This is a genomic window from Micromonospora sp. ZG13, from assembly GCF_059359355.1.
Map to the genome: position 1 here is coordinate 1 of NZ_JCADBQ010000017.1, position 57671 is coordinate 57671.

The 57671-nt window shown below is 74.0% G+C and carries 36 protein-coding genes and 1 pseudogene (1 of these 37 running past the window's edge); 13 read left to right on the top strand and 24 right to left on the bottom strand.

What is annotated here, in order from left to right; genetic code table 11:
* Positions 1-799 precede the first annotated feature (799 nt).
* The 3 genes and pseudogenes from AC5L34_RS25435 to AC5L34_RS25445 form a co-directional block, all read right to left on the bottom strand.
* Entirely contained in the window at positions 800-3622 is a 2823-nt protein-coding gene (locus AC5L34_RS25435; RefSeq protein ID WP_494827272.1) for an ATP-binding protein, read from the bottom strand.
* Between the two features lie 634 nt (positions 3623-4256).
* Positions 4257-4652: pseudogene (locus tag AC5L34_RS25440) on the bottom strand (T3SS (YopN, CesT) and YbjN peptide-binding chaperone 1); the annotation flags it as partial.
* Between the two features lie 181 nt (positions 4653-4833).
* On the bottom strand, positions 4834-5202 hold the full coding sequence (locus AC5L34_RS25445; RefSeq protein ID WP_363904142.1) for a hypothetical protein: 369 nt from the start codon (positions 5200-5202) through the stop codon (positions 4834-4836).
* Positions 5203-5390: 188 nt separating this feature from the next.
* On the opposite strand from AC5L34_RS25445, the gene htpG reads away from it, so the two are divergent.
* Both htpG and AC5L34_RS25455 read left to right on the top strand, forming a co-directional pair.
* On the top strand, positions 5391-7319 hold the full coding sequence (gene htpG, locus AC5L34_RS25450; protein ID WP_441177330.1) for a molecular chaperone HtpG: 1929 nt from the start codon (positions 5391-5393) through the stop codon (positions 7317-7319).
* A gap of 182 nt (positions 7320-7501) precedes the next feature.
* Positions 7502-8431 carry a diacylglycerol/lipid kinase family protein gene (locus tag AC5L34_RS25455; protein ID WP_441177331.1) on the top strand — a complete coding sequence of 310 codons (930 nt, stop codon included), beginning with the start codon at positions 7502-7504 and terminating at the stop codon, positions 8429-8431.
* A 49-nt stretch (positions 8432-8480) separates the two neighbouring features.
* Here AC5L34_RS25455 and AC5L34_RS25460 read toward each other — a convergent pair whose 3' ends face one another.
* Genes AC5L34_RS25460 through AC5L34_RS25490 form a run of 7 tightly spaced genes read right to left on the bottom strand, consistent with a single transcriptional unit; the run spans position 8481 to position 15907 of the window.
* Positions 8481-9176 (bottom strand): N-acetylmannosamine-6-phosphate 2-epimerase, encoded by a 696-nt coding sequence (locus tag AC5L34_RS25460; protein ID WP_494827275.1) that lies wholly within the window; start codon positions 9174-9176, stop codon positions 8481-8483.
* Positions 9173-10132 (bottom strand): ROK family protein, encoded by a 960-nt coding sequence (locus AC5L34_RS25465; protein WP_441177333.1) that lies wholly within the window; start codon positions 10130-10132, stop codon positions 9173-9175. The genes AC5L34_RS25460 and AC5L34_RS25465 overlap by 4 nt, the downstream gene beginning before the upstream one ends.
* Complete coding sequence (locus AC5L34_RS25470; RefSeq protein WP_363904154.1) at positions 10129-10971, bottom strand: carbohydrate ABC transporter permease; 843 nt, start codon at positions 10969-10971, stop codon at positions 10129-10131. Before AC5L34_RS25470 ends, AC5L34_RS25465 begins: the two co-directional genes overlap by 4 nt.
* On the bottom strand, positions 10961-11908 hold the full coding sequence (locus tag AC5L34_RS25475) for a carbohydrate ABC transporter permease (protein ID WP_089000101.1): 948 nt from the start codon (positions 11906-11908) through the stop codon (positions 10961-10963). The genes AC5L34_RS25470 and AC5L34_RS25475 overlap by 11 nt, the downstream gene beginning before the upstream one ends.
* A gap of 11 nt (positions 11909-11919) precedes the next feature.
* Positions 11920-13203: an ABC transporter substrate-binding protein gene (locus AC5L34_RS25480; protein ID WP_441177334.1), complete on the bottom strand. Its 1284-nt coding sequence runs from the start codon at positions 13201-13203 to the stop codon at positions 11920-11922.
* Positions 13204-13226: 23 nt separating this feature from the next.
* Positions 13227-14822, bottom strand: coding sequence for an FAD-dependent oxidoreductase (locus AC5L34_RS25485; RefSeq protein WP_441177335.1), 1596 nt, complete (start codon positions 14820-14822; stop codon positions 13227-13229).
* Between the two features lie 59 nt (positions 14823-14881).
* Positions 14882-15907: a LacI family DNA-binding transcriptional regulator gene (locus tag AC5L34_RS25490; RefSeq protein WP_441177336.1), complete on the bottom strand. Its 1026-nt coding sequence runs from the start codon at positions 15905-15907 to the stop codon at positions 14882-14884.
* Positions 15908-16407: 500 nt separating this feature from the next.
* On the opposite strand from AC5L34_RS25490, the gene AC5L34_RS25495 reads away from it, so the two are divergent.
* Positions 16408-17778 (top strand): hypothetical protein, encoded by a 1371-nt coding sequence (locus AC5L34_RS25495; protein ID WP_441177337.1) that lies wholly within the window; start codon positions 16408-16410, stop codon positions 17776-17778.
* 127 nt (positions 17779-17905) lie between these two features.
* Positions 17906-18757, top strand: a complete 852-nt coding sequence (locus AC5L34_RS25500; protein WP_494827279.1) for a DUF72 domain-containing protein — start codon at positions 17906-17908, stop codon at positions 18755-18757.
* A gap of 69 nt (positions 18758-18826) precedes the next feature.
* Here the strand turns inward: AC5L34_RS25500 and AC5L34_RS25505 are convergent, their stop codons facing one another.
* From AC5L34_RS25505 to AC5L34_RS25540, 8 genes are all read right to left on the bottom strand, one after another.
* A complete protein-coding gene (locus tag AC5L34_RS25505; RefSeq protein WP_494827281.1) occupies positions 18827-20881 on the bottom strand; it encodes an amino acid adenylation domain-containing protein in 2055 nt (684 codons plus the stop codon).
* Positions 20878-23754 carry a type I polyketide synthase gene (locus tag AC5L34_RS25510; RefSeq protein WP_441177339.1) on the bottom strand — a complete coding sequence of 959 codons (2877 nt, stop codon included), beginning with the start codon at positions 23752-23754 and terminating at the stop codon, positions 20878-20880. Before AC5L34_RS25510 ends, AC5L34_RS25505 begins: the two co-directional genes overlap by 4 nt.
* Positions 23751-27215, bottom strand: a complete 3465-nt coding sequence (locus tag AC5L34_RS25515; RefSeq protein WP_441177340.1) for a non-ribosomal peptide synthetase — start codon at positions 27213-27215, stop codon at positions 23751-23753. Before AC5L34_RS25515 ends, AC5L34_RS25510 begins: the two co-directional genes overlap by 4 nt.
* Entirely contained in the window at positions 27215-27481 is a 267-nt protein-coding gene (locus tag AC5L34_RS25520; protein WP_089000111.1) for a phosphopantetheine-binding protein, read from the bottom strand. Before AC5L34_RS25520 ends, AC5L34_RS25515 begins: the two co-directional genes overlap by 1 nt.
* Positions 27481-29745, bottom strand: coding sequence for a beta-ketoacyl synthase N-terminal-like domain-containing protein (locus AC5L34_RS25525; protein ID WP_441177341.1), 2265 nt, complete (start codon positions 29743-29745; stop codon positions 27481-27483). The genes AC5L34_RS25520 and AC5L34_RS25525 overlap by 1 nt, the downstream gene beginning before the upstream one ends.
* Positions 29738-32965 (bottom strand): non-ribosomal peptide synthetase, encoded by a 3228-nt coding sequence (locus AC5L34_RS25530; RefSeq protein ID WP_494827284.1) that lies wholly within the window; start codon positions 32963-32965, stop codon positions 29738-29740. The genes AC5L34_RS25525 and AC5L34_RS25530 overlap by 8 nt, the downstream gene beginning before the upstream one ends.
* A gap of 205 nt (positions 32966-33170) precedes the next feature.
* On the bottom strand, positions 33171-34010 hold the full coding sequence (locus tag AC5L34_RS25535) for an aminoglycoside phosphotransferase family protein (RefSeq protein WP_441177343.1): 840 nt from the start codon (positions 34008-34010) through the stop codon (positions 33171-33173).
* A gap of 5 nt (positions 34011-34015) precedes the next feature.
* Positions 34016-34780, bottom strand: coding sequence for a LuxR C-terminal-related transcriptional regulator (locus AC5L34_RS25540; RefSeq protein ID WP_441177344.1), 765 nt, complete (start codon positions 34778-34780; stop codon positions 34016-34018).
* Between the two features lie 532 nt (positions 34781-35312).
* On the opposite strand from AC5L34_RS25540, the gene AC5L34_RS25545 reads away from it, so the two are divergent.
* The 4 genes from AC5L34_RS25545 (at position 35313) to AC5L34_RS25560 (ending at position 39171) form a co-directional block, all read left to right on the top strand.
* Positions 35313-36560 carry an MFS transporter gene (locus AC5L34_RS25545; protein WP_441177345.1) on the top strand — a complete coding sequence of 416 codons (1248 nt, stop codon included), beginning with the start codon at positions 35313-35315 and terminating at the stop codon, positions 36558-36560.
* 179 nt (positions 36561-36739) lie between these two features.
* Positions 36740-37936 (top strand): M23 family metallopeptidase, encoded by a 1197-nt coding sequence (locus AC5L34_RS25550; RefSeq protein WP_441177346.1) that lies wholly within the window; start codon positions 36740-36742, stop codon positions 37934-37936.
* 168 nt (positions 37937-38104) lie between these two features.
* Entirely contained in the window at positions 38105-38809 is a 705-nt protein-coding gene (locus AC5L34_RS25555; RefSeq protein WP_441177347.1) for a hypothetical protein, read from the top strand.
* Positions 38806-39171, top strand: coding sequence for a winged helix-turn-helix domain-containing protein (locus AC5L34_RS25560; protein WP_441177348.1), 366 nt, complete (start codon positions 38806-38808; stop codon positions 39169-39171). The genes AC5L34_RS25555 and AC5L34_RS25560 overlap by 4 nt, the downstream gene beginning before the upstream one ends.
* A 24-nt stretch (positions 39172-39195) precedes the next feature.
* Here the strand turns inward: AC5L34_RS25560 and rph are convergent, their stop codons facing one another.
* Positions 39196-41793 (bottom strand): rifamycin-inactivating phosphotransferase, encoded by a 2598-nt coding sequence (rph, locus tag AC5L34_RS25565; RefSeq protein WP_494827287.1) that lies wholly within the window; start codon positions 41791-41793, stop codon positions 39196-39198.
* A gap of 619 nt (positions 41794-42412) precedes the next feature.
* On the opposite strand from rph, the gene AC5L34_RS25570 reads away from it, so the two are divergent.
* The gene (locus tag AC5L34_RS25570) at positions 42413-43573 is read left to right on the top strand and encodes an epoxide hydrolase family protein (protein WP_441177350.1); all 1161 of its coding nucleotides are present in this window, start codon (positions 42413-42415) and stop codon (positions 43571-43573) included.
* Between the two features lie 1036 nt (positions 43574-44609).
* Here AC5L34_RS25570 and AC5L34_RS25575 read toward each other — a convergent pair.
* Positions 44610-45101 carry an FBP domain-containing protein gene (locus tag AC5L34_RS25575; protein ID WP_441177351.1) on the bottom strand — a complete coding sequence of 164 codons (492 nt, stop codon included), beginning with the start codon at positions 45099-45101 and terminating at the stop codon, positions 44610-44612.
* 71 nt (positions 45102-45172) lie between these two features.
* Between AC5L34_RS25575 and AC5L34_RS25580 the strand changes: the two genes are divergently transcribed.
* Positions 45173-45757 (top strand): TetR/AcrR family transcriptional regulator, encoded by a 585-nt coding sequence (locus AC5L34_RS25580; RefSeq protein ID WP_441177352.1) that lies wholly within the window; start codon positions 45173-45175, stop codon positions 45755-45757.
* Here the strand turns inward: AC5L34_RS25580 and AC5L34_RS25585 are convergent.
* Both AC5L34_RS25585 and AC5L34_RS25590 read right to left on the bottom strand, forming a co-directional pair.
* Positions 45754-46497, bottom strand: a complete 744-nt coding sequence (locus AC5L34_RS25585; RefSeq protein ID WP_441177353.1) for a GNAT family protein — start codon at positions 46495-46497, stop codon at positions 45754-45756. The two genes, AC5L34_RS25580 and AC5L34_RS25585, sit on opposite strands and share 4 nt — an antisense overlap.
* Positions 46498-47350: 853 nt before the next feature.
* Positions 47351-48613: an NAD(P)/FAD-dependent oxidoreductase gene (locus AC5L34_RS25590; protein WP_441177354.1), complete on the bottom strand. Its 1263-nt coding sequence runs from the start codon at positions 48611-48613 to the stop codon at positions 47351-47353.
* 135 nt (positions 48614-48748) lie between these two features.
* Between AC5L34_RS25590 and AC5L34_RS25595 the strand changes: the two genes are divergently transcribed.
* A complete protein-coding gene (locus tag AC5L34_RS25595; RefSeq protein WP_441177355.1) occupies positions 48749-50326 on the top strand; it encodes a helix-turn-helix domain-containing protein in 1578 nt (525 codons plus the stop codon).
* Between the two features lie 86 nt (positions 50327-50412).
* On the opposite strand, the gene recD2 is transcribed toward AC5L34_RS25595, so the two are convergent.
* Positions 50413-52617: an SF1B family DNA helicase RecD2 gene (gene recD2, locus AC5L34_RS25600; protein WP_494827289.1), complete on the bottom strand. Its 2205-nt coding sequence runs from the start codon at positions 52615-52617 to the stop codon at positions 50413-50415.
* Positions 52618-52837: 220 nt separating this feature from the next.
* On the opposite strand from recD2, the gene AC5L34_RS25605 reads away from it, so the two are divergent.
* Together AC5L34_RS25605 and AC5L34_RS25610 are read left to right on the top strand one after the other, a co-directional pair.
* Positions 52838-53299 (top strand): hypothetical protein, encoded by a 462-nt coding sequence (locus tag AC5L34_RS25605; protein WP_363904225.1) that lies wholly within the window; start codon positions 52838-52840, stop codon positions 53297-53299.
* Entirely contained in the window at positions 53296-56154 is a 2859-nt protein-coding gene (locus tag AC5L34_RS25610; protein WP_494827290.1) for a M48 family metalloprotease, read from the top strand. The genes AC5L34_RS25605 and AC5L34_RS25610 overlap by 4 nt, the downstream gene beginning before the upstream one ends.
* 85 nt (positions 56155-56239) lie before the next feature.
* Here the strand turns inward: AC5L34_RS25610 and AC5L34_RS25615 are convergent, their stop codons facing one another.
* Positions 56240-57671, bottom strand: partial view of a galactose-binding domain-containing protein gene (locus tag AC5L34_RS25615; RefSeq protein ID WP_494827357.1) — the 3' end only. 1967 nt of this gene lie beyond the right edge of the window; only the last 1432 of its 3399 coding nucleotides appear in the window; the start codon falls outside the window, past its right edge — the gene reads right to left on this strand; the stop codon is at positions 56240-56242.

Here is a 57671-nt window from a genome sequence, read left to right on the forward strand (position 1 = left end):
GCGGCGTAGGCGGTGGTGACGGGGCCGGCGATGGCGCCGCCGGTGAAGGCGAGCCCGGCGGCGGTCAGGGCGGTCTTACGCAGGATGTCGGTACGCATGATGTCGGCACCTTCCGATCGGGGGTACGCGGACACACGCCAAAGGGGGGGACGGGTGCCGCGGGTGAGGAAAGGGGTCGAAACCAGAAAGGGGTGCGCCCTACGACGAGAGGGTGGGGCGTGTCCCGGGGGGATGCAACGACGCGGACCCGGCCGGCATTCCGACCTCGGCCCGGCCACCGCAAGGGCTCCCGGGGGTCACGCGCTCACGATGGATACAACGACCGGGGCCCCCGACCCATGCCCACCGACCCGGTGACCCGCCCCACCCCAAACCCCCGCAGACCGGACGAGCGCGCCTGGACGCGCCACCCGCGAACCGGAGAGAACGGACGCCATCCCCGAACCGGACAGCGCGCCCGAACCGCACGCCATGCCCAGACCGGTACAGCACCCCCGAACGGCACATCCACCTATGCCGGCCTGTCCGCCGCCCGCCGCCGGGCCGCAGCCTCGCGAGCGCGCGATGGCCGCATCGTGATCAGGACCCCGTGGACCCTGAAGCAGCCGGATAACGCCCATGGGGTCCTGATCACCGTGGCTGAGTGCCGTGGACGGCAGCGGAGCGGGTGGAGGCTCGCGGGAGCAGCGGGGAAGGGGCACCGGGTGCCCGGCCCGGCGTGCACGCCGAGGCCGGCAGACCCCTGATGAGCGCTGAGAGCGTGAGCTGGTGCCGATCATGCGCTCCCACAGCAGCACTGTCAGGAGGGTGGGGGGAGGCGGCGTTCGATGGTGACGGTGGTGCCCTCGGCGGTCGACATCAGCCGCACGTCGCCGTACGCGTTCATCAGCGTGGCGCCCCGTCCCCGGTCCATGGCGGGGCGGCGGTCGCGCCACGTGCCGAAGTCGCGCACCGTGATCCGTACGGTGCCGTCGGCCACCCGTAGCCGTACCCGCACCTCGGGGCGGGTCGGGCGTTGGGCGTGCTCGACGGCGTTGTTGACCGCCTCGGAGGCGGCCAGCAGCAAGTCGGCCACGGTGTCCGGATCGACGTCCAGCCCCTCCAGCGAGGCGCGTACGTCCCGCCGCATCGCGGCTGCCGACGTGGGCTGCGACGGATACGTCCAGCCCTCGTCCACCGCGGCCGGTTGCTCGGGAGCCTGGCGCCGGGCCCCGTTGTGCGCGTACCCGACGTTTCCGCCGTCGGGCGCGGAGGGCGGGACCTCCGTCGCAACGGCGTCCCCGGTCGGCGAGCCGGCGGGGACGTCCTGCCGTCCCGGGGCGCCGCCGTGCGCGTCCGTGGTGCCGCCGCGCGCGTCGGGGGTCGAGTCGTCGCGACGGTCTCCCCGGCTACGGGCGCCCTGCAGGGTGGCCCGGATCCGGGCGATCAGCTCGGCCGCGGCGAAGGGCTTGACGACGTAGTCGTCGGCGCCCAGGTCGAGCCCCTCCACGCTGGCGTCCCCGCCGGCGCGGGCGGAGAGCACCACCACCGGCAGGGTCCGGGTGTCGGCCTGCCGGCGCAGCCGGCGGACCAGTTCGAAGCCGTCGACCTCGGGCATCATCACGTCGGTGAGCACCAGGTCGGGCCGTTCCCGGCGGATCGCCTCCAGTGCCTGCCGCCCGTCGCCGACCGTCTGCACCCGCCAGCCCTGCTCGCCCAGCAACCGGGCCAGGTACGCGCGCATGTCGGCGTTGTCGTCGGCGACCAGGATCCGCGCGTGCCGCGACGCGTCCTCGTCACCGTACGCCGACACCGGTGGCCCGGCCGGCGCGGACGCCCCCGCCCGCGCCGGGTCGGCCAGCCAGCCGATCGCCTCCTGGGCGGCGGCCCGGGCCGCGCCCCCGACCCCGTCGACCTCGGCGACCGGCCCGGCGGTACGCCCCGCGGCGGACCAGGGCAGCGCCACGGTGAACGTCGTGCCCGTCCCGATGCGGCTCTCCACCCGCACGTCGCCGCCCTCCAGGCGGGCCAATTCCCGGACCAGGGCGAGTCCGATGCCGGTGCCCTCGTGGCTGCGCGACCGGGCGCCCTGCACGCGGTGGAAGCGTTCGAAGAGCCGGGGCAGGTCCTCCTCGGCGATGCCGATGCCCGTGTCGGCGACGGTCAGCCGGATCTCCTCGTCGTCGGCGGCGAGGGCGACCCGGATCCGGCCGACGAAGGTGTACTTCAGGGCGTTGGACAGCAGGTTGGTGACGATGCGTTCCCAGTTGACCGGGTCGACGCAGACCGGGCGCGGCAGCGGCGGACAGTCGACCTCCAGGCGCAGCCCGGCGCGTTCGACGGCCGCCCGGAAGACGCTCGACAGCTCGGCGGTCAGCCCGGCCAGGTCGACTTCGCGGGCCTGGCTGTGTGCCTGCCCGGCCTCCAGGCTGGAGAAGGTGAGCAGACTGTTGACCAGGGTGAGCAGCCGCGTGGCGTTGCGCCAGGCGGTGTCGACCCGCTCCCGCTGCGCCGTCGGCAGGGGGTGCTCGTTGTCGTTGAGGGCGTCGGCCAGCGGGCCGAGCATCAGCGTCAGCGGGGTGCGGAACTCGTGGCTGACGTTGGTGAAGAAGCTGGTCTTGACCCGGTCCAGCTCGGCGAGCGTCTCGGCCCGCCGGCGCTCCTCCTCGTACGCCTGGGAGTTGCGCACGGCGACGGCCACCTGCTGGGCGAGCAGCGCGTGGAACGACCGGTACGCCTCGTCCAGCCCCCGGCTGGGGCTGACCCCGACCAGCAGCACCCCGAGCGGCTGGCCCGCCTCGGCGGAGGGCAGCGGCAGGGCGAGGGCGGTACGGACCGGGTCGCCCCACGGCCCGGCGGGCAGGGTGAGCCACCGCTCGACGCCGGCCACCTCGGTCGTCGTGCCGCCGGCGGCGGCCGCCAGCCCCCACCCGTGCTCCTGACCCGTGGACAGCGTGGCGGGCAGGGCGGCGGCCACCGGCTCCCCGCCGACGCAGGCGGCGCGGCGCAGCAGCGCGCCGTCGCGCAGGTAGATCGCGGCGAACGGGACGTCCAGCGGGTGCCCGCCGATGGCCTCGGCGAGGCGGACGCAGGTGCTCTCGACGTCAACGGTACGCCCGTCGCCGCCGACGGACAGGTCGCGCAGCAGGCGCAGCCGGCGCTCGCCGACGACCTGCTCGGTGACCTCGCTGCACACGGTGAGCACCCCCACCGTGCGTCCCTCGTCGTCGCGGGCGGGGGCGTGCGAGACGCTGAAGTACGCCTCCTCGCGGTAGCCGGCCCGGTCGAGCAGCAGTTGCAGGGCCGGTACCCAGCTGGCGACCCCGGTCGCCATCGCCTCGTCGATCAAAGGGGCAAGCACGTCCCAGCCCTCGGCCAGGGTGACCCGGACGTCTCCGCCGAGCGCGTCGGGGTGCTTGTCGCCGATCAGCGCCGAGTACGCGTCGTTGTAGAGCTGGGTGAAGCGCTCGCCCCACAGCAGCAGCATCGGATAGCGGGAGGAGAGGACCATCCGGACCGCCGCGCGCAGGCTCTGCGGCCAGCCGTCGACCGGGCCGAGCGGAGTGCCCGCCCAGTCCAGGCGCGCCATCAGCCGCCCGGTCTCACCGCCGTCGGCGAACAGGTCCCCCGTGGGTCGCGTCACCCTCGGTCGCACCTCATCGCAGCCCTCACTTCCGGGCCCCGACGACCCTTGCTGGCGTTACCCGCACATCCTGGCACCCGGCCCGAGCTGCATGCCCGCCGGCACCCCAGCGCGTCTCTGTACCCGGGCGCCCGCGTTTCCACACCTGCCGGTAGCGGATTCGGCGAACCGTCGGAGCCGACGCCGGTCAGTCGCGATCGGCCGCCCGACGACGCAACAACTCGACCGCCTCGTCGACCCGGCCGCGTTCGGTGAGCAGCGTCAGCAGCAGCGGAAGGTGCCGCCACCCGCCGCCGTCGACAGCCTGCCGCAGCAGGGCGACCGCCTCCTCGTGCCGGCCCCCGGCGGCCAGGAGGGTCGCCAGTTCGTCGCGGGCGCGGGGATCACCCTGCTCGGCGGCGATCCGCCAGTACCGTTCCGCCTCGTCGGTGCGGCCCTGCTCGGCGCGCAGCGTGGCGAGCCGGGCGGCGGCGTGCCAGTCGCCGTGCTCGGCGCGTACGCGCAGCTCCTCCGTGCGTCCCCGGTCGGCCAGCAGGTCGACAAGGATGCTGCCCGCCCCGTCCGCGCCGGCCCGGTCGAGGTCGCGCAGGTAGCCGGTCGGGTCGGGCACCGCCACCAGGCCGGCGGACTCGGGGCCGAAGAAGCGGCTGCCGCCGAATTCGCGCCGGAGCTGGTCGTCGAGGTCGTCCGCGAGCGCGATCATGGCGCGCAGGGCCAGCAGCAGGTGGGTGGGCGCGAAGTCCTGCCCGAAGACGGGGATGGACGCCCAGACGGTGTCCCCGGTGCAGTACACCCGACCGATCACGAGCCCGTTGGTCAGGTCGGAGAGGCGTCGGTACAGCGACTCGGTCGGGTCCACCCCCGTGAGCAGCGGGGAGAACACGTCGACCAGTGGCGGGTCGTCCTGCGCCCGTACGAAGATCATGGCGGAGCCGGCGCGGATGCCGACGTCGCCGTCGGCGTCGACCCGCAACTGGTCGGTGGTGACGCCCAGGAGGCCGGCGAGCACCGCCCTGACCCGGTGGGTCAACTTCCCGTCGCCGTCGTCACCGGTCCCGGGGCCGGGGAGCGGGTCGACGGTGCGGGCGGCGGGGGTCACGGGACGCGCGGCCAGCGCGGCGGCGAGCCTCGTCCGGGCCGGTACGGGAACCGCCGTGACGGTGGTGGCCGGGCGGGCGGCCAGCGCGGAGACGAAACGGGCCAGCAGGCTCTCACGCGGCGTCATCGTGCTCGCCGCCCGTGTCGCCCGTGCCGCCTCGACCCGTGTCGGCCGGTCGGTCCGCCACCCGGACCTGGTCGAACATCTTGGCGATCACCAGCGGCGCCGCGACCCCGAAGGTGAAGCTGGCGAAGGCGGTGGTGGCCAGCCCACCCGCACCGGCCGCCGCGGCGAGGCCGGTGCCGGCCACGGTCCTGAGCAGCACCGCGAACACGACGATCGGGGCGTCCCGCCGGTCCCGCCACGGCCACTGCCACCGTCCTGCGGACTCGCTGGTCGGGCGCATCATTCCGGAGAGGTTCAGCGCCTCGGCCACCGCGCTGCCGACCAGTCCCCACATCGCGGCCACCCATAGAGACACATCCCTACCGTACTGACCGCCCACCGTGGCGGTCACACCAGCCCTCGGCTCGTCCCGGCGGCCCCGTCGACGCCGTCCCCGACGGTAGGACGCCGGGGCAACGCGCCGCCTGGCGCCGCGCGGTCCCGTCGTCCCGCCGTCGGCGACGGCTCGTATCCTTTCCGCGAACCTTCGGTGGGCTTTCGAGGATGAAAGGACACGGTGTGAGCAACCGGGCCGAGACGTTGGAGTTCCAGGCCGAGGCGCGTCAGCTGCTCCAGCTGATGGTCCACTCGATCTATTCGAACAAGGACGTCTTCCTGCGTGAACTGATCTCGAACGCCTCGGACGCGCTGGACAAGCTGCGCCTGGCGTCGATGGTCGACAAGGATCTGGAGGTCGACACCTCCGACCTGCACATCGAGATCGAGGTCGACAAGGCGGCGCGTACGCTGACCGTCCGGGACAACGGCATCGGCATGTCCCGCGACGAGGTCGTGCAGGTGATCGGCACGATCGCCAAGTCGGGTACGGCCGAGCTGCTGCGCAAGCTGCGCGAGTCCTCCGACGCCGGGGCGCGGCAGGAGCTGATCGGCCAGTTCGGCGTCGGCTTCTACGCGGCGTTCATGGTCGCCGACCGGGTGGAGCTGGTGACCCGCCGGGCGGGGGAGAGCGGCGGCACCCGCTGGGAGTCGGCCGGCGAGGGCACGTACTCCGTCGAGCCGGTCGAGCAGGCGCCGCAGGGCACCTCGGTGACCCTGCACCTCAAGCCGGCCGACGACGAGGACAACCTGCACGACTACACCGCCGAATGGACGATCCGCGAGATCGTCAAGCGCTACTCGGACTTCATCGCCTGGCCGATCCGGATGACCGTCGAGCGTCCCGGCGAGGGCGACGAGACCGGCACCGAGACCCAGACGCTCAACTCGATGAAGGCGCTCTGGGCCCGCTCCCGCGACGAGGTCGACGAGGCCGAGTACAAGGAGTTCTACAAGCACGTCAGCCACGACTGGGCGGACCCGCTGGACATCGTGCACATGAGGGGCGAGGGCACCTTCGAGTACGAGGCCCTGCTGTTCATCCCGTCGCACGCGCCGCTGGACCTGTTCGCCCCGCAGGGCCGCCGTGGCGTGCAGCTCTACGTCAAGCGCGTCTTCATCATGGACGACTGCGAAGCGCTCATGCCCAACTACCTGCGCTTCGTCAAGGGCGTCGTGGACGCGCACGACCTGTCGCTGAACATCTCCCGGGAGATCCTCCAGCAGGACCGGCAGATCCAGGTCGTCCGTCGCCGCCTGGTCAAGAAGATCCTGACCACGGTCAAGGACATGAAGGCCAACCACGCCGAGCGCTACCGCACCTTCTGGACCGAGTTCGGGGCCGCCGTCAAGGAGGGCCTGATCGACGACACGGAGAACCGGGACACCCTCCTGGAGATCCTCTCGGTCGCCTCCACCCACGACCCGGCCGAGCCCACCGACCTCGCCGGCTACGTCGGTCGGATGAAGGACGGGCAGAGCGACATCTACTACGCCACCGGCGACTCGCGCACGATGATCGAGAACTCGCCGCACATGGAGGCGTTCCGCGCCAAGGGCTACGAGGTGCTGCTGCTCACCGACCCCGTGGACGAGGTGTGGATCGAGCGCGTCGGCCAGTACGACGGCAGGACGCTGCGCTCCATCGCCAAGGGGCAGGTGGACCTCGACACCGAGGAGGAGAAGAAGGAGGCCGAGGCCGAGCGCGAGCAGCAGCGCAAGGACTTCGCCGACCTGCTCACCTGGATGGGCACGACCCTCGCCGACTCCGTCAAGGAGGTCCGCCTCTCCTCCCGGCTGACCACCTCGCCCGCCTGCGTCGTCGGCGACGCCCACGACATCACCCCGACGCTGGAGAAGATGTACCGGGCGATGGGGCACGAGGTGCCGGCCGTCAAGCGGATCCTGGAGCTCAACCCCGGGCACCCGCTGGTCACCGGCCTGCGCAAGGCGCACGAGCAGGGGGGCACCGACGAGTCGCTGAAGGAGACCGCCGAGCTGCTGTACGGTCTCGCGCTGCTCGCCGAGGGCGGGGAGCTGACCGACCCGTCCCGGTTCACCCGCATCCTCGCCGACCGTCTCGCCCGTACCCTCTAGGCGGATCTCCGGCGCCGGGTGCCGCGTGGCGGTGACCGCCGCACGCCGCGGTCTCCGGTGTCCGGGTCCTCCGACCAGGAAGGCCCCGGATGCCGGAGACCTCGCGGCCGACGAGGCGGCACCGCACCGACCGGCGGGCGGGCGGGCGTGGAAACCTCGCCGGCCGGGTACTCCCGGCGGTCATGAGCACGAGCAGCACGGCGGGCGACGGACCGGTGACCGCGGCCCCGGGGGGCACGGTCGCGGTCGTCGCCCACCGGAAGAAGACCCTGGGCGGCGGCCTCGACGAGCTGCGCGCGGAGCTGGCCGGCGCGGGGGTCGAGCACCTGATCTGGTACGAGGTGCCGAAGAGCCGCAAGGCGCCGAAGAAGGTCCGCAAGGCACTCAAGAAGGGTGCCGAGCTGGTCTTCGTGTGGGGCGGCGACGGCATGGTGCAGCGCTGCGCCGACGCCCTCGCCGGCTCCGGCGCCGCCATGGCCATCGTGCCCGCCGGCACCGCCAACCTCTTCGCCGCCAACCTGGGCGTCCCGGAGGACCTGCCCGAGGCCGTCCGCATCGGCCTGCACGGCCGCCGCCGCGCCCTCGACCTGGGCAGGATCAACGGCGAGCACTTCGCCGTGATGGCCGGCGCGGGCTTCGACGGCGACCTCATCCGGGAGGCCGACCGCAAGCTCAAGGGCCGGCTCGGTCGCCTCGCCTACATGTGGACGGGGCTGCGGCACGTCCGCGGTGAACTGGTGCGCACCCGGATCACGGTCGACGGCACCCGGTGGTTCGACGGCGACGCGAGCTGCGTGCTGTTCGGCAACGTCGGCACGATCACCGGCGGCATCCCGGCGTTCGACGACGCCCGCCCCGACGACGGCTGCCTGGAGATCGGCGTGTCCACCGCCGACGGCGCGGTGGACTGGGCGCGCACCCTGGGCCGGATGGCCGCCGGCCGCTCGGAGGAGTCGCCGTTCGTACGGATCACCCGGGGCCGCAGGATCAAGGTCCGGCTCGCCGCCCCGCGCACGTACGAGCTGGACGGCGGCGCGCGCGGGGAGACCACCAGGCTCAAGGTGCGGGTGGTGCCCGGGGCGCTGACCGTCTGCTGCCCCCCGACGCACTGACCGACCGCCCGTCGCGGGCGACACACGCCCTAAGCCTGGACGTTCCGCGTCAGGTGAGCCGGGCGCCGGCCGGAGTGGCGGGCACCAGGCGGCGGGTGATCCACAGCGGCGAGGTGACGGCGTTGCCCATCACCACCGCGTGGGCACCGGCTGCGAACGCCGCTCCGATCTGCTCGGCGCTGCGGTAGCGCCCCTCGGCGATCACCGGCACCGTCAGCACATTGGCGAGGCGGGCCAGCAGCGTCAGGTCCGGCCCGTCGGTCGGTGGGCTGGCCGGGGTGTAGCCGGCGAGGGTCGTCGCGACGGCGTCCGCGCCGGCCCGCACGGCGGCCACGCCCTCCTCGACGGTGGAGACGTCGGCGAGCACCAGCGCGTCGGTCCGTTCCCGCAGCGCCCGGACCGTGTCGGCGAAGGTGCGACCGTCCGGGCGGGGACGGTCGGTGGCGTCCACGGCGACGATGTGGGCGCCGGCCGCGGCGACGTCGAGCGCGTGCGCCGCCGTCGGGGTGATGAACACCCCGTCGACGCCCTGCTTGTGCAGCCCGATGACGGGCACGTCGACGGCGGCGCGGATCGCCCGGACGTCGGCGGTGCCGTTGGCCCGCACGGCCACCGCACCGCCGCGTACCACCGCCGCGGCCACCCGGGCCTGCACGTACGCGTCGCGCATCGGGTCGTCGGGGTCGTCGAGCAGCGGCTGGCAGGAGACCACGAGGCCGCCGACCAGCTCGTCGAACACGTTCACGCTCTCGTCCTCTCATCGGTGGGCACGGCCGGGATGCCGTCCGCCTGCCCGTCGTGGCCAGGCTGGCCGGCCAGCCGGGCGGCGCCCACGACGACCGCGTCGGCGCCGAGCGCCGCGGGGAGCAGGGGCACGTCCGTCCAGGCCGTGGGCAGCTCGGCGGTGAAGGCGGCGCGGGCCGCGGGCAGCAGGGCGTCGGCCGCCCCGCCGGCGAGCACCACGGCCTGCGGGTCGAGCAGGGCGACCAGCCCCGCGAGCGCCCGGCCGAGCGCCGTCGCGGCGCGCTCCACCACCTCGCGGGCGACGGGCTCGCCGGCCGCCGCCCGCTCGGCCACGTCCCGTCCGCTGATCCGCACGCCGGTCTGAAGGGCGTACGCGGCGGCGAGTCCCGTGCCCGAGGCGATGCCCTCCAGGTGCCCGTACCGGCCGCAGCCGCAGCGCAGCCGCTCGGCGCCGGGAGCCGGCAGGTGCCCCACCTCGCCGGCGCCGCCCCGGGCGCCGGTGGAGATCCGACCGTCCCGCAGCAGCGCGCCGCCCAGGCCGGTACCGACCGCGACCAGCAGCAGCTCCCGCCGGCCCCGGGCGGCGCCCACCCAGCTCTCGCCGAGCCCGGCGGCGTTCACGTCGTTGGTGACCCGGACCGGTCGGGCCAGCCGCGCGGCCAGCTCGTCGGCGACCGGCGTACCGGACCACCCGGGCAGGCTGTCGGTGGCGTACCGGATGGTGCCGGTGCCCGGCTCGACCGTGCCGGCGGTGCCCACGCCGACCGGGCCGGCGTCGCCCGGATCGAGTAGTTCCCGGGCGAGCCGCGCGGCGGTGTCCAGCACGGCCGCCGGCCCCGACCCGGCCGGGGTGGGTGCCAGGCGACGCCCCAGCACCTCGCCGTCGGCACCGACCAGCGCCGCCGCCGTCTTGGTGCCGCCGATGTCGACGCCCACCCGGGCGGTCGGCACCGTCATCCCTTGAGCCCGGTGTGCGCCAGGCCCTCGACGAACTGCTTCTGCGCGATGACGAAGACCACCAGGACCGGCAGGGCGGTCATCGACGCCGCGGCGAGCTGGACGTTCCACATCGGGCCGCCGTAGGCGTCGACGAACTGGGTGAGCGCCTGCGGCAGGGTGAACTTCTCCGGCGAGGAGAGGAACACGATCGGTTCCAGGTAGAGGTTCCAGCTGTGCAGGAAGGTGAAGATGGCGACCGCGCCCAGCGCGGGCCGCGACAGCGGCAGGGCGATCTTCCAGAAGGTGGCGAACCGGCCCAGCCCGTCCACCCGGGCCGCCTCCTCCAGCTCGCCGGGGAGGCTGATGAAGAACTGCCGCATGATGAAGGTCGCCAGCACGCTCGGCGCCCCGAGGATCGGCACCAGGATCAGCGGCCAGTGGGTGTCGACCAGGCCCAGCTTGAAGAACATCTGGAACAGCGGCACGATCGTCACCTCGCTCGGGATGAGCAGGCCGGCGAGGATCACCAGGAAGAGCACGTTCTGGCCGCGGAAGCGGATCCGCGCGAAGGCGTACCCGGCCAACGCCGCCACCGCCAGGGTACCGACGGTGACCACCAGCGCGATGTAGAGGCTGTTCAGGTACTGCTGGCCGAACGGCTGCAACTCGAACACCCGCCGGTACGCGTCCAGCTCCGCGTCGACCGGCAGCAGCTTCGGCGGGAAGGCGAAGATGTCCGACACCGGCTTCAGCGACGAGGTGACCATCCACCAGGTCGGGAAGACGAACGGGACCGCCAGGACCATCAACACCCCGTAGAGCAGCAGCTTGGTCCGGCGCGACAGCTCACGACTCATGGTGGACCCACCTCTTCCGCATCTGCCACTGGAGCACGGTGAGCGCGAGCACGATGACGAACAGGACGATCGACAGGGTGGCGCCGTAACCGAAGTGATGGAACTGGAACGCCTGCTGGTAGAGGTAGTAGACGAGCACCGTGGTCGAGGTGCCCGGGCCGCCCTGGGTGAGTACGGCGATCTGCGCGAAGACCTGCAACGAGCCGACCACCGTGATGATCGACGTGAGCAGGATCGTCGGGCTGATCATCGGTACGGTGATCCGCCAGAACTGGCGCAGCCGGCTCGCCCCGTCGACCTCGGCGGCCTCGTACAGCTCGGCCGGCACCCCCTGGAGCGCGGCCAGGAAGAGCACCATGTTGAGGCCGACGTTCTTGAACACCTGCACCACCACGACCGAGAACATGGCGGTGCCCTCACCACGCAGCCAGTTCGGCCCGTCCACGCCGATCGTGTCGAGCAGGCCGTTCACGCCGCCGTTGTCCTGCAACAGGAACCCCCACACGATGGTCCAGGCGACCAGCGAGACGACCACGGGGGAGAAGAACAGGGTGCGGAACAGGATCGTCCCGCGCAGCTTCTGGTTGAGCAGGACGGCCAGCAGCAGGGCCAGGCCGAGGTTGAACACCACGAGCCCGACCGAGAACAGGCCGGTGGCCCGCAGCACCGAGCCCAGGTTGGTGTCCTCGGCGAGGGCCGCGTAGTTCTCGGTGCCGACGAAGTCGAACGTGCCGGCCAGCACGTTCCACTCGTGCAGGCTGTACCAGACCACCAGGATCAGCGGCAGGATCACGAAGACGGCGCTGCCGAGCAGTTGGGGAGCGATGAACAGGTAACCGGTGAGCTGGTCGCGGCGGCGGCTGGTCCAGTACGGCCGCGACCGGTCCCGGGTGGGCGGGGCCTCGACCCCGCCCACCGTCGTGTCCGTCTGGGACATGGTCAGGTGCCCTACTTCGCCAGCAGCGGCTGGATCTTGGTGCAGACGCCGTCGAGGACGGCCTTGACGTCCGCGTCCGCCTTCCAGAGCGGGTCGAGCCCGGCGCGCACCTGCTGGCTCAGCTCGGCCTGCCCGGCGTGGCTGGGCTTGACCACGCCGTTGGTGATGCCGTCGATGACGACCTTCTGCAACTGCTCGGGCTTCAGCGTCGGGTTCGACTTGGCCAGCGTCTCCGCGGTGAGCTGCGACTGGCGCGGCGGCGGGAAGAACTGGGCCAGCTTGGCCGAGTTGGTGGGGTTCGTCAGGAAGGCGAGGAAGTCCGCCGCCGCATCGGCGTTCTTGCTCTTCTTCATCACGCCGACGCCGGCCTGGCCGACGACCGAGTAGCTGCCCTTCGGCCCGGCCGGCAGCGGCACCAGGTCCCAGCCGAAGCCGTCCGGCTTCAGCAGCGAGGCGCGGGAGATCTGGGTGACCGTCATGGCGGCGTCACCGGCGAAGAAATCGGCGGTCGTACCCGGGCCGGGCAGCGCCTTGCCGGTGAAGATCGCCTTGTGCAGGGTGGTCATCGCCTCGACCATCTCCGGGGCGGCGAAGCCGCAGGACTTGCCGTCCTCGCTCCACGCCTGGGCGCCCCAACCCGTCCAGACGGTCGACAGGTTGTCCCAGCCCTTGTAGTCGAAGTCGCGGATCACCAGGCCGGCCTTGCCGGTCGCGCCCGCGGTGGCGCCGGCGACGGTCAGCGCCGTGTCCCAGTTCCACTGCCCGGCCGCGATCAGCTCGGCCGGGGTCTTCTGCCCGGCCTTCTTGAGCAGGTCGGTGTTGACGAAGACCCCGAACGGCGAGGTGGAGAACGGGTACGCGTACAGCTTGCCCCCGTTCTGCCAGAGCTTGAGCGTGGCGGGGGAGATGTCGTCGTACTGGTAGCCCTCGGTCTTCTTGAGCTTGTCGTCCAGCGGCAGCAGCGCGCCGGAGGCGACGAAGTCGGGCGCCGAGTTCTCGAAGACCCAGGCCAGGTCGGGCGCGTTGCCGCCGGCGATCTGGGTGGTCAGCGTCGTGGTGTAGTTCTCGAACGGCAGCGGGTCGAACGTGATCGCCGCGACGTCCGGGTGGCTCTTGCGGTACTCGTCGGCGATCTCGTTGAACAGCTTGAGGTGCGCCTCGTTGGCCGACCAGACGGTCATCCGCAGACTGGCCGGACCCTTGTCCCCGGCCTCGTCACCGCCGCCGCAGGCGGTCAGGGCGAGGACGCCGGCCAGTGTCGCCGCGACACCGCGCACAGCCTTTCCCAATCTCATGATCTTCTCCTCAACGGGGGTGTTCAGTAGCCCGCGACCTGGGGCCAGCGCAGTTCCACGCCAGCCGCCGTGAGGCGGTCCTGGAAGTCGGCCAGCAGGCGGGGGGTGCCGCGGACCGCGCGCGGGGACTCGCCCCGCGCCAGACAGAAGTCGGCGAGCAGGCCGGCGACCTCGCCGACGTTCCACTCGACCGGGTGCAGCCGGTAGCTGCCGTTGGTGATGTGGGTGGTGCCGATGTTCTTGCCGGCCGGGAGCAGGTTCTCGACCCGCTGCGGGATCAGCGCGCCCAGCGGGATCTCGAACGGGCACGACCCGACGTCGATGTAGTTGTCGCCGCCGGTGGAGGGGTGCAGGTCGATGCGGTACATCCCGACGCCGATCGCGTCCGGGTAGGCGACCGCGCCGTGCTCGCCGCGTACGGCCAGCGACAGGTCCTGCTCGACCACCGTGTACTCGGCGCGGATGCGGCGCGACTCCCGGATGTAGGGCGCCTGCGCCAGCCCGTCGCGGCTGCCGGTCACGTCGCCGCGCAGACGCAGGCCGGGGAAGCCGGTCCCGCCGTCCGGCCGGGGCGCCTCGGTCTGCATCCAGTAGAGCACCGAGTACGACAGCTCGCGGGCCTTGCTCAGGTGCCACGACGCGTTCGGCACGTCGATGACGGGGCCCTCGAAGTAGTCGATCATCGGCCAGTTCACCAGCGTGATGTCGCTGTCGTACGCGCCGTCGGTGAAGTTGCGCCGGGCGGCGATGCGCCGGAACGTCCAGAGGTTGCCGTCGCCGGGGTTGAGCCGCTGGTCGGCGTTGACGGCCAGCGGGTCGTCGTCCGGGTTGGGGGTGAAGCTGCGCTCGACGATCTCCAGGGTGCGCGGGTGCGGCGAGCGCCAGGACAGCAGCCGGTCGCCCCAGAAGTCGGGCTTGTAGTCGCGCCAGAAGTCGTAGTTCGCCGGCCGCTCGATGGTGTGGTCGCCGTCGACGTGGTCGAGGGCGAAGCAGACGGAGACGGCCTGCATGTTCATCGGCTGCGCCTCGGCCGGGGCGCTGGGCTCGCCGGTGTCGGCCTGCGACTCGAAGCCGGTGACGTACTCGGTGCCGGTCAGCGGCAGCAGCTCGCCGGTCTCCGTCGCGTCCAGCACGTACGGGGCGACGAGGTCGATCCGCTCGTCCCGGTCGCGGTGTGCCACGGTCACCCCGACCACCCGGTCCCCGTCGGTCTGCGCGGCCACCGGCCGGTACGGCTGGAGCACCCTCAGCCGCCCGGAGCCGAGGAACGGCGCCAGCATCTGCTCGATGACGGCGACGGCCACCCGGGGCTCGTGGCAGACCCGGCTCACCCAGCCGGCTCCCGGGTTCAGGTCGCTCCAGGCCCGGGACCGTTCGGTGAGCGGGTAGTGCCGGCGGTAGTAGTCGCGGATCCCGGTGCGCAGGGCCCGGTAGCTCGCGGTGGCGCCGAACTGTTCGATCCAGGAGTGCTCGTCCGGCGGGACGGCCTGGCTGGTGAGCTGCCCGCCGAGCCAGTCGAACTCCTCGGTCAGGATGACCGACCGGCCGGCCCGGGCCGCGGCGAGCGCCGCCGCCACCCCGCCCAGCCCGCCCCCGACGACGAGGACGTCCGCACGCATCTGTACCACTTGCTTCCTTCCGGTTGCACGGTCACCGCCGAGCTGCGGTGGACCGCCGATCAGGGGGTGCCGAGGGTGTCGCCCTCGACGAGTTCGCAGGGCAGGAGCCGCTGCTGGACGCCGACGGCGCTGCCGTCGATGACGCCGGCCAGCACCTCGACGGACTGCCGGCCCATCTCCTCGCGGGGGATGCGGAACCCGGTGAAGGCCAGGTCGGTGGGAACCGGGACCGTCGGGTCGCCGAGGGTCAGGATCGACAGGTCGGCCGGGACGCTCAGGCCCCGCCGCCGGGCGGCCTGCTCCAGCGCCACGGCGGTGGCGAAGTCCTCGATGAACGCGACGGTGGTCCGGTCGGCCAGCAGGTCGTCGAGGATCGCCTCCGCGTCGCCGGCGACGGCCGTCAGGTGGCGGGCGCTCTCGGCGGCCGTCGCGGCCGCGACGAACCCGCGCCGCCGGTCCGCCGAGGACTCCGCGGTCAGGTCCGTGTTCAGGTAGGCCAGGCGCCGGTGGCCGCGGGCGAGGGCCAGGGCGACCAGCTCGCCCACCGCCGTGGCGTAGTCGGCGCCGACGTACGGCACCGGTCCGCCGGCGTCGTCGCGGCGCCCGACGGCGACGTACGGGAAGCCGTCGCGGTTGAGCCGGTGCAGCTCGGCGGCGTCGATCTCCCGGCCGAGCAGGATGCACCCGTCGGCCAGGCGGAGCCGGTTGTCCTGGTGGAAGATGCGTCGCCGGCCGTCGACCACCGGGGCGCTGGTGAACAGCAGCAGGTCGCAGCCGGCCCGTTCCGCGTACTCCTCGATGCCCAGCAGGAAGGGGTGGAAGAAGTCACGGCTGCCGCTGGGGAAGGCGGGCTCGTAGGTGAACACGCCGATGATCCGGTTGAACCGGGCGGCGAGCCGGCGGGCCACGGGGTCGGCGGCGTAGCCGGTCTCGGCGATGGTCCGCAGCACGCGGTCGCGGGTCTCGGGCGCGATGCGCACGTCGGCGTCGGCCCGGTTGTTGAGCACCAGCGACACGGTCGCCTGACTGACGCCGGCCAATCGCGCGATGTCACGCTGTGTGACGCGTCGGGGGGTAGAGGGCACGACTGGTCCTTCCGGTGCGGCTAATGCGTATTAGCGCTCGGCGTTGGGGAGGAGCCTGGCGGGCCGACCCCGCTTGTGTCAAGGGGTGGGCGAAGAGATTTCGTGGAGATGAAGTCGCAGGAGTAATGCGGATTAGCTCCGGGCCGGCCACCCGGTGGCCCGGCGGCGGCCGAGCCTCCAGCGGGGCGGTGGGGGCATCGCGCCGGGCGGCGGCCGAGCTCTTGACAAGACCCTTTCGGGTCAAGCAGCATGCGAGATGTATAGATGGTAATACGTATTAGCAATCGACCGGGTGGTCCACTTCGCCGCTGCGGTCAGCTTGTTGTCTCACCCAGCGTGACATCGTGCCGCCCTGCGGCCTGTCGCGCGACGTCCACAGTCGTCACCGGTGCGGGAAACCGTCCGCACCCCTGACCCGTCCGTCGACGGCCCCGCGCGCCGGCAGTTCGCCAGAGCGGCCGGGGCAGCCCCCACCTTCCCCCGACAGAGCAGGAACAGCGATGACGAAAGCACCCGTCCGAGTGCCCGCTCGCGCCGCCGTGGCGGCAGCCAGCGCGGGCATGCTGGTCGCCACCGTGGCCGGTGTCGCTCCGGCCGCCGCCGACCCGGCCCTGGACTTCCCGCGCTTCACCTACGCGGGCACCGCGTTCGACAAGAGCGACCTGACCTACAACCCGACCAACGAGTTCATCTTCCCGAGCGTCATCCGGGCCGCCGACTACTTCCCCAACCCGCTGGGCACCTACTACCTGTACTACGCCCCCCACGAGCGGCCCGGCGGGATCGCCCTGGCGTACGCGGACTCGATCGACGGCCCGTGGACCGAGTACCGGGCCAACCCGCTGATCGCCAACACCTGGCTGCCGCACTACTCGACGGTCAGCCACGTCTCCTCCCCGCATGCGATCTGGGTCGAGGGGGAGCGCAAGCTGTTCCTCTACTTCCACGGCGAGAACTCGATCACCCGGTACGCCACCTCCGAGGACGGCATCCACTTCAGCTACGGCGGGACGGCGATCAGCCGCGACGACAGCACCGGCGGGGAGACCTCCTACGCCCGGGTGTTCGAGCACGCCGTGCCGCGCCTGGGCAGCCGGTACCTGATGCTCTTCATGGACAACCCGACCGCCGCGCCGCCCGGGCCGACGGGGCCGGTGTCCCGGCGGATCCGCTGGGCGGTCTCCCCGGACGCGCGGACCTGGGCGATCCAGCCCGACCCGATCGTGACCCCGCGCGGCATCCAGGGCCCGAACGCCTCCGGCCCGTTCTTCCTGCGCTGGAACGGCCGCAACCTGGTGATCTTCCACGCGGCCGACGGCAACATGCACGCCGTGGACGTCGGCGACGACTTCGACCGGGAGGTCCACCTCGGCGTCGTGCACGACTCGATGGTCGCCGCGCCCGACCTGGGGCGCTCGGCCGCGCCGACGTTCTACTTCGACGGCCGCACCGTGCACATGTACTACGAGGCCGGCGGGCGACTCACCGCGACGATCGGCCACGCCGTCGCCACCCTGGACCAACCGGTGCCCACCCGCGAGGTGGACTGCGTGGTGGACCGGCCGGTGCTGTGGCCGCCGAACCACCAGATGGTCGACGTGACCGTGACGGCGGACCTGCGTGACGGGGTCCTCGGCCCGCACGCGCTCAACCTGACGGCGGTGACCGGCGGCGACGCCGCGGACGTCGGCGACTTCACCGTCGGCACGCCCGACACCAGCGGGCGGCTACGGGCGGAACGCGACGGCGCCGGGGGGGGACAGGGTCTACACCCTGACGTACGCGGGCCACGACGAGATCGGCCGCCCCATCGGCTGCACCGTGACCGTCACCGTGCCGCACGACCAGGGCCGTGCCTGACCGCGCCGTGAAGGGCGCCCGGCCGTACCGCACGGTGCGGCCGGCCGCCCGTGCGTGGACCCGCCCGGCGCGGCCGGATACCGTACCCGCGGCGCGGATCACCCCGCGTCCCGGCCGTCGAGCGGTGGGAGGCATCCGATGCGCCTGCACGTGGGGTGCGCCATGTGGACGCACAAGTCCTGGCAGGGGCGCTTCCTGGCGCACCCGCTGCCGGCGAACGAGCGGCTGCGCGCGTACGCCGGCTGGTGCACCGCCGTCGAGGGCAACACCACCTTCTACGCGACCCCCACCCGCGAGACGGTCGCCTCCTGGGCGCAGCAGACCGGCCCCGACTTCCGCTTCGTGCCCAAGCTGCCGAAGATCGTCACGCACGAGCGCCGGCTCACCGGCGCCGACGAGGAACTCCGGGCCTTCCTCGACGCCGTCGAACCCCTCGGCCCACGGGCCCACGCCCTCTGGATCCAGCTGCCGGGCTCGTTCGGGCCCGGCGACGTACCCGCGCTGGCCCGTTTCCTGCGCGGGCTGCCCGCCACCCACCGGTACGCCGTGGAGGTCCGCCACCCCGCGTTCTTCGACGATCCCCGGGCGGCGCGGACGCTGGAGGAGGCGCTCGCCGCGGCCGGCGCGGAGTGGGTGCCCTTCGACACGACCGCGTTCTTCCGCACCCCGCCGACCAGCGACGCGGAACGGGAGGCGTGGACCAGGAAGCCGCGCACCCCGCTGCGCACCCGCGCGCTGACCGACCGGCCGATCGTGCGCTACCTCGGCCGCGACGACCCCGCACGCACCGTCGAGGGCTGGCAGCCGTGGCTCGACGTGGTGACCGGCTGGCTGCGCGAGGGACGCTCGCCGACGATGTTCGTGCACACCCCGGACAACGCCGACGCGCCCGGGCTGGCCCGCCGGTTCCACGACGAGGTCCGGGCGCGCCTGCCCGGGATCGAGCCACTGCCGGAACCGGAGCCGGCCGGACCGTCGACGCTGTTCTGACCGGACCGACGTACGCCGATCCCACCGGACGGCTACCCGGAGAATCAGGCGGGGGAGGTGCCGCCGTGCTCATCGGCCCCTGGCCCTCGACAGCCCGGCGGCGGCTTCGACGGGTGCCGCCCGCCGGCGGACCCGGGCCGTCGGCGCGGGCAGGGCCCGCCGGTCGACCTTGCCGTTCGCGGTCGCGGGCAGCTCCGGCAGGGCCACGTACCGCAGGGGCACCATGTGGTCGGGCAGTTGCCGCGCCAGGAACGCGCGCAGCGCGGGCTCGGCCACGGCGTCCGGGTCGGCGTCGCGCTCGGCCACCACGTACGCCACCAGCGTCGCGGCGGCGCCCAGGTCGTCGCGCAGCAGCACGACGCTGTTGGCGACGAGGGGGTGCCGGTTGAGCACCGACTCGATCTCGCCGAGTTCCACCCGCTGCCCGCGGATCTTCACCTGGGTGTCGATGCGCCCGCCGTAGTGCAGGTGCCCGTCCGGCGACCACCAGGCCAGGTCGCCGGTGCGGTACACCCGCTGCGGCCACCCGGCGACCGCCACCTCGACGAACCGCTCGGCGGTCAGGTCCGGTCGCCCGGCGTACCCCCTGGCCAGGCAGTCCCCGCCCAGGACCAGTTCCCCGGGCATGCCCAGCGGGGCCAGCTCGCCGCGCTCGTCGAGGACGTACGCGGCGACGTTCGCGATCGGCCGGCCGATGGGGACGGTGTCCTCGGGCTCGGGGCGGCGGCACGGCCAGGCGGTCACGTCGATGGCGGCCTCGGTGGGCCCGTACAGGTTGTGCACCTCGACCTGCGGCAGCGCCGCGGTGAGCTTGTTGACCAGCTTCGGCGGCAGCGCCTCCCCGCTGCAGATCACCCGGCGCAGACCGGCGCAGCGGGCCAGGCCGGCCTCCTCGACGAAGAGGGCGAGCATGGACGGCACGAAGTGCACGGTGGTCACCGACTCGCGGGCGACGACGTCGACCATCTCCTGCGGGTCGCGGTGGGCCTGTGCCTCGGCGGTGACCAGCGTCGCGCCGGTCATGAACGCCCACAGCAGCTCCCACACCGACACGTCGAAGGTGTACGGGGTCTTCTGCAGCACCACGTCGCCGGGGCCGATGCGGTACGCGTCCCGCATCCACACCAGCCGGTTGGCCAGCGACAGGTGCGTCATCTGCACCCCCTTGGGCGCCCCGGTCGAGCCGGAGGTGAAGATGACGTACGACAGCCCCTCGACGACCTCCTCCGGCGCCCGGTAGCCACGCCAGTCGACGGGCGCGGCGGGCAGGTCGCCGCCGGTCAGCGGTCGTACGGGCACGGACGGCTCGCCGCCGGAGCCCAGCGCGGCCCGCCCCGCGTCGTCGGCGAGCACCAGCGCGGCGTCGGCCGCGCGGAGCATGAGGTCCAGCCGCGGGCGCGGGTGGGACGGGTCCAGCGGCAGGTACGCGCCGCCGGCCAGCAGGACACCGAGCACCGCGACCACCATCTCGGGGCTGCGCTCGGTGCACAGCCCGACCACCGACCCGGTTCCCACGCCCTCGGCGCGTAGCCGCCCGGCCAGCGCCGCCGCCTCGTCCAGCAACTCGCGGTAGCTGCGCTCGCGTCCGTCCCCGCGCAGCGCGGCTGCCTCCGGGGTGCGCTCCGCCTGGCGGCAGATCGTCTCGTGCACGGGCGTGCGCGGCGCGGGGGTGGGCGCCGGGTTGAATCCGAGCAGCGTGCCGCGCTCCACCGGGCCGACCAGCGCGGCCTCCCGCACCGGCCGGTCCGGATGGGCGGTGAGCCAGGCGCGCAGGGTGTCCAGGCGCTCCCGCAGGTACGCCGGCTCCCCTTGCTCGCGGGCGAACCGGACCGGCACCCCGCCGAGGACCGCCGACGCCCCGGCGACATCCGTCCCGGGCGTGGCCAGCAGGACGTCCACGGCACCGCCCGGCGGGGGCGGGTCCGCCGCGCCGGCCGCGACGACGGCATCCGGTCGCAGGCGGCGCGCCTGCTCGCGTACCCCCGTCAGGGTGCTGTCGGGGGACACCCGCACCAGGACGTCGCCGCGCGGGCCGCGCACCGCGACCGAGGTCGCGCCCGACAGGCGGTGGCAGAGCACGGCCGCCACCGCCGCGACCAGATCCAGCTCGTCGCGGCCGGTCACGCCGTCACCAGCCCGGCCAGCGCGCGCGGCGTCGGATCCGCCGACAGCGCGTCGGCGGGGATGCGTACCCCGAACCTGCGCTGCACCTGGCTGATCATGCGGATGAACAGCAGCGACTCGCCGCCGAGGGTGAAGAAGTTCGCGTCCGGCCCGATGTCGGCGCAGCCGAGCATCCTGCCCCACAGCTCCATGATCTCCTTCACCACCTCGTCCTCGCCGGTGGCGGCGGGCTGCGGCGCCGGTTCGGCGACGGCCGCGCCCGGTGGTGGCGGCGCGGCGTCGAGCCAGTGCCGGGTGCGGGCGAACGGGTACGTGGGCAGCGGGACCCGCCGTGCGTCGCTGTCGCCGCGCACCGCGGCCCAGTCGACGGACGCCCCGGCGGTCCACAGCCCGCCGAGCCCGGCGAGTACGTCGCCGGCGTCGGCCCGCTCCGTCGGCCGGGGTTGCAGGGCGAATCCGGGCGTCCGCGACCCGCCCTGCCGGGCCATGCCGGTCAGCGCGGTGCCCGGCCCGACCTCGACCAGGACCGGGTCGGGCAGGCCCAGACCGGTCAGCAGCGCGTCGTGGTAGCGCACCGGGCTGCGCAGCTGCGCGCCCCAGTAGCCCTCGGTGCGCGGCAGCCCCTTGCCCAGCAGCATGCCGTCGACCGTGCTGATCACCGGGACGGTCCGGGGCCGCCGGGCGACGCCGTCGGCCTCGGCGCCGAGCAGCCGCGCCGCGTCGGCCATCATCCGCGAGTGGAAGGCGCGCTGCGCGGGCAGTGCCCGGCAGTGCACCCCCGCCGCGTCGAGGCGTTCCCGCAACGCGGCGAGTGGCGCCACCGGCCCGGCCACCACCGTGAACTCGGGGGCGTTGCGGGCGGCGACGTCGAGGTCGTCCAGCCCCGCGAGGTGCTCCTGGAGGGCCGACGGTGGCGCGAGCACGGCCAGCATGGCGCCCTCGGGCGCGTCCTGCATGAGCCTGCCGCGGGTCGCGACCAGGCGCAGCATGTCGTCGGCGGCCAGCTCGCCGGCCAGCGCCGCGGCCGCGAACTCGCCGACGGAGTGACCGATCAGTGCCGCCGGGCGTACGCCCCACGACACCAGCAGCCGGCCGAGCGCGAGCTCGTGCAGCGCCAGCGCGGGCTGGGTGACGTCGGTGCGGTGCACGAGCCCGTGCGGGTCGTCGTCGACCAGCACGTCGCGCAGGTCCAGCCCCAGGAGCGGGGCCAGCAGCGCGGCGCCGCGGTCGAGCTCCGCCCGGAAGGACGGGAAGCGGTCGTAGAGGCCCCGCGACATGGCGGGGAACTCGGCCCCCTGGCCCGGGAACAGGAACAGCACGCTGGGCCGGCGCGCGGCCTCGCGTACGGGCGCCCTGCGCAGCCGGGTCAGCGCCGCCGGGACGTCGCGCGCGGCGACCGCGAGGCGGTGCGTGAAGTGCCTGCGGTACGTCTGCGACGTCAGCGCGACGTCGGCGACGGCCAGGTCGGGGCGCTGACGCAGGTGCTCGCTCCACTGCTCGGCGGCCGCGTGGACCGCCTCCGGGTCGCGCCCGGACAGCACGATCAGCTCGGTGCGACCGTCGGCCGCCCCGGGACCGGACCCGGCCGGGCCGTCGGCCTCCTCCAGCACCACGTGGGCGTTGGTGCCGCCCAGACCGAAGGAGCTGACCGCCGCCCGGCGCGGCCCGTCGGCGTCCCACGGGCGGGCCACGGTGTCCACCGTGAACGGGGTCGACCCGTCGAGCAGCTCGGGGCGGGCCTGCTTGAGGCCGGCCAGCGGCGGGATCTGCCGGAAGTGCAGGGCCAGCGCGGCCTTGATGAGCCCGGAGACGCCGGCGGCCGCGTCGAGGTGGCCGACGTTGGCCTTGACCGAGCCGATGGAGCACGCCCGCGCGCCCCGGCGGAACACCTCGCCCAGCGCCGCCAGCTCGATCGCGTCGCCCACCTCCGTGGCGGTGCCGTGCGCCTCCAGGTAGCCGACGGTGGCGGGATCGACGCCGGCGGCGGCGTACGCGCGGGTCAGCACGTCGATCTGTCCGGCGACGCCGGGCGCGGTGTAGCCGACCTTCATGCCGCCGTCGTTGTTCACGGCCGACCCCTTGATCAGCGCGTAGACGGTGTCCCCGTCGCGGCGGGCGTCCTCGGCCCGTTTGAGCGCCACCATGGCGACGCCGTTGCCGGGGACGGTCCCGGCGGCCGAGGCGTCGAAGGGTCGGCAGGCGCCGTCCGGCGACATGATGCCCTTCGTCTCGTAGAGGTAGCCGGCCTGTTGCGGCACCGCCACGCAGGCCCCGCCGGCGAGCGCGACGTCCGAGTCGCCCGTACGCAGGCTCTGGCAGGCCAGGTGCACCGCCACCAGCGACGTCGAGCAGGCGGTCTGCACGGTCACGGCGGGACCGCCCAGGTCCAGCCGGTACGCGACCTTCGCGGCGAGGTGGTCCTTCTCGTTGCCCAGCACCACCGAGAGCAGTCCCTGGGTGTCGACGAGGCCGGGGTGCGGGTACACGTGGTGCAGCGCGTAGTAGTTGAACCCGGCCCCGGCGAACACGCCGACCCGGCCGAAGGGTCGCCCGGTGGCCGAGCCGGCGGACTCCAGGGCGGCCCACGCCGTCTGCATCAGCAGCCGGTGCTGCGGGTCCATGGTCTCGGCCTCGCGCGGCGTGATGCCGAAGAAGGCGGCGTCGAACAGGTCCGGGTCGGCCAGCACGCCGCGCGCCGGCACGTACGCCGGGTCGTCGAGCCGCTGCGCGGGCACGCCCGCCGCCAGCAGCTCCCCGCGCGTCAGCTCACTGATCGTGATCTTCCCGGCGACCACGTTGGACCAGTACTCCCAGACGTCGGCGGCACCGGGGAACCGGCCCGCCAGGCCTACGATCGCGATGTCGCCGTTCATGAGGATGCGCCTGCTCCTTCGGTCTGTGCGTGCAGATGCCGGGCCAGCGTCTGAACGGTGGGGAAGCGGTAGAGGTCGGTCAGCGGGATGACCCGGCCGGCCAGCCGCTGCTGGAGCAGCCGGCGCACGATCGCCAGCCGCAGCGACTCGCCGCCGACGTCGAAGAACGCCTCGTCGACGTCGAAGTCGTCGGTGCCCAGCGCCTCCACCCAGGCGCCCGTCACCAGCTCCTCGAACTCGGCCAGCGACGCCGAGCGCGCGGCGGGCGCCGGTTGCGCCGCCGCGCCGGTGCCCGTCGCGGCGTCGGGCGGCGGCGCCCCGGCCAGCGCGGCCAGGGCCCGCAGGTCGACCTTGCCGTTGCGGTCGAGCGGGAACTCGGCCACGGTCACCCACTGCTGCGGCCGGGCGTAGGGGGCCAGCTCGGCCTCCACGGCGCGGCGCACGGCGTCGGCGTCCAGGCCGTCGGGCGCGGGCTTGAGGGCGGCGCAGAGGCGTACGCCCGTGACCGGGTCGCCGGTGGTGAACACCACCGCGTCGCGCACCCCGGGTCGCGCCCGCAGCCTGCGCTCGACGTCGACCAGCTCGACCCGGTGCCCGGCGATCTTCACCTGGCGGTCGTTGCGGCCCAGGAAGCGCAGCTGCCCGTCCGCGCCCCAGCGCACCAGGTCCCCGGTGCGGTACAGGCGCACCGGCGGATCCCCGTGCCGCACGAACGACGCGTCGGTGCGGGCGGAATCGTCGAGGTAGCCGTCGGCGAGGCCGGTGCCCGCCGTGCGCAGCTCGCCGATCGCGCCCGGCGGGACGGGGCGCCCCGCCGGGTCGACCACGTGCAGGTCGGTGCCGCGAACCGGCGCGCCGATCGGCAGCGGGTCGGGCGTCGCGTCGGCGTGCTCGACGGACCAGGTCGTGGTGAACGTGGTGTTCTCGGTGGGGCCGTAGCCGTTGGTGACGCGTAGCCCCGGGCAGGCCCGCAGCACCCGGCGTACGTGCGCCGGGGAGACCACGCCGCCGCCGGTGAACACCTGCCGCAGCCCGGCGAACGCGTCCGGACGGTGGTCGGCGACCAGGTGGAACACGCCGGAGGTCAGCCAGGCGTGCGTGACGTCGGTGGTGTGCAGGAACTCGGCCAGGCCGCTGGGCGTCGGCTCCCCGGGCGGGAACACCACCACCGTGTCGCCGTTGGCCAGCGACACCAGCAGCTCCAGTGTGGACGCGTCGAACGCCAATGGCGACAGTCGCAGCATCCGCATGCCCGCCCGGTCGGCGAACAGCCCCGGGTCGTCGGCCAGCCGCAGCACCGCCCGGTGCGGGACGACCACGCCCTTGGGCACCCCGGTCGAGCCCGAGGTGAAGGAGACGTACGAGGTGCGCGCCGGGTCGGTCGGGGCCGCGCCGAGCGGGTCGTCGTCGCCTTCCGCGCCCCCGGGCCGCGCCACGCGGTCCGCGCCGGCCGGGGCGCCCGGGCGGTCCAGGTCGGCCAGGGCGCAGTCGGGGACGGTCGCGTACTCCGGGCCGGCCGGGGCCGCGCCGAGGCGGGCGCGCGGCGCGACGGTCGCGGCCAGGTGCGCCCGCCACTCGCCGGTGGCGTGCTGGTCGACCGCGACGTAGTGCGCGCCCAGCCGCAGCACGCCCAGCACCGCCACGGCCTCGGCGGCCGAGCGCGGCAACTCCAGGAGCACCGCGTCGCCGGCCCGTACCCCGCTGGAGTGCAGCAGCCGCGCCTGCGCGACGGCGCCGTCGTGCAGTTCGCGGTAGGTCAACGTGCGCCCGGCGTGCGCGTCGACCAGCGCGATCCGTTCGCCCGCGGATCGCGCGTGCGCCGCGAAGCGGCTCCACACGTCGTCGGCCGTGTCGTGCGACCCGCCCGTGCCCAGCGCCCGCAGCCGCGCGCGCTGCCCCGCCGACAGGGTGGTGACGTCGCGCAGGGCGGCGCCCGGCCCGGCGGCCAGCTCCCGCAGCGCCGCCTGGAACGACTCGGCCAGCTCGCCGGCGTCGGCGGCGGTGAGCGCCGACGTCGCGTACTCCAGGGCGAACCGGGGACGGTCCGACCACGACTGGAGGTAGAGCAGCGCGTCGAACACCGCGCCGTGGCAGTGGCCCTCGTGCACCCGCCAGGCGCGGCCCCCCGCGACCAGCTCGTCGGGCACCAGCTCGTGGTGGGCGGCGAAGCCGAGCTGCGCCAGCGGGTTGCGGCCCGGGTCGGTGGCGACGTCGAGCCCGGAGACGACCCGCTCGAACGGCACGTCGGCGTCGGCCGCCGCCTCGGCCAGCGACGCGGCCACGGCGCGTACGTAGTCCTGCGCGTCGACGTCGTCGCCCGCCGCGCAGCGCACCGGGACGACGCGGGTGCACAGGCCTACGATGCCGGCCATGCCCGCCTCGAACCGGCCCGCCGCCGGCACCCCGAGCACCAGGTCGGTCAGGCCCGCGTGGCGGGACGCGGCCAGCGCCCACGCCGCCATGGCCACCGACGTCACGGTCACCCGACAGTGCCGGGCCAGCGCGGTCGCGGCCCGCGTCGTCGCCGCGTCGAGGTGGAAGCGCAGGCGCGCGCCGTGGCCGTCGGCCTCGACGACCGGGGGCAGGTCCGTGGGGAGCGTGACCGTCCACGGCGCGCCGTCCAGCCGGGCCGCGACCCGCGCCAGCGCGCCGTCCAGCGCCCCGGACGCCTCCTGCGCGGCCAGCCGCGAGCAGACCCAGTCCGGCGACGGCGTGGGGCCGGTCGGGCCGGCGGCGGCGTAGAACTCGGCGAACTCGCGCCAGAGCACCCCGATGCTCCAGCCGTCGGCGACCGTGTGGTGCACCAGCAGGGTGAGCAGGTCGCGCCGCCCGGCGCGGGTCAGCACGAAGACGACCGGCGGCTGTGCGAAGGGGCGCAGCAGCCGCGCGGCCGAGCGGCCGTACAGGTCGTGCACGGCGCGTACCGGGTCGTCGTCGGGCAGCGTCTGGTGCAGCAGCCGCGGCTCGTACGGCGCGGGCAGCACGATCCGCGCCTGACGCGGGTCGCGCACGAAGAGCGTACGCAGCGCCTCGTGGCGGGTCGTCAGCTCCCGCAGCGCCGTCCGGGTGCGGGCTTCGTCGAGCGGCCCGTCCGCCTCCAGCGTGAACATCAGGTGGTACGGCGCGTCGCGCTCGAGCAGGTGCGCGGCGAGCATGGCGCGCTGGCCGGGCAGCAGTTCCAGCTCGGCCGGCCGGCGCGCGGCCACCGGCGGGGCGGTGTCCACGTGCGCCACCGCGCCGGCCAGCGCCCGCGCCAGCGGCAGCACCGACAGCAACCGGGCGCTGTCCACGTGCGCCCCCAGCTCGCGCTGGCCGAGCGAGACCAGCGCGATGGCCTGGAGCGAGGTGCCGCCCAGCCCGACGAACGATTCGGTGGCCGCCGCGTCGCGCAGCCGCTCGGGCGCGAGACCGAGCACCCGCGCGGCGAGCGGCGTCCAGGCGGAGAGATCCGGGGCGGCCATCACACGGTCTCCGCCACCGGCTTGTCCAGCGGCACCTGGCCCGCGACGTCCCGCAGGTCGGCGAAGCGGGGGTTCTCCAGCACGTGGCCGAACATCACCGCGAGGTTGAGTTCCTGGCGGATCAGGGTGCTCAGCCGCAGCGCGCTGAGCGAGTGGCCGCCGAGGTCGAAGAAGTCGTCGTCGTCGTCGACCGTGTCGACGCCGAGCACCTCCATCCAGAGCTGCTCGAACTCGCCCACCCAGGTCCGGTCGTGTACGTCGCGCATCAGTGCTGCCTCTCTGAGTCCAGTCGGGTCGCGGGGGCGTCCAGGTAGTGCCGGGTGGCCGCGAAGGGGTAGGTGGGGGCAGGCAGCCGGCGGCGGCCCGCGTCGTGCACGGGGTCCCAGGCGCCGGCGAGGCCCCGCTGCCACAGCGCGCCGACGATCGCCAGCAGCCGGGCGTGCCGGTCGGTGGGCAGCGCGGGCGCGTCCGGGTCCAGGTGCGCGGTGACGCTCGTACCGACCTCGATCCAGAGCGCCCCGTCGAGCTGCGGCGGCGCCGTCGGCGCGAGCGGCTCGGCCGCCCGCGCCCGCCAGTACGCGAGCGCGTCCGGCCCGTTCGGTGGCTGCCCGCCCGGCACGTGCACGGGCAGGTCGGCCGGGCCGAGCCGGAGGCCGTCGACGTCCGCGCCGCACACCAGCGCCAGCGCGTCCGCGACGGACATGACCCCGGCCACGACCGCGCACGCCACGGCGCCGAGGCCGGCGCCGGCCAGGGCACGTGGGGCCACGCCCCGGCTGCGCAGCGACCGCGCCAGGCCGACGCAGGCCAGCAGCCGGGTGCACCGCTGTCGTACGGCCTCGTCGAGGTCCCGGTCGCGCAGCAGCGCCACGCCCTCGTCGACGACCCGGCGGTACACCGGGTCGGCGTCGTAGTTGGGCCGGTTCCCGGTCAGCTCGCCGGCGCCGGTGAGGTGCAGCGCCACCCCGCGCGCCCGCGCCCTCGCGTCGACCTGCCGGGGCACGGCCGGCGCGCCGTACGACCCGGTCAGGAACGCGGCCCGCCACGGCAGCTGTGCCCGGCCGGTGCGCAGCGTGTACGCCAAATCGGCCAGCTCGCCGGGCGCGCTCTCCGCCACGCAGGCGACGGTGCGGTCCAGGCTGTCCTGCGCCACGGCGGCGGTCTTGGCGGAGACCAGGACCAGCTCGGTGACGTGGCGGCGCGACCGGGGCCGGGCGGGCGGGGCCTCCTCCAGCACGACGTGGGCGTTGGTGCCGCCGATGCCGAAGGCGCTCACCCCGGCCCGGCGTACGCCGTCGATCGGCGCCCAGGGCCGGGCCGTCGCCGGCAGCTCGAACACGGAGCCGTCCAGCCGAACCGCGGGGTTGGGCGTGGCGAGGTGGGCGATCGGCGGGACCACGCGGTGCTTCAGCGCCAGCACCGTCTTGATCAGGCCGATCACTCCGGCGGCGGTGTCCAGGTGCCCGACGACCGACTTGGCCGCGCCGAGCGCGCAGGGCGCCCGGTCGGGCCGGTCGCTGTCGAAGACCTGCCGCAGCGCCGCCACCTCGATCGGGTCGCCGAGCGCGGTGCCGGTGCCGTGGGTCTCGACCAGGCCGACGCTGTCCGGGTCGACGCCCGCGACGCCGATCGCCGCGGAGATCACGTCGGCCTGGCCGGTGGGGCCGGGCGCGGTGAAGCCCGCCTTGCGGGCACCGTCGTTGTTGACCGCCGAGCCGCGGATCACGGCGTACACGGTGTCGCCGTCGCGCAGCGCGTCGTCGAGCCGCTTGAGCACCACCACGCCCGCGCCGTCGCCGGGCACGGTGCCGTCGGCCGCCGCGTCGAACGTCCGGCACCGGCCGTCGGCGGAGAAGATCCCGCCGGGCTCGTGCAGGTGCCCGCGCCGCGTCGGCGGGGCCACCGTGGCGCCCCCGGCCAGCGCCATGTCGGCGTCGTACGTCAGCAGCGCCTGCACGGCCTGGTGCACGGCGACCAGCGACGTCGAGCAGGCGGTCTGCACCGTCAGCGCCGGGCCCTGCAGGTTCAGCTTGTACGCGATGCGGGTGCCCGCGAAGTCCTTGTCGCTGCCGATGATCAGCCCCAGGCCGCCGGCCGCCTCGACCGCGCGCTCGTCGGGCCACACGTTGTCGAGCAGGTAGACGTTCAGGCCGGTGCCGACGTACACCCCGATCCGGTTGCCGTCGGTGGCGACCGGCGGGTGCCCGGCGTGCTCCAACGCGGCCCAGGCGCACTCCAGCAGGATCCGCTGCTGCGGGTCCATCAGCGCGGCGTCCGACGGCGAGTAGCTGAACAGCCGGTGGTCGAAGCGGTCCGCGTCGTGCAGTACCGCCCGGGCGGGCACGAAGTCGGGCCGCTCCACCATGTCCTTGGGCACGCCCCAGCCGAGGAGCTGCTCGGGGGTGAAGAAGGTGACCGCGTCGATGCCGTTCACCACGTGGTGCCAGAAGAGGTCCAGGTCGCGTCCGGCGCCGGGGACCCGCACGGCCATGCCGACCACGGCCACCGCGCCGTCGTGCGGCTCAGCCACGGCGACCTCCCGTGGTCCGGCGCCGCTCCGCCAGCAGGGCCCGTCCCCGGTGACGCTGCGCCACCCGCGCGTCGGCGACCACCGGTGCCGCCCGTTGCAGGTGGGCGGCGCAGCCGGCGACGGTGCCGGCGCGGAACAGGTCCGTCACGGATACCTCCAGTCCCTCGTCGGAGAGCCGTTGCTGGAGTGCGATCAGCGCGAAGCTGTGCCCGCCCAGGTCGAAGAAGTTGTCGTGCAGCCCGACGTCGGCCCGGTCGAGCACCTCGCTCCAGCAGGCCCGGATGCGCTCCTCCAACCCGGTGCCGGCGGTGTGCCCGCGCGGTGCGGCGGGCACGGTGGTGCTGCGGGCGGCCCGGCTGTCGGCCAGCAGGCGGGCGGTGTCCACCTTGCCGTGCGCGGTGAGCGGGACCGCCGCGACCGACAGGATGCGCGACGGCACCATGTACGCCGGCAGCGTCGCCCGGACGTGGGCGCGCAGCTCGCGTTCGGCGTCGGGGCCGAGGTCGCCGACGACGAAGGCGGCCAGCTCGTCGTTCTCCGCCGCGACGGCGCACGAGCGCACCGCCGGGTGGGTCAGGAACGCGCTCTCGACCTCGGCCAGCTCGACACGGTAGCCGCGCAGCTGCACCTGGGTGTCGTTGCGGCCGAGGTACACCAGGTTCCCGTCGAGGCCCCACCTGACGACGTCGCCGGTCCGGTACATCACGCCCCCGCCGTACGGGTCGGGCAGGAAGCGCGCCTCGGTCAGCTCCGGGTTGCCCACGTAGCCGTGCGCCACGAGCACACCGCCGCAGTACAGCTCGCCGGGCACGTTGCGGCCGGTCGGCCGCAGGTCGTCGTCGAGGACGTAGCAGCGCCCCGACGGCAGCGGCACACCGATGGTGCCCTCCCTGACCCGGGCCAGCTCCGCGGTGGGCGCCTCGAAGATCGTGACGTGGATGGTGCCCTCGGTGATGCCGTACATGTTGACGAAGACCGCGCGCAGCCCCGTCGCGCCGGCGACCAGCGACGCGACCCGCGACCAGCTCAGCGCCTCGCCGCCGAGGACGACGTAGCGGATGGGGGAGACCTCGTCGGCGTCCAGCAGCCGCAGGTACGGCGGCAACAGCCGGTAGAGCGCGCCGGGGGTCTGGAACAGCACGGTGACGCCCTCGCGGCGCACCAGCGCGGCCAGCCGCTCGCGGTCCACCAGGTCGGCCTGGTCGGCGACGACCAGTCGCCCGCCGGTGCTCAACGCGCCCCACATCTCCCACACCGAGGCGTCGAACGAGAACGAGCTGGCGGCCAGCCACACGTCGTCGGCGGTGACATCGAGGCCGGCGGGGGTCGGGTCGTTCAGCGCGTCCAGGCCGCCGTGCCCGACCATGACGCCCTTGGGCACCCCGGTGGAGCCGGAGGTGTAGATGACGTACGCCTGTTCGCCGGGCCCGGGGAGCGTCGGCGCGACCACGGACACCCCGTCGAGGGTGTGCGCGTCGGCCAGCCGGATGGCGCGGCCCCGTGCCAGCGCCCCGGCGGTGTCGGCGGTGGCGGCCTCCACCAGCATGACCGGCAGGTCGGCGTTGGCCGTGATCAGTTCGAGGCGCTGTCGCGGGTACTCGGGATCCAGCGGAACGTAGACGCCGCCGAGCTTCCACACGCCCAGGATCGCCGCGACGATCGCGGGGGAGCGGCGCAGCAGCAGCCCGACGTGGTCGCCGCGGCCCACCCCCCGGTCGGCCAGCCCGGCCGCGATCCGCCCGGCCCACCGGTCCAGCTCGGCGTAGGTGACCTCCACGTCCCGATGGCGTACGGCCACCGCGTCGGGGGTGCGCGCCACGTGCTCGGCGAAGCGGCGCAGCACCGACGGGTGCTCGGCCGGCCGCCGCGTGACCGGCGGGTTCATCCCCTCGGTCAGCAGCAGCCGCTCCGCCTCGTCCACCATGCTCGGCTCGGCGTCCGGCCCGTCGACGACCGACCGCAGGAAGGTCAGGTAGTGCGCGAGCAGCGTCGCGACGGTCTCCGGGGTGAACAGCTCGGTGCTGTACTCGGCCCGCAGGAACGGCGTGGCGGTGGAGACGTCGAGGGCCAGGCCCAGGTCGAACTTGGTCACGTCGACCTCGACGTCGACCTCGGTGAGCGTCACCCCGTCGAACTCGGGGAACGCGAAGGGGAAGTTCTGCACCGTCAGGGAGGTCTGGAACAGGGGCGCGTGGCTGAGCTGTCGTTCGCCGACGGTGGCCGCCACGATCTGCTCGAACGGCACGTCCTGGTTGGCGAACGCGGCCATGCTGGCCCGGCGGGCCCGCTCGACCAGCTCGGCGAAGCCGGGCCGGCCGGACAGGTCGAGCCGGATCGGCAGCGTGTTGACGAGGCAGCCGACGACGCGCTCCTCGGCCTCGTCCATCCGGTTGGCCACCGGCACCCCGATGACCACCTCGTCCTGGCGGGCGTAGCGCGACAGCACCGAGGCGTACGCGGCGAGCGTCACCGTGAACAGCGTCGTGCCCCGCGAGCGGGCCCACGCGGTCAGGCGCTCGACCAGCCGTGGCTCGACGGGGCGGCGCAGCACCGCGCCGTCGGCGCGGAGCACGCTCGGCCGGGGAAAGTCGGTGGGCAGCGCGAGCTGCGGGACGTCGCCAAGCTCGGCGCGCCAGAAGTCCAGCCCGGAGCTGTCACGCTCGAAGCAGTCGCGTTGGCGCTGCGCGTACGCCAGGTACGACTGCGCCGGTTCGGCGTACGCGGCGGGCGTCCCCGACAGCGCCGCGTGGTACTCGGCCGCGAGGTCGCGCAGCAGCAGCCCCACCGACCAGCCGTCGCAGGCGATGTGGTGCACCAGCACCGCGAGGGTGTGCTCGTGCGGGCCCCAGGAACGCAGGAAGGCGCGCAGCACCGGGCCGTCGCCGAGGTCGAACGGGCGTCGGGCCTGCTCGGCCACCAGGGTGTGCAGGAAGGCCTCCTGGATCTCCCGGTCGGCCCACGCGCCCGTCTGCACCTCGACGTGCGCGTGCGGGGTGGGCGACACCCGCTGGGTGAGTACGCCGTCGACCAGCGCGAATGTGGTGCGCAGCGCGTCGTGCCGGGCGACCACGCGGGTCAGCGCCGCGCGCAGCGCCTCGGGCCGCAACGCCCCGTGCAGGTGGACGGCGAACGCCACCACGTACGCCGGGTTGCCGGGCTGGAGCTGGTTGAGGAAATAGAGGCGTTCCTGAGCGAAGGAAGCACGACCGGTACGAACCATGGCTCGATGGTGGTCTGTGCGACGTCCCGCCCGGCAGAGCGAGCTTCCCCGCCTGAGCAGGGAAAACCTCCCGGTCGGGTGCCGGACACCCCACCCCCACCCCGGGACGCGGCGCGGCCCCCGGTCCGACGGGGTCAGCCGTCGGACCGGGGGCCGGTCGGGGTGTGTCGGGGCGGCCGCGCGGGACCACCCGGTCGGGGAGTGCCTAGTACTCGCCGCGCCCGAAGGCGGCCAGCTCCGCGGAGTGTCCCGGGTTGCTGACGTACGTCGCGCCGATCGGGGCGGTGACCCGGCACCACGCGTCGAGCCGTGCCACGTCGATGCCGGCCGCCGCGGCCAGCTCGTCGCGCCGGCGCAGCATCTCCGCGCGGTCCAGGCCCTCCAGCACGTAGTCGACCGCGTCGAAGCACGGGTCGCCGGCGCAGGCCATCGGGTCGATGGCGACCAGGCCCTTCGCGCCGCCGGCGAGCACGTTGCCCAGGTGCAGGTCGCCGTGCAGCAGCACGGTGGCGGTGGGTGCGGCGAAGAGGTCGTCGCGCAGCCGCTTCGACCCGGCGAGGTCGGCGCCCCGCCGCGTCGCCGAGTTGAACAGCACGTCGATCCAGTCCTCCAGCCGGCGCGGGGCGGCGGCCGGGTCACCCGCGCCGTGCAGGTCGTTGAGGAACGCGGCGTACTCCTGCGGCGACGGCGGTCGCGGCATCTTCTCCACCAGCGTGCCCGGGTGGATCGACTCGAGCAGCACCGCGCCCTTCTCCGCCGCCAGCACCGCCGGCACCCGCCCGCTGGGCGCGAACTGGCGCAGCATGTCGACCTCCTCGCGTACGGCGTAGCTGTCGGGCGACAGCTTCAGCACCGCCTCGCCCCGCGGGTGCCGGCACCGGAACACCACCGAGGAGTTGCCGGACTTGACCGGCTCGCCGAGGTCGAGCTCCCATCGCGCGACGAGCTCGTCGAGGCGTCGGGTCAGCGTGCCGACCCAGCGGTGCGCCGCCCTGCCGAACCGCGGCTCCAGCCGCTTCGCGACGGCTTCCAGATCCAGGGTCATCCCGCTCACCTCTCCGTCGATCTCGCGCCGGCGTACGCGGCGGAGCCGCCCGCCGCCGGCAGGGGGGTGCCGCCGTGCGCCCGGACCGACGGGGCGCCGCCGCCGGGCATCGGGTGGGAGCCCGGCCCGTACGACCCGACGCGCTCCAGCCTGGCCTTGCGGGCGACCTCGATCGCCTCGTGCCGGTCCGACACGTTGAGCTTGCTGAAGATCGTCGAGATGTGGTTGCTGACCGTCTTCGGAGACAGGTTCAGCCGGGTGGCGATCGCCCCGTTACGCATGCCGGACGCGATCAGCTCCAGCACCTGCCGCTCGCGCGTGGTCAGCTCCGGGAAGAGCTGCTGGTTGCGTGGCTCCCGCCCGAGCTGCCTGACGAGCTGGTCGGCCACGCGGGGGCCGAGGATCACCTCGCCCGTCGCCAGGCCCCGGACCGTGCGGACGATCCCGTCGCCCGGGCAGCTCTTGAGCACGTAACCGCGGGCGCCTGCCCGCATGGCCGCGAAGACCGACGCCTCGTCCTCGACGGCGGTGAAGACCAGCACCGCGGTCGACGGTGACATCCTGGCGATCTCCTGCAACGTCACCCCCACCTGGAAGCCCGGCAGTTCGACGTCGAGCACGAGCACGTCGGGGCGCAACGACGCCACCGACCGCATCGCATCCCGCGTGGTGCCCGCCTCGGCCACCACGGTCACCTCAGCCGAGGGCGACAGCAGGGCGTGCAGGCCTCTGCGTACCACCGGCTGGGCGTCGGCCAGCACAACTGTCACGGCGCGACGTTTTGCGCCGTCCGCGACGTCTCCCGGTTCCCGACTCATCGTATGAGCCGGTTCCGGGGTCGAGCCAACGCTGACCATTGCCACACCCCACCCGTCCTAACTGGTTCCGCGACGCCTCCCGGTCCGGAAGGCGTCGCGGAAGCGCCGACCATGATCGGCGTGAACATTCTGACGGGCAATAGAACAACACATGAACTCGGTGCGACGACAGCCATGTCAATCATCTGACGCATTTCCCGCGACCAATTAAATGAAAAGCGTCGAAGGCGATTCTCGGTCTGAATGAGGCAGGCCGCGACAGAACGGGAATGCCGGGACGAGGCGCCCGAAGGCCTGCTCCCGCAGCCACGGAGGGCCGACCCGGCCGCCCCGGCTAGCGCATCGCCCGCCGGGCGTCCACGGGAGACCTTCCCTGGTCAGCCGGGAAGTCGTCCCGTGCGCTGTCCGCCGTACGCCCTGTCCCGCCCGGCGTCTTCGCCCGGAGGATTGACGCGACCGATCCATCACACCAGGATGTGCAAATATGCCGTTGTCTCGACTGCTCGATTATTCGTCGCGTCTGGTGCCGGCCGATCCGCTGCGCAGGAAATTGATCGCGATCCGGCTGGCCGAATCGATCGGCAAGGGAGTCTTCCTCAGCGGCAGCGTCGTCTACTTCACGCTTCGCGTCGGGCTCGACGCCCGACAGGTCGGTCTGGGCCTGTCGGCGGCGGGGCTGTCCGCCTTCATCTCGTCGGTCCTGTTCGGCGTCGTCGCCGACCGGGTGGGCGCGCGCCGGCTGCTCGTCATCCTCTTCGCCGCGCTGGCGGTGGGCTTCGGGCTCTACACCCTCGTGGACGGCGCGACCCACTTCTTCGTCCTGGTGGTCGCCGTCGGCTTCCTCGAGTACGGCACCGGCCCGACCAACGGCGCCCTCGTCGGCAACCTCGTGCCCGCCGAGGAGCGGGTCAAGCTCAAGGCGATGATGCGGTCGGTGTTCAACATCGGGTTCAGCATCGGCATCGGCGTGGCGGCCGTCGCCGCGCTCGACCAGCGGCTGCTCGTGCTGATCCCGCTCAGCACCGCCGCGCTGATGGCCGGCGCCGCGCTGCTGGTCACCCGCCTGCCCGACGTGCCGCCGCGTCCCGTGCCGGTGGGCTTCAAGCGCTTCGCCGCCGTACGCGACCCGCGCTTCCTCGCCGTCATCGGCGTCTCGACGGTGCTCGCCTCGCACGTCACCGTCATCCTGGTCACGATGCCGCTGTGGGCGCTCAACCGCACCTCGCTGCCGCACTTCCTGGTCCCGCTGCTGCTCATCTTCAACACGGTGTTCGTGATCCTGTTCCAGGTGCGGGCCAGCCGTGGCGCGGACACCGTCGAGGGCGCCGGCCGGCTCGCGCGGCGCTCCGGCTACTGGCTGGCGGGCGGCTGCGCCGTCATCGCGGTGAGCGCCCTCGGCGACAACGTCGTACTGGTCTGCGTCGCGATCGTCGCCGCGGTGCTGATCCTGTCGGTGGCCGAGGTCATGCAGGCGGCCTCGGGGTGGGGCCTCGCGTTCGGCCTCGCACCCGAGCACGCGCAGGGCGAGTACCTGGGCGCGTTCGACCTGCACGTGATCACGCAGAACATCGTCGGCCCGGCCGCGCTGTCCGGCCTCGTCATCGCCTTCGGCTTCTGGGGCTGGCTCGGCATCGCACTCGCCGCGCTGGCGGCGTCGGCGCTGATCATCCCGGTCGCGCACCGCAGCCGGGCCACCCTCGTCCCCGAGGCGGCCACCGCGACCGGCTCGTAGCCGCCGCCACGGGCAGGGCGTGCCGCCGCCGGCCGGGTCGTCGGCCGGCGGCGGCACGGGCGGGCGAAACATACTTTCATTGCCGGCAGGTCAACATGTAGACAATCTTCTACGTTCTGTCTATCGTCAGCACCACTTAGCGATGTCCTTCGATTTGAAAGAGGTCGTCAATGGTGCACATGAGACGATGGGCCGGCATCGCCACCGCCCTGCTGGCGACGGAGCTCCTGGTCGCGGGCACCGCCGCGCACGCCGCCCGGCCCACCCCGGATCCGGTCCGCGTGAGCGTCGAGGACGCCGTGGCCGCCAAGCTGCGCGCACAGGTCGACGCCACGGCGGCGGAGCACGCGGACAGCCCCGCGGCGGAGGACGCCGAGAGCTCCGAGACCCGCGTGACCGTCACCCGCAGGAACGGCCAGTGGGCCTTCGGTACCGCCGTCGCCGTCACCACCCACGAGAAGGACGTTCACCCGACCGGCGCGATCTTCATCGCCCGCGCCGAGGCCGGAACGTGGCGGGTGAACTTCGACGGTGAGGCCGGCTTCAGCGAGCTGGCCGCCGAGTCGCCCCTGGTGAACAAGCAGGAGAAGGCGACCTTCACGCGTACGCCGGGCACCATGTACGCGGGCGGCGACTACCGGACCGGGATGGCCCTGCCCTTCGCGGTCGGCCAGACGTGGACGCTGACCAGCGGCCCGCACGGCTGGGGCGGCTACGAGGCGCCGTACAGCTCGATCGACCTGGCCGGCGGCGACCAGGTGGTCCGCGCGGCGCGGGCCGGCACGGCGTACACGATGTGCACGGGCTGGATCCGGGTCATCCACGACCGGGGCTACTCGACCGACTACTACCACCTGTGGAGCAGCATCTCGGTCAACGGCGCCGCCGTCGGCCAGGGCGCCTACCTGGGCTACACCGGCACCGACGTCACCTGTGGTGGCGCGGCGTCCGGCCGGCACGTCCACTTCGGGCTGCGGCAGAACAGCGCGTACGTGCCCATCGCCGGCCACGGCATCGGCAAGTGGGAGTTCGCCAACGGCGCCTCCGCCTACCAGGGTGGCGCGCGGCACGGCTCGACCTGGCGGGGTGCCGGCGGCGCGCTCTACAACTACGGGGCGCTGGGCTTCAACCAGGCGGTGGTCGACGCCAACGGCGGGGGCGCGGTGAACAAGCGGGGTGGTCCCGGCACCGGCTACGCCCTGCAGGGGTCGGTGGGCGACGGCGCGACCGTCACCGTCTCCTGCTCCGCCAACGGCACCACCCACACCGGGCGGTACGGCAGCACCGCGCTGTGGAACCGGCTGAGCGACGGCACCTGGGTGTCCGACGCCTACCTGTGGACCGGGGTGAACGGCCCAATCAACGGCTGGTGCTGACCGCACCCGACCGAAGCCTCCGAACGCAGGGCCCCCGCCACCTCGGCGGGGGCCCTGCACGCATCCGGGGGCCAACCAGCCGCGACCGTCTCGGACGGGGCGCCGGCCGGGTGGATCCGCGCGCGTGAGGGACTGGCGCCAATAGGTTTGTTATGGAAACCTATTGGCATGACTTCAGATGTGGTTCCTGCCGGCGGCGATCCCCGCCGGCTCCTGGCCGACGTACGCGGCCTCTCCCGCCGGGCACGCCTGGCCCGGCGGGTGACGTGGCTGCCGCTGCTGGTGCTGGCCGTGGTGACCTTCGGCGCGATTCCCGCCTCCGGCGGGGGACCCACGATCGTGAGCGACTGCCGGGCGGCCGACGGCGGTGAGGTGTGCAAGGTCTGGGAGCCGGTCGCACAGCTCTACTGGCTGGTCGCGCTGCTGGTGGCGTACGCGGTGATCGCGGGCGGGTATCTGCGGGTCGCCCGGGCCCGGGGAGTCGACGCCCGGGTGCGGCCGTACGTGCTCACGGGTGTCGCGCTCACGGTCGTGCTGTTCGCCGCCGTCGCGGTCGGCGCCGGCGGGTGGATGGTCCCGGACCCGCAGCTTCTCGACCCGCCCACCTTCGTGCAGGTGCTGTTCCGGCTGCTCACCCCGATCGGCGGGATCGGGCTGGCCCTGCTGGTGCTGGCCTGGCTGGAGCGGCATCGCGCCCTGCTGGCGTTCGCCCTCGCGTACCTGGCAGTGGTGCTGGTGCCGATCGACTTCGGGTGGGGAGCCCACTGGGGCGGCCGGTGGCAGTCCGCGCCCATGCTGGTCATCACGGGCGGCCTGCTGCTGTTGGGCAGCGCCGGCTTCGCGCTCGCCCAGCGGCTGCGGCGGCCCCGATGAGCGACCCGGCCGACACCCCGGCGCCGGACGGGTCCGCGCCCGCGCATCCGGTCACCGACCTCGACGACGTGGTGCACCAGCGGGTCCGCCTCGGCATCCTCACCATCGCGCACGAGGCCCGCCGGGTCGAGTTCGGGTTCCTGCGTACCCAGCTCGAGTTGACCGCCGGCAACCTCTCCAAGCACCTGAGCGTGCTGGAGGCGGCCGGCCTGATCGGGGTGGAGAAGGGCTACCAGGGTCGACGCGGCCGCACCTGGATCACCCTCACCCCCGCCGGCCACACCGCCCTGGCCGAGGAGATCGCACGGCTGAAGGCCCTCATCGCACGGGTCGAGAACACCGGCACCCCGCAGGACCGATGACCACCCGACACGGCCCCCGGCCGATCAGGGCAGGATCTGGACGTACCCGTCGGTGGCGTGCAGGCGGATCCGCTGCCCGTCCCGGATCAGCCTGGTCGCGTTCTCCACCCCGACGAGGGCGGGCAGGCCGTACTCGCGGGCGACCACCGCCCCGTGGGTCATGAGGCCGCCCACCTCGGTCACCAGTCCCTCGATCGCGACGAACAGGGGCGACCAGCTCGGGTCGGTGTAGGCGGTGACCAGGATGTCGCCCGGTTCGAGATCGGCCTCGGCCAGGTCCAGGACGACGCGCGCGCGCCCCTCGACGATCCCGCCGGAGACCGGGAGGCCGACCAGCGCGCCGGTCGGCACGTCGTCGCGCCGGTACGCCCCGGTGATGCCCTCACCCTCCGAGGTGAGCACCCGGGGCGGGGTGAGCGTCCGGTACGACCTGAACGCCTCCTTGCGCCGGTGGATGAGCTGGTCGTCCACCACGTTCGTGCGTACGACGTCGTGCAGTTCCTGGAACGTGAGGTAGAAGATGTCCTCCTTCTCCCGGAGCACGTCGGCCCGTACGAGGCGCTCGGCCTCCGCCAGCAGGGCCTGCTTGTAGACGAGGTAACGGCTGACGATGGCGTACTTCGGGTACTCCCGGTAGCCGATGAAGGTGCGGACCCGGTCGATCATCCGCTTGGTCTCTGCCGCCTTCCGCTCCCCGTCCGGCAGGGCGCGCAAGCGCTCCAGGACCTCCCGTTGCTTCTGCTGCGCCCGCCGGCGTCCCTGCTCGAAGCGCCGCTTGCCGGCACCCGGCTCGAGGTTTCTGATGTTGTCGAGGATGACGGGCACGAGCGTGCCGGGGCGCTCGCTCCAGCGTGGCCTCGTGATGTCGATCTCGCCGACGCCGCGCATGCCGTACCTGTCGAGATATGCCTGGATGGCGTCGCGCGCCTCCCGGCCGCCCGGGAGCTCGACCAGCCCATCCAGGAAGTTGTCGTCCCCGGCCTCCCGCAGGAAGGCCACGACCTGCGGATGCGGGCGGATGACGTCGGCGACGTCCAGGAGCGCCAGCCCCATCTCCGACGTGACGTTGTGGGGCGCGGACAAGGTGAGCGTGTCGGCCGCGTTCCGCTCGCCCAGCCACGCCTGCAACCGCTCGTTGAGCCACCAGGTGGCATCCATCCCCGCCATGATCGCCTGCATGCTCAACGGATCACCTAGGGCGCGCCTGTGCTCCTCGAAGGCCGCCAGGAGGAAGTCGAACAGCGCCGGCCCGGACACCGCCCGGATGTCGCGTCGCAGGGTGGCGATGGACGCCTGGCTGCGTTCGATCAGGTCGGTGACGATGGCCGGATCGGTCTCGATCGGGGCGGGCGCGCCGCCCCCCGGCGGTCCGGCCGGGCCCTGGTCGGGCAGCGACGGAAGGAAGTCGCCCCGGTCGACGACGCTCTGCAGCGCGTCCCGGACCAGCGGATCGGATCGTCCCACCATCTCCAGGAAGCCGGCGCGGCCCGCCGGCGAGGCCAGGGCCCGGGTGGCGTCCACGAACAGCCGCCCACCGGCCTCGTGCATCGGCGCCATGGCGGTCAGCCGCCACACGGAGACGCCCAGGGGCTTCATGGGATCGGTCATCATCTGCTGGTGGCCGACGGAGACGTAGACGCGGTTTCCCGCGTCGCCGGCCTCGGGGACGGGGAACAGCGTGGTGATCGGTCGGCTCTGGACGATCTCGAAGTCGTCGTCGACCAGGCACCATTCGATGTCCTGGGGATGGCCGAAGTGGGCCTCGATCCGCCGGCCCAACCGCACCAGCCGCACGACCTGCGCATCCGTCAGCGCCGGCTGCTCCTGCCGCTCGGGGTCGATCGCCCGTTCCCGCGTCCCGCCGGTCGGCAGGGCGTGGACGGCGAGCCGCTTGGCGGCGATCGTCCTGCCGATGATCTCGTCGTCGCGCACCCGGTAGGCGTCCGCGTTCACCAGGCCGGAGACCAGGGCCTCGCCGAGGCCGAAGCTGGCCTCCACGGAGGCGACCCTCCGGTTGGACGTGACGGGGTCGGCCGTGAACAGGACGCCGGCGGCCTGCGGGAAGACCATCTCCTGCACGACAACGGCCATCTGGACCTCGCGGTGGTCGATGCCGTTGCGCTGGCGGTACGTCACGGCCCGCTCCGTGTAGAGCGAGGCCCAGCACCGGCTGACGTGCTGAAGGACCGCGGCCCGCCCCACGACGTTGAGGTAGCTGTCCTGCTGGCCCGCGAAGGAGGCGGTCGGCAGGTCCTCGGCCGTCGCGCTGGAACGCACGGCACAGGCGGTTCGCTCGCCGAGGTCGCGGAGAGCCCCGACGATCGCCGCGGCCACGTCGTCGGGGAGGACGGCCCCTTCGATGCTCCGGCGGATCTCCGCGCTGAGCGTACGGATCGCCTCCCGGTCGTCCGCGTCCAGGCGCGACAGCCGATCGAGCAGCTCGTCTGCCGAGGGCACTTCGGCCATGATCCGCCGGAAGGCGTGCGTCGTCACGCAGAAGCCTGCCGGCACCCGTACGCCGTCGATCCGCGACAACGCCCCCAGGTGCGCGCCCTTGCCGCCCACGACGGCGACCTGCTCCTCGTCGACCTCCCGCAGAGCCGACACGTAATGCGCGGTCATCGCGATACCTCCGGGGCGGCCGTCCCGCGTCGCACGCCACCGGCCGGGCGGCGGATCGCCGACGGCTCCGATCCGGCCGGCCACCGTGCCCATTCGGGCGACGGGCATCTCCGCGATTCCGCGCCGGCCGGCCGTGCCCGCATCCCCGATGCCACCAGCGATTCGACGCCACCGCGATTTCCGTCAGTCGGCACCAACACCTGCACGTCGTGCCCCATTTCTTCGGTTGATCCGGGTCCGGCCGACGATTCTGCGGCAAGACCCGGGTCTTGCCGCAAGCCCCCGGGTGCGATATACGTTTAAGTGGGATCGAGTTCCCTTTCGTTTTCCGCCGCGCACTGAAACCATTTCGCGAAAATGGCGCGGGCGGTGTCATCCAGACTTCGGAAACGCACCCGATGCGGACGCCGTGCCGGACGCCCCGACCAGTTCGTGGACGGCGAGCGGCACGGCGTGGGTCCCGGAGGTGACCGGTGGTGGTCCTCCGGCGTCGGCCGCGGTCCCGGGAGCAGGGGCGTGACACCAGGCGTACGGGACCGCACGGTCGAAGGTGCGCGCACCCGCGTACGCCGTCGAGGATGTGAATCTCGGGCGTACCGCGACTATGGAGGGCGCTGGGATGGAGCCGTTCCGTATCGAGATTCCGCAGGCCGACCTCGACGACCTGCGCCGACGACTTGCCGACACCCGCTGGCCGCACGAGCCGTCCGGGGACGGCTGGGAGCGCGGCGTGCCGCAGTCCTACCTGCGCGAGCTGGCCGAGTACTGGGGCGGCGGGTACGACTGGCGGGCGGCCGAGGCGCGACTGAACGAGTACCCCCAGTTCGTCACCGAGATCGACGGCGCCACCGTGCACTTCCTGCACGTACGCTCCCCGGAGCCGGACGCGACGCCGCTCGTGCTCACGCACGGCTGGCCGGGCAGCTTCCTGGAGTACGTCGACCTCGTCGGGCCGCTGACCGATCCGCGCGCCCACGGCGGCGACCCCGCCGACGCCTTCCACGTGGTCGTCCCGTCCCTTCCCGGGTACGGCTTCTCCGGACCGCTGACCGAGGCCGGCTGGGGTGTGCCGCGCATCGCGGCGGCGTGGGCCGAGCTGATGGACCGGCTCGGCTACGACCGCTACCTGGCGCAGGGCACCGACTTCGGCTCGTGGGTGACGATCGCCCTCGCCGCGATGGACGCCGGGCACGCCCTCGGGGCGCACGTCAACTTCCTCATCACGCCGCCTCCCGGCGACCCGCGCGAGCTGGGCGCGCTCGACGAGGACACCGGCCGGCGGCTGGCCCGGCTGGCCCACTTCGTCGACGACGAGTCCGGCTACATGAAGATCCAGGCCACCCGCCCGGTGACGCTCTCGTACGCCCTGACCGACTCGCCGGTCGGGCAGCTCGCGTGGATCGTGGAGAAGTTCAAGGAGTGGACCGACTCCGGCAAGAGCCCCGAGGACGCCGTGGACCGGGACCGCCTGCTGACCAACGTGTCGCTCTACTGGTTCACCCGGACGGCGGGCTCCTCCGCCCAGCTCTACCACGAGACGGCCGACATGCTCCCGGTCAGCGCCGCGCCGCGGCAGCTACCCCCGGTGCCGGTGCCGCTCGGGGTGTCGGTCTTCCCGCACGACCCGTCGCAGCCCGTCCGGGCCTGGGCCGAGCAGTCCTTCCCGAACATCGTGCAGTGGACCGAGCACGACCGTGGCGGTCACTTCCCGGGGCTGGAGCAGCCGGGTCTGCTGGCCGACGACATCCGCCGGTTCGCCCGTACCCTCGCCGGAGCCTGAGTCCCGGGACACCGGACCGGGCCGGCGCCAGTTTCCTCGACGGGCGGCCGGCGGTTGTACGAGACGTGACGGGAACCTCGCGATCCATCATCGCCGCCTCGGCGGCGGCGCAGCCCGAGTGGACGATCAGGTGGGCGGAGCGCGAGAACGACCGGCGACGGTGCGCGTACGACGCGGAGGTCGCGGCCTGGCGGCGGCACCACGACCACCTGGTCCGGCTGCGGATCGAGGCGGCCGGGTTCCTCGGCTGCACGCAGCCGAGGGCCGGCCTGCCGGTGGAGCTCGACGGCGACGAGGTCGTCTACCGGGTGCTGCCGGTCGCGGACCTGGTCGAGGTGGACGCGCGGCACGGCACCGGGCTGCCCGCCCCCGGTCCGACCGTCGTCACCGACGACGTCGCCGGCCGCGCCCTGCCGAGGGGTGTGCGGTGCGTCGCGACGGGCATGGCCGTGGTGACCAACCACCGCGTCGCCTTCGCCTCGCCGCGCGGGCGGCGGCGCGAGTGGCGGTACGCGGACCTGGTGGGGCCCGCGCACCATCCCGCGGCCCCGCTCACCCTGCTGCACGCCACCGACGGGCGCCGGCTCGCCGGGCTGCGGGTGCCAGCCGTCGCGGCCGTGAACTTCCGCTTCTACCTCACCCTGGCCTTCGCCGCCGCCACGGGCGGTCGGGCCGCCGTCGTCGGGCAACTCGATGCGCTGCTGGCCGCCCACCGGGGCGCGCGGCCGGCACCACCGCAGCCGGTCCACCCGGATCAGGCGCCGCCGGGCGTGCTGCCGGCCGGACGTCGCGCGGCCCTGGCTGCCGCCGTCGTCGCGGTGGCGTTCGTGGCGCTGTCCTCGACGGTCCCGGTGTCGCCGTCCCGGGCCGGCGCTCCGGTCCCGACCGTCAGCCCGGCTCCCGCCACCGCGCCGCCCGCACCGCGACAGCCCACCCCCGGCCTCCGCGTGGACGTCGCGCTGCCGCTGGCCCGGTGGTACGCCTGCCCGCCGGACGGTCCCGGCGCCGACCCGGCGGCGATGCCGCCTGCGGCGGTTCACGCGGTCACGGTGGCGATGAACGCGGCGACGTTCGCCACGGTCCGCTGGATCTTCTCCTCCACGGTGAGCGACTCGTGCAGCCGGGCGCCGGCGCCCGCGTCCTTCTTGCCCCGCACGTACAACGAGCAGGCGAGGTCGCTGCACATGTAGGTGCCGACGGTGTTGCCCTGCTGCCCGGCCCTGCCCGCCCTAGGCGCGACCATCAGCGAGACGCCGCCGGTGGGGGAGGTCAGGCACATCGAGCACATGCCGCGCCGTGGCTGCGCGGGGGCGGGGCTGGGGCAGCGCAGCGCGAGGGCGCGGGGCCGGCCGTCCAGCTCCGTGACGAGGTACGCGCGGTGGGGGGCGCGCGGATCCCGCCAGCCGAGGTAGTCCAGATCGTCCCAGGGGCGCTCGGCCAGGTCACGCGGGACGGACAGGCGCCTGGCCTCGCCCTTGGTGCAGTTGACGAAGGCGGTGCGGATCTCCTGCTCGGTCAGCGGCTTCATACAACGCACGCTAATTTGCCTAAAGGTATTAGGCAAATGCATAATGAGTCATGCCGAGCGGGCGGAGGAGCATGGGCCGCGCAGGACTGACCACGGAGCGCCTGACCCTGGCGGGCGCCGAGCTGGCCGACGAGGTCGGCTTCGACCAGGTGACCGTCTCGGCGGTCGCCAGGCGGTTCGACGTCAAGGTCGCGAGCCTCTACTCGCACCTGAAGAGCTCCCAGGACCTCAGGACCAGGATCGCCCTGCTCGCACTGGAGGAACTCGCCGACCGGGCCGCCGACGCCCTGGCCGGCCGCGCCGGCAAGGGCGCCCTGACCGCCCTCGCCGACGTCTACCGCGACTACGCCCGGGAGCACCCCGGCCGCTACGCCGCCGCCCAGCTCCGGCTCGACCCGCAGACGGCGGCTGCCAGCGCCGGCGGCCGGCACGCCCAGCTGACCCGGGCGCTGCTGCGCGGCTACGACCTGAGCGAGCCGGACCAGACGCACGCCGTCCGGCTGCTGGGCAGCGTCTTCCACGGCTACGTCAGCCTGGAGATGGGCGGCGGGTTCAGCCACAGCGCCCCCGACACGCAGGAGACCTGGTCACGGGTCCTGGACGCCCTCGACGTCCTGCTGCGCAACTGGCCCGCGCCGGACGGCACGACGCGCTAGAGCCGGTGCCGGACCCAGACGTTGGGCTCGACGTAGACGGCGTGGTCGTGCGCCACGTCGCAGTGCACCGGCACCAGGGCCCCCGGCACGTGGACCGGCCCGCTGGTGTCGAACGGCAGGCCCGTCCAGCGACGCCAGTCGGCGAGCGTCCCGCTGATCGTCATCGACCTGGGGGCGACGCGCTCGATGCGCCCGCCCGCGCGGACGTGCACCCGCAGCCACGGGTCGACCGGCAGGCCGTCGTCGCGGACCTGCGCCGCGTACCGCACCATCGGCAGCTCGGGCAGGGTGTGCTTGCCGCTCGGCCGGACCGGCGCGACCAGCGTGTCGTAACCCAGTCCCGCGACGGCCTTTCGCATGGCGGCGAGCATCACGGCGGACAGCCCGGTGCCGCGGTGGTCCGGCCGCACGCAGATCTCCAACGCCGACACCATGTTCGGTTCGGCGCCGGTGAGGCGGTTGACGGCGGCGCGCTGGATCACCCGGTCCCAGCCGCCGTCGGGAAGCTCGGGCTCCGTCCAGCGCAACGGCACCGCGTACGCGCGGGCGACCGCCCGGGCGGGATCGGCGGGGTCCACGGCCGCGAACACGAACTCGGGATACAGGTCGTGGGCGACGGTGTAGTACACCGCGCCCATCGGGTCCCACAGCATGAACGGTGGCCACGCCCCGTCGAAGTCCTCGTCGAGGCTTCGGCCGAGGTCGGGACGGTCCGCCAGGCTCACGATGTCGAGGGTCACGGCGGAAACGTAGAGCGTCGGCCCCGCGCCGCGCACGCCGATTTCCTACGCTGTGCGCCGGGTCACGGCCGCCCCGACCGACCCGGCGAGCCGCCGCCGGGCCCGCGACCCGACGGCCGTTGGCCGGTACGCGGAGCTTCGGTCTATGGTGGCGCCGTGATCGTCCCCGGCCCCTCCCGGCAGCGCCGCACCGCGGCCCGCCAGGACCTCTGCGCCCCGTCGCGCACGGCCGCGACGGTCGGTCCGCGGACCCACCCCGTGGCGGGTACGACCACCCGTCGCCTCGTCGTGCCGTCGGTCGCCCGCCGGGGCGCCGTCGCGCCGCCGACCCGGCGGGCGCCTCGCCCGCGCCGCCCGCCACCACCCGGTCGAGATCCACAGGACCGGCACCGGCGGGCGGAGCGCATCAGCGCTCCGCCCTTTCTTTTCGCCCGAGCAGGAAGAGGAACCGATCGTGTACGTCGTGAACAGGCAGGCCGAGCTGGGGGTGCTCCGACTCGTCCTGGAGGAGCAGTACGAGCGGCACAGCACCCAGCTGGCGTTGCTGGCCCGGCAGGCGCGCCGGACGCGCTCGGACGGCGCGGACGTCGAGGCCGCCTCCGCGTTGACCGCCGCCACGCGCCGCGCCCTGGGTGACATCGCCCGGGCGCTGCACTACCTGGAACAGGGGCACTACGGCACCTGCGAGGGATGCGACCGCGACATCCCGATCGAGGAGCTGGCGCACCGCCCGGCGGCCCGGTACTGCGCCCCCTGCCAGCGGGTGTCGCACCGGCGATCCGCGCCTCTCGCCGCCCTGCGGAGCGACGTCCGATCGTTGCGCGCCTCCCGTGGAACCTCCGGCGCGCCCGGCTCAGCGCAGCGGGTCGAAGGGGCGAAGCTCCACGGGCTGCCCGCCGCCGGTGATCTGCTCGGCGAGCAGTTCGCCGGTGAGGGGGCCGAGGGTGATGCCCCACATGCCGTGGCCGCCGGCGGCGAAGACGCGCGGTGACCTGGTCCGGCCGATCAGGGGAAGCCCGTCCGGGGTGCAGGGTCGCGAGCCGACCCACTCGTCGGTACGGGCGTCCAGGTCGGCGCCCCGCAGCAGCGGTCGGGCGGCCTCGGCGATGGCCGAGACGCGGCGCCCGTCCAGCGGCGCCTCGGCGCTGCGGAACTCCATCATCCCGGCGACGCGCAGCCGGTCGCCCAGCGGCGTGCAGGCGACGCGCTGGGCGGGGAAGTAGACCGGCCCGGCCGGCAGGTGCTCGATCGCGACGCTGAAGCTGTAGCCGCGGCCGGCCTGCACGACGGTGCGGACGCCGAACCGCCGGGCGAGCTGGCCGAGCCAGGTGCCGGTCGCCAGCACCACCGCGTCGTAGCGCTCGTCGGTGCCGGCGGAGGTCACCACCCGCACGCCGCCCGCCTCGTCGCGGACGTCCACGACGTCCACCCCGGCCACGATCGCGCCGCCGCGCGCGCGGACGGAGTCGGCCAGCGCGTGCACGTACTGCCCCGGGTTCACGTAGCGCTGGTCGTGCAGGCGGATGGCGGCGCCGACCGCGTCCGACAGGGAGGGCTCCACCTCGCGGGCCTCGGCCCCGGTCAGGACGTCGAACTCGATGCCCTGGCCCGCGGCGTGGATGTGCGCCAGCTCGTCGAGCAGCACCGACCGTTCGGCCTCGGTCCGGTACGCCGCGAGGAACGACTTCGCCTCGTGCGTCGGCGCCGCGACCCCGCCGGCCGTCAGCGCGTCGAACGCCGCCAGCGCCCGCCGGTTCATCGGGATGAGGGCCCGCATCGCGCGCTGCCACCTCGACGGCGTGCTGTGCCGCGCGAAGCCGGCCAGGAACCGCAGCAGCCTGGCGTCCGCGCGCGGCGGCACGTAGACCGGGGAGGACGGGCTGAGCACGGCGCGCACCCCGTAGCGCAGCACGGCCGGCTCGGGCAGGGGAGTGGTGATGCCGGGGGTGAGCCAGCCGGCGTTGCCCCACGACGCGCCCGCCGCCACGCCCGTGCGGTCGAGCACGGTGACCCGGACCCCCCGCTCCTGAAGGAACCAGGCGGTGGCCAGCCCGACCATCCCCGCGCCGACGACGGCGACGTGCTGGGGGGCGGGCACTGACTCGACGGGGGACATGTCGTTTTCTCCTTCAGGTGCAACGGGGATTGCGGCCAATCCTGTCCCCGCCGGACCGAGAGGTCATTGTCCGTCGCGGCCAAGGATCGCCCAGGTCGTTGGCCGGGTGGCACAAGAACGAGGCACAATCGCGGCATGCTCACCGTGGCCGGCGTGGTGGACGCGGCCGGCGCCGCGTTGCTCAAGGTCGTCGTTCGCGCCGGCGAGGCGGAGGTACGCGACGTGACCCTCGCCGAGCTCGACGACGCCACGCCCGGCCAGAGCGGCGACCTCGTCCTCGGCGCGGGCATCGCCACCCGCGAGCAGGCACTCGCCGTCGTCGCGCGCTGCCACGAGGCCGGGGCGGCGGGCCTCGTCCTCAAGCCCCCGCTGGCCGCGCACCCCGACGTGACGTCGGCCGCCGCCGAGCGGCGCCTGACCCTGGTGGAGTTGCAGCGCCACGGCTCCTGGGCCCAGCTCGTCTGGCTGCTGCGCGGGGTGATCGACCGGGCCGTCGCGCCCGGCTCGCCGGAGACCGGGGAGCCCGGCGTGTACGACGAGCTGTTCGCACTCGCCGACGCGACCGCCGCCGTCGTCGACGCGCCGGTCACGATCGAGGACGCCCAGTCCCGGGTGCTCGCCTACTCGTCGCGCCAGGACCGCACCGACCCGGCGCGCGTGTCGACGATCGTGGGCCGCCGCGCGCCCGGCGACGTGATCGCCCACTTCCGTTCCCGTGGCGTCTTCCGCAAGCTCGCGACGGGCAGCGAGCTGATCTTCGTACCGCAGGGCCCGGACGGGACGCTGCCCCGCCTCATCATCCCGATCCGCGCCGGAGGCGAACTGCTCGGCTCGATCTGGGCCGTCGTCGAGGGCCCCGTGCCGGAGGGACGGCTGCGCGATCTCCAGGGCACGGCGTCGGTGCTGGCCCTGCACCTGCTGCGCCTGCGCGTACAGGCCGACGTCGCGCGCCGGGTGTCGGCCGACCGGCTGCGGGCCGTCCTGCGGGCCCCCGGCGGCATCGGGCGCGAGGAGCTGGCGCTGCCCGAGGGGCCGTGGCGGGTCGTGGCCCTCGGCGCGCACGGCGGTACGGGGGAGATGGTCGACAACCTCGCCCTGTGGGAGTCGATCACCCGCCGCCACGGCTGGCGCCAACCGCTGCTCGCGGACGTCGGCGACGTCCTGTTCGCCGTCCTGGTCGACGGGGGCACATCGCCCGGGTCGCGGCGGTGGATGGAGAAGCTGATCCACGACGTCGCCGTGCACGACCCGGGCCTGTACGCCGCGTCCGGCGGCGTCGCCCGGGACCTGACGGAGCTGCCGCGATCGCGCGCCGAGGCGGCGGAGCTGCTCGCGTTGTGCGCCCCGGCGGGGCGACGCGGTCCGGTGCTGCGGTTCGAGGACCAGTGGGCCGAGGTGGTCGTGCACCGGGTGGTCGGCGCGGTGCCGAGCGGCGACCTGCTGGTGGGTGGGCCGCTGCCCACCCTCGTGGCCCACGACCGGGAGCACGGCACCGACTACGTCGCCACGGTGGCCGCCTGGCTGGACCAGCAGGGCGACCCGAAGAGGGCCGCCCGACAACTGCACGTGCATCCCAACACCCTCCGGTACCGGCTGCGCCGCCTCACCGAGGTCGTCCCCGTCGACCTCGGGTCGCCGCGCACCCGGCTGGCGTTGCAGATCCAGCTCGCGGCGCTGGGTCGCGCGGGGTCCGCGCCCCGCCCGGCGGGTTGACGGCCGCGGGCGCCGGGTGGGCCGGGCGCCCGGTTCGTCCCGACGGCCCCCGGCTGGGCCCGGCGGCGCGGGGGACCTCGGGCTGCTCAGGCGAGACGGTGGTCGAGGGCGGTGTGGCGGCGCCCGGCGCCGACGGTGCGGACGGCGGCGGCGAGGGCGCGGCGGGAGCCGACGAGGACGACGAGCTTCTTGGCGCGGGTGACGGCCGTGTAGAGCAGGTTGCGTTGCAGCATCATCCAGGCGCTGGTGGTCAGCGGGACGACCACGGCCGGGTACTCGGAGCCCTGCGAGCGGTGGATCGTCATGGCGTACGCGTGGGCGAGTTCGTCGAGCTCGTCTAAGTCGTAGTCGATGCTCTCGTCCTCGTCGGTGCGTACCGTCAGGGTCTGCTCCTCCGTGCTCAGGGCGGTGACGATGCCGACGGTGCCGTTGAAGACGCCGGCCTGGCCCTTGTCGTAGTTGTTGCGGATCTGGGTGACCTTGTCGCCGACGCGGAACACACGCCCACCCAGGCGGCGCTCGGGCTGCCCCTCGCGTGCCGGGGTGAGGCGCTGCTGCAGCAGCGTGTTCAGGGCCGCCGCGCCGGCCGGGCCGCGGTGCATGGGGGTGAGCACCTGGACGTCGCGGCGCGGGTCGAGGCCGAAGCGGGCGGGGATCCGGGCGCAGGCGACGTCGACGGTCAGGGCGGCGGTGACGTCGGTGTCGTCGCTGGCGAACAGGAAGAAGTCGTTGAGGCCCTGGAGCAGCGGCGGCCTGCCGGCGTTGATCCGGTGGGCGTTGGTGACGACCCCGGACTCCGCGGCCTGGCGGAAGACCTGCGTCAGCCGGACCCGGGGGATGGCCGGTGCGGCGAGCAGGTCCCGCAGCACCTCGCCGGCGCCGACGGAGGGAAGCTGGTCGACGTCGCCGACGAGCAGCAGGTGCGCGCCGGGCGGTACGGCCTTGACGAGCTTGTTGGCCAGGATGAGGTCCAGCATGGAGGCCTCGTCGACGACGAGGAGGTCGACGTCGAGGGGATTGTCCCGGTCGTGGCTGGCGTCCCCGCCCGGGCGCAACTGCAACAGCCGGTGCACGGTGGCCGCCGGATGCCCCGTCAGCTCCGACAGGCGCTTCGCGGCGCGGCCCGTCGGCGCCACGAGGGTGACCTTGGCCTTCTTCGCGACGGCGAGTTCGACGATCGAGCGGACGGTGAAGCTCTTGCCGCAGCCGGGCCCGCCCGTCAGCACGGCGACCCGGGAGGTGAGGGCGAGGCGGACGGCCTGCTCCTGCTCGGGCGCCAGCTCGGTGCCGGTGCGGGCCTTCAACCAGGCCAGCGCCCTGCCCCAGTCGACGCCGGTGAAGTGGGGCAGCCGGTCGGCGCGGTCGCGCAGCAGCCGCAGCAGTGATCCGGCGAGGGACTGCTCGGCGCGGTGGAACGGCACCAGGTACACCGCCGTCGTCGGCTCGCCGTCCGGCCCGGGCAGCGTCTCGCGGACCACGCCCTCCTCCTCGACGAGTTCGTCGAGGCAGGTGGTGACGAGGTCGCCCGGCACGTCGAGGATCTTGATGGCGTCGTCGACGAGCTTCGGGTGGGGCAGGTAGCAGTGCCCGTCGTCGGTGGCCTCCGACAGGGTGTGTTGCAGGCCGGCCTTGACCCGCTGCGGGCTGTCGTGCGGGATCCCCACGGCCTGGGCGATGGTGTCGGCGGTCTTGAAGCCGATGCCCCACACGTCGGCCGCCAGCCGGTACGGCTCGTTGCGGACCACGGTGATGGCGGCGTCGCCGTACTGCTTGAAGATCCGTACGGCCAGGGAGGTGGACACGCCGACGCCCTGGAGGAAGACCATCACCTCCTTGATGGCCTTCTGCTCCGCCCACGCCGCGGTGATCTTCGCGGTGCGCTTCGGTCCCAGGCCCGGCACCTCGACCAGGCGGGCGGGCTCCTCCTCGATCACGCGGAGGGTGTCGAGGCCGAAGTGCGCGACGATCCGCTCGGCGAACACCGGACCGATGCCCTTGACCAGCCCGGATCCGAGGTAGCGGCGGATGCCCTGGATCGTGGCCGGCAGGACGGTGGTGTACGAGTGCACCTCGAACTGCCGCCCGTACTGCGGGTGCGACGACCACCGGCCGGACAGGCGCAGGCTTTCGCCCGGCTGGGCCCCCAGCAGCGCACCGACCACCGTGAGCAGGTCGCTGCCCCGGTCGGTGGCCACCCGGGCGACGGTGTAGCCGGTCTCCTCGTTGACGTACGTCAACCGTTCGAGCACCGCGTCCAAAACGGCGGAGGGTGCGCGGGTGGGGGCGGTCACCCGCCCATCCTGCCTCCCGCCGACGCCACGGTCCCGGCGGCCCGGCGCGCGCCACCGCGGAGGAGCCGTCCCGCGCGGACGGATCGTGGATCCCTCCGGTGCCCGGATGCGCGGACGGCGGCGCGTGTGTTCCCTCGTCGTGGCCGTGACCGTCAGATCCTGATGCCGGAAACCTTACTGTCGGGTTTTCGGGCTGGCGCCGTACCGGCACGATGACGCCGTGACCGAGCCCCAGAACGTCGCCGCCGATCTGGTCGTGGGCGCTGCCCACGCGGCGGTCCGTCGAATCGCCCCCGAGGAACTTCCGGTCTTCGACGAGGTGGCCGCCGGCTGGCGACGGCAACTGTCGAAGGGACGCGTGAGCTGGTCCGTCCCGCAGGGTGGGGTCGGCTTCGGCATCGACGTCACCATGGTCACCGAACTCGTGCTCCAGGTGGTGGCCGCCGCCGTGGGCGAGGTTCTGGTCCTCGGTGCCACCACCGTCCGGGCCGGCCTGCTGCGTCGCCGCCGCCGCGAACTGCCCGCCCCGCCCGACGCCCGGGCGGGGTTGGATCCCGAACAGGCGCGCCGATTGCGGGAGGCGTGCCACCGGCACGCGCTGGCGCTGGGCCTGGACCCCGACCGCGCGCAACTGCTCGCCGACGCGGCCGTCGGCGCGATGGTCGATCCGCCGGACGCATGACCGGACCGGGTGCCGGCGGGGCCCACCACGACGGTGGCACGGCTGCGGACGGTACGACCGGCGGCTCTCGTGGCGTCGGCGACGGTGGTCCCGGTGTCGGCCCACGCCTTCCTCCGGACCGGCTCGGCTGGCTCTACGCACTCGTGCTGGCGTCCCTGGTCAGCGTCGGGATCAGCGCGGGCGGCCTCTACTTCCTCGCCGACCGCTCGCTCTCCCGACCCTGGGCGGCCACCGTCGACGTCTGCACCCGGGCCCACCCGATGGAGGTGGCGGAGCAGTCGGCCGCCCGCGACCGCTGCCTGGCCGGGCAGTTCGGCCGGCGCGGTGTGGTCGTGCTCGCCGGGGCGGGGATCGCGCTGGGCGCGGCGGCGGCGCTCGTCCTGGTCCTGCCGCTGGCCGACCGGCGTCGGCTTCGTCGCCGGCTCACCGTGCCGGGCGCGCAGGAACGCTTCGCCGATCTGTGCGACCGCAACGGGCTGGCCGGGCGACGCCGGCCGAGGTTGGTCGTCGCCGCCCCGCCCGTACGGCAGGCGTACACCACCGGTGGTGTGACCGGCCGGCCGACGGTGGTGCTCCCGGCGGCCGTCGCGGTGGCCCACGCCGACCCGGCGCGGTTCGACCCCGTGGTGGCGCACGAACTCGCGCACGTCCTCGCCCGGGACGTGGCCTGGGCGTCGGCCGTGCGCGGCCTGATCTGGCTGCCGGTGCCGGCGGTGCTCACGGCCGGCCTGCTCGAGGTGGCCTTCTTCGGGCTGAACGCGACCTACCTGACAGCGCTCGGCCGGGCGGCGGTCATCGCGGTGCTGACCGCGCTGCTGGCGGCCGGACTGCTGCGGCGGCGAGAGCGGGAAGCAGACCGGTACGCCGCCGGCGTCGGCCACGCCGGGCATCTGGCCGCACTGCTCCGCGCCGGAACCGCTCGTCCCACGCGACGGCGTCGGCTGCTGGCCCGGCATCCGGACCCGGCGACCCGGGCGGCGGCGCTGGACCGGCCGGCGGACCCGCCGGGTGGCATGACCCACGGGCTGGCGGTCGGCGCGGTCGCGATGCTGGCGGCGGGCGCCGCCGACGCCCTCGTGCGTGACCTCTTCCTGACCGCGCAGGCTACCGTTGGCCCGCCCGTCACGGTCTGGGTCGGCTCCGTCCTGCTGAGCCTCGGACTGTTGCCCGCGCTGGTCCGCCGGGCCTCCGCCGGGGCGGGCGGCTGGTGGCGGCCCGTTCTCGGCGCGGCCATCGGCTTCGCGGTGACGGCGTTCGTCGCCACCGCGCTGCCGGTTCCGGGAGGTTCGGCCGTCTCGGCCCGGGCGGACGTGTCCGTCGCGCTGTTCGTCGCCGCGATCGCGGGGCCACTCGCCGCGTCGGTGGCCGGGCTATGCGTGCTGCTGGCGCGGCTGGTGGTCGCCCTCCGGCCCGGGTCGGTCGGCTGGCGTTCGGCCACGTACCTGGTCGGGGTGGCCGCCGGTGTCGCGGTGCTCTGGCCGTTGCCGGCGGTGGCGTCCGTGCCGACCGACGGCCACGCGGCCCGCAACTGGCTGGTCTTCGCGTTGCCCCGCAGCGGTTGGCCGCTGCTCGCGTTCCTGGTACCGGTGCTGGTCGGCCTGCTGCTGCGCGGGGCCGGGGCGGGACACCGACGCCCGCCGCGCCGGTGGGACCGGGGAGTCGTGGCGGTGGTCCTGACCGCCGTGCTGGTCGGTGCGGGGGCCGCCATGTGGCGGACCGAGCTGTTCCCACCGGACACCCTGGCCGAGGCGGGCCGGCAGGCCCAACAACGCTGGCTGCTCTGCGCGCTCACCGGCTGGGCGGTCCTGGTGGTGCTCGCGGTCGGCCGCCGCGCCGGTGTCGGCGGAGCGCTGACCGCGGGCTGGGCGGCCGGCACGGCGGCGGCGCTGCTGCAGTACACGCACGCCCTGGCGACCGGTCGCGCGGACGGGCTGGACACCGCCGAGGCGCACCTGCTGGCCCCGCTGGCCTGGCTGGGCTACCTCGTCGCGTTCACCCTGCCGTTCCTGGTGTCCCGGCCTGCCCTGCCTGGACCGAACCGGTCCGCTCCGGGCAGCGCCCGCGTGCCCGTCGCGACGGTCGGGGTGCTGGCGGCCCTGCTCGCGGTGGCGGTACTCGGTCCGGGGATCCCCGGGGCGTACGCCCCGCTTCCGGTGGCGGAGCCGGCCAGGCTCTCACCGCCGTCGACCGCACCGGTCGTCCCGCCAGTGCCCGAGGTCACCCCGGGGCCCACGCGGTCCGCTCCGGGGCGACCCGACCCTGGTCGACCGGTCACCCGCGCGGAGGCTCGCCGGGCGGCCGGCGCGGTCAGGGCGGTGCTGCCCCGGGACTGGCGGGTGCCACCCGACCGGCCTGAGGGCGGCGGCTCCCGGATAGACCCGTCGGCCTGCCGGCCCCTGGCCGAGGACTCCTACCTGGACCGGCTCGGCGGAGTCGAACGGGTCCGGGAGCGGACCCGCTACGCCACGGTGCCCGGCCTCACCGCCACCGCGTCGGCCGAACTGGTGATCGAGGTCAGGTCCCACGCCGAACCGGTGCCCGCCTCGGTGCTCGCCGAGGCGGAGTCGGCGCGGCGGGCCTGCCCCCGCTTCACCGCCCGGGGCGCGGCCGGCTCGGCGGTCCGGTTCGCGGTCGACGCGCAGCCGCCGCCCGCGCTCGGTGAGCAGTCCTGGCGGGTGGACTACCGGCTCAGCGCGGGCAGCGGGCGGACCCGGATCACCGGACGGTCGGCCTTTGTGATCGTCCGGGTGGGACACAACCTCGTGACCGTCTACGCCAGCGCCGTCATGGAACCCCTGGACGAGCGGCTGCTCCGCGCGGCGGTCGAGGCGGCCGTGGCGGGACTGACCGATTGACCAATCCGGCGGCGGCGCGGCCGGCCCCCGTCCGGCCAGCGGGACGACGACCCGCGCGCGGATCGTCGTCCCCTCGCCGACGCGGTCAGTTGATCGGTTCGACCCAGATGTTGCGGTAGTGGACGTTGAGGCCGGGGTCACCGTGGTCCTGTAGCCGGATCGGCCCCACGGAGGGTCCCTCCGGGGCGCCGTTGCCCGTGGGCCCGTTGATCACCGCGTTGTCGTGGACGGTGACGCCGTTCCACACGACGGTGACCCGGGCGTTCTCCGTCTTGACTCCGGCGCTGTCGAAGCGGGCCGCACGGAAGGTGACGTCGTAGGTCTGCCACGTCTCCGGGGCGGTGGCCGCGTTGACCGACGGCGCGATCTTTCCGTAGATGGCGCCGCCCTCGTCGTTGGCCGGGGTGGTGTCGCCGAAGGAGTCCAGGACCTGAAGCTCGTAGCGGTCCTGTAGGTAGATTCCGCTGTTGGCGCGGGCCTGACCGGTGACGTCCGGCGGAAGGTTGGGCAACCAGAACTCGACGTGCAGCCGGAAGTCACCGAAGGCGCGCCTGCTACGGATGTCGCCGCCGAGGACCTCCACCCCGCCCTTGGCCAGCGGCCACGTCGCCGGGGTGCCGTTGGTGTACTCGAAGTTGTCGAGGTGGGACCCGTCGAGCAGCGTGAGGCGGCCGGTGTCGCCTCCGGAGCCGTGGGCCTCGAACTCGTAGATCCGGGCTGCGTTGTCGGTGGTGCTGGTGGCCTTGGTGACGGTGAGTCGGACGTATCTGGCCTCGGTGGGGGAGATGTCGTGGGTGGTGGTGCTGGCGGTGTTGGCGGTGACGGTCGCTGCCGTCGTCCAGGACGTGCCGTCGGCGCTGGTCTGGATGGTGAAGTCGCGGGTGTTCCAGGCGGTGTTCTCGCCGCCCGCGCCCGCGTGTCTCACCACGAAGCGGCTCACGCTCCGGGTGGTGCCCAGGTCGACCCGCAACCACTTGTTCGTGCCCGACGAGCACCACTTGTCGCTGTTGCCGCCGGTCACGCTGCCGTTCACGGCCTTGGCCGGGCCCTCGGTGGCCGAACAGGAACTGTCGGCCGTCGCCGCCCTGCCCAGCGCGAGGTTCTCGGTGGCGGCCTGCCCACCGTAGGCCTCGAACTCGTAGATCCGGGCTGCGTTGTCGGTGGTGCTGGTGGCCTTGGTGACGGTGAGTCGGACGTATCTGGCCTCGGTGGGGGAGATGTCGTGGGTGGTGGTGCTGGCGGTGTTGGCGGTGACGGTCGCTGCCGTCGTCCAGGACGTGCCGTCGGCGCTGGTCTGGATGGTGAAGTCGCGGGTGTTCCAGGCGGTGTTCTCGCCGCCGGCGCCCGCGTGCCGCACGACGAAGCGGCTCACGTTCTGGGCGGTGCCCAGGTCGACCCGAAGCCACTTGTTGGTGCCCGTCGAACACCACTTGTCGAGGTTGCCGCTGGTGGTCGTTCCGTTGACGGCCTTGGCCGGGCGCTCGGTGGCCGAGCAGGAACTGTCGGCGGTCGTCGCC

Bases quoted from the DNA above. Each gene is read 5' to 3' on its own strand.
- AC5L34_RS25560 (WP_441177348.1), top strand. From the start codon at position 38,806: ATGAGCGACCCGGCCGACACCCCGGCGCCGGACGGGTCCGCGCCCGCG.
- AC5L34_RS25515 (WP_441177340.1), bottom strand. From the start codon at position 27,215: ATGGCCGCCCCGGATCTCTCCGCCTGGACGCCGCTCGCCGCGCGGGTG.
- rph (WP_494827287.1), bottom strand. From the start codon at position 41,793: ATGACCGCGCATTACGTGTCGGCTCTGCGGGAGGTCGACGAGGAGCAG.
- AC5L34_RS25590 (WP_441177354.1), bottom strand. From the start codon at position 48,613: ATGTCCCCCGTCGAGTCAGTGCCCGCCCCCCAGCACGTCGCCGTCGTC.
- AC5L34_RS25520 (WP_089000111.1), bottom strand. From the start codon at position 27,481: ATGCGCGACGTACACGACCGGACCTGGGTGGGCGAGTTCGAGCAGCTC.
- AC5L34_RS25570 (WP_441177350.1), top strand. From the start codon at position 42,413: ATGGAGCCGTTCCGTATCGAGATTCCGCAGGCCGACCTCGACGACCTG.
- AC5L34_RS25480 (WP_441177334.1), bottom strand. From the start codon at position 13,203: ATGAGATTGGGAAAGGCTGTGCGCGGTGTCGCGGCGACACTGGCCGGC.
- AC5L34_RS25455 (WP_441177331.1), top strand. From the start codon at position 7,502: ATGAGCACGAGCAGCACGGCGGGCGACGGACCGGTGACCGCGGCCCCG.
- AC5L34_RS25485 (WP_441177335.1), bottom strand. From the start codon at position 14,822: ATGCGTGCGGACGTCCTCGTCGTCGGGGGCGGGCTGGGCGGGGTGGCG.
- AC5L34_RS25610 (WP_494827290.1), top strand. From the start codon at position 53,296: ATGACCGGACCGGGTGCCGGCGGGGCCCACCACGACGGTGGCACGGCT.
- AC5L34_RS25550 (WP_441177346.1), top strand. From the start codon at position 36,740: ATGAGACGATGGGCCGGCATCGCCACCGCCCTGCTGGCGACGGAGCTC.
- AC5L34_RS25465 (WP_441177333.1), bottom strand. From the start codon at position 10,132: ATGACGGTGCCGACCGCCCGGGTGGGCGTCGACATCGGCGGCACCAAG.
- htpG (WP_441177330.1), top strand. From the start codon at position 5,391: ATGAAAGGACACGGTGTGAGCAACCGGGCCGAGACGTTGGAGTTCCAG.
- AC5L34_RS25510 (WP_441177339.1), bottom strand. From the start codon at position 23,754: ATGAACGGCGACATCGCGATCGTAGGCCTGGCGGGCCGGTTCCCCGGT.
- AC5L34_RS25595 (WP_441177355.1), top strand. From the start codon at position 48,749: ATGCTCACCGTGGCCGGCGTGGTGGACGCGGCCGGCGCCGCGTTGCTC.
- AC5L34_RS25535 (WP_441177343.1), bottom strand. From the start codon at position 34,010: ATGACCCTGGATCTGGAAGCCGTCGCGAAGCGGCTGGAGCCGCGGTTC.
- AC5L34_RS25575 (WP_441177351.1), bottom strand. From the start codon at position 45,101: ATGAAGCCGCTGACCGAGCAGGAGATCCGCACCGCCTTCGTCAACTGC.
- AC5L34_RS25470 (WP_363904154.1), bottom strand. From the start codon at position 10,971: ATGAGTCGTGAGCTGTCGCGCCGGACCAAGCTGCTGCTCTACGGGGTG.
- AC5L34_RS25495 (WP_441177337.1), top strand. From the start codon at position 16,408: ATGACGAAAGCACCCGTCCGAGTGCCCGCTCGCGCCGCCGTGGCGGCA.
- AC5L34_RS25580 (WP_441177352.1), top strand. From the start codon at position 45,173: ATGGGCCGCGCAGGACTGACCACGGAGCGCCTGACCCTGGCGGGCGCC.
- AC5L34_RS25555 (WP_441177347.1), top strand. From the start codon at position 38,105: ATGACTTCAGATGTGGTTCCTGCCGGCGGCGATCCCCGCCGGCTCCTG.
- AC5L34_RS25475 (WP_089000101.1), bottom strand. From the start codon at position 11,908: ATGTCCCAGACGGACACGACGGTGGGCGGGGTCGAGGCCCCGCCCACC.
- AC5L34_RS25500 (WP_494827279.1), top strand. From the start codon at position 17,906: ATGCGCCTGCACGTGGGGTGCGCCATGTGGACGCACAAGTCCTGGCAG.
- AC5L34_RS25530 (WP_494827284.1), bottom strand. From the start codon at position 32,965: ATGGTTCGTACCGGTCGTGCTTCCTTCGCTCAGGAACGCCTCTATTTC.
- AC5L34_RS25545 (WP_441177345.1), top strand. From the start codon at position 35,313: ATGCCGTTGTCTCGACTGCTCGATTATTCGTCGCGTCTGGTGCCGGCC.